Origin of the sequence: Nocardia sp. NPDC052316 (assembly GCF_044547795.1) — a bacterium.
GTDB lineage: Bacteria > Actinomycetota > Actinomycetes > Mycobacteriales > Mycobacteriaceae > Nocardia.
In genome coordinates this window covers 1364014-1419710 of sequence record NZ_JBIUBB010000001.1, presented here as the reverse complement: position 1 = coordinate 1419710, position 55697 = coordinate 1364014, and the positions used below count along the sequence as shown (strand labels likewise).

General features: G+C 68.0%; 57 protein-coding genes (1 of these 57 running past the window's edge). 27 read left to right on the top strand and 30 right to left on the bottom strand.

Annotated features, from left to right (window positions below; translation table 11 throughout):
• Positions 1 to 48: 48 nt before the first annotated feature.
• The 4 genes from ACIHA7_RS06585 to ACIHA7_RS06570 form a co-directional block, all read right to left on the bottom strand.
• The gene (locus tag ACIHA7_RS06585) at positions 49 to 402 is read right to left on the bottom strand and encodes a UBP-type zinc finger domain-containing protein (protein WP_397286195.1); all 354 of its coding nucleotides are present in this window, start codon (positions 400 to 402) and stop codon (positions 49 to 51) included.
• Positions 399 to 1907, bottom strand: a complete 1509-nt coding sequence (locus ACIHA7_RS06580; RefSeq protein ID WP_397286193.1) for an ATP-binding protein — start codon at positions 1905 to 1907, stop codon at positions 399 to 401. The genes ACIHA7_RS06585 and ACIHA7_RS06580 overlap by 4 nt, the downstream gene beginning before the upstream one ends.
• Positions 1908 to 1997: 90 nt before the next feature.
• Positions 1998 to 3665 (bottom strand): FAD-dependent oxidoreductase, encoded by a 1668-nt coding sequence (locus ACIHA7_RS06575; protein WP_397286191.1) that lies wholly within the window; start codon positions 3663 to 3665, stop codon positions 1998 to 2000.
• A gap of 73 nt (positions 3666 to 3738) precedes the next feature.
• Entirely contained in the window at positions 3739 to 3903 is a 165-nt protein-coding gene (locus ACIHA7_RS06570) for a hypothetical protein (protein WP_397286189.1), read from the bottom strand.
• Positions 3904 to 4108: 205 nt separating this feature from the next.
• Between ACIHA7_RS06570 and ACIHA7_RS06565 the strand changes: the two genes are divergently transcribed.
• Both ACIHA7_RS06565 and ACIHA7_RS06560 read left to right on the top strand, forming a co-directional pair.
• On the top strand, positions 4109 to 4564 hold the full coding sequence (locus ACIHA7_RS06565) for an SRPBCC family protein (protein WP_397286187.1): 456 nt from the start codon (positions 4109 to 4111) through the stop codon (positions 4562 to 4564).
• A 51-nt stretch (positions 4565 to 4615) separates the two neighbouring features.
• Positions 4616 to 5332: an SIMPL domain-containing protein gene (locus ACIHA7_RS06560; RefSeq protein ID WP_397286185.1), complete on the top strand. Its 717-nt coding sequence runs from the start codon at positions 4616 to 4618 to the stop codon at positions 5330 to 5332.
• A gap of 24 nt (positions 5333 to 5356) precedes the next feature.
• Here the strand turns inward: ACIHA7_RS06560 and ACIHA7_RS06555 are convergent, their stop codons facing one another.
• Entirely contained in the window at positions 5357 to 6394 is a 1038-nt protein-coding gene (locus tag ACIHA7_RS06555; RefSeq protein ID WP_397286183.1) for a beta-ketoacyl-ACP synthase III, read from the bottom strand.
• A 262-nt stretch (positions 6395 to 6656) separates the two neighbouring features.
• On the opposite strand from ACIHA7_RS06555, the gene ACIHA7_RS06550 reads away from it, so the two are divergent.
• From ACIHA7_RS06550 to ACIHA7_RS06525, 6 genes are all read left to right on the top strand, one after another.
• The gene (locus tag ACIHA7_RS06550) at positions 6657 to 6929 is read left to right on the top strand and encodes a GlsB/YeaQ/YmgE family stress response membrane protein (RefSeq protein WP_397286557.1); all 273 of its coding nucleotides are present in this window, start codon (positions 6657 to 6659) and stop codon (positions 6927 to 6929) included.
• 103 nt (positions 6930 to 7032) lie between these two features.
• Positions 7033 to 7764 (top strand): phosphatidylserine decarboxylase, encoded by a 732-nt coding sequence (locus ACIHA7_RS06545; RefSeq protein ID WP_397286181.1) that lies wholly within the window; start codon positions 7033 to 7035, stop codon positions 7762 to 7764.
• Complete coding sequence (locus ACIHA7_RS06540; RefSeq protein WP_397286555.1) at positions 7764 to 8666, top strand: CDP-alcohol phosphatidyltransferase family protein; 903 nt, start codon at positions 7764 to 7766, stop codon at positions 8664 to 8666. The genes ACIHA7_RS06545 and ACIHA7_RS06540 overlap by 1 nt, the downstream gene beginning before the upstream one ends.
• A 55-nt stretch (positions 8667 to 8721) precedes the next feature.
• Positions 8722 to 9798, top strand: coding sequence for an RNA polymerase sigma-70 factor (locus ACIHA7_RS06535; RefSeq protein ID WP_397286179.1), 1077 nt, complete (start codon positions 8722 to 8724; stop codon positions 9796 to 9798).
• A 98-nt stretch (positions 9799 to 9896) separates the two neighbouring features.
• Complete coding sequence (locus ACIHA7_RS06530) at positions 9897 to 10985, top strand: NAD(P)/FAD-dependent oxidoreductase (RefSeq protein WP_397286177.1); 1089 nt, start codon at positions 9897 to 9899, stop codon at positions 10983 to 10985.
• Positions 10986 to 11088: 103 nt separating this feature from the next.
• A complete protein-coding gene (locus ACIHA7_RS06525; RefSeq protein WP_397286175.1) occupies positions 11089 to 11817 on the top strand; it encodes a Clp protease N-terminal domain-containing protein in 729 nt (242 codons plus the stop codon).
• Between the two features lie 204 nt (positions 11818 to 12021).
• Here ACIHA7_RS06525 and ACIHA7_RS06520 read toward each other — a convergent pair whose 3' ends face one another.
• Both ACIHA7_RS06520 and ACIHA7_RS06515 read right to left on the bottom strand, forming a co-directional pair.
• Positions 12022 to 12696: a suppressor of fused domain protein gene (locus ACIHA7_RS06520; protein ID WP_397286173.1), complete on the bottom strand. Its 675-nt coding sequence runs from the start codon at positions 12694 to 12696 to the stop codon at positions 12022 to 12024.
• A 46-nt stretch (positions 12697 to 12742) separates the two neighbouring features.
• The gene (locus tag ACIHA7_RS06515) at positions 12743 to 14812 is read right to left on the bottom strand and encodes an NAD(+) synthase (protein WP_397286171.1); all 2070 of its coding nucleotides are present in this window, start codon (positions 14810 to 14812) and stop codon (positions 12743 to 12745) included.
• Between the two features lie 87 nt (positions 14813 to 14899).
• Here ACIHA7_RS06515 and ACIHA7_RS06510 point away from each other — a divergent pair, with 87 nt between their 5' ends.
• On the top strand, positions 14900 to 15193 hold the full coding sequence (locus ACIHA7_RS06510) for a hypothetical protein (protein ID WP_107659693.1): 294 nt from the start codon (positions 14900 to 14902) through the stop codon (positions 15191 to 15193).
• Positions 15194 to 15442: 249 nt separating this feature from the next.
• The gene (groL, locus tag ACIHA7_RS06505; RefSeq protein ID WP_397286169.1) at positions 15443 to 17068 is read left to right on the top strand and encodes a chaperonin GroEL; all 1626 of its coding nucleotides are present in this window, start codon (positions 15443 to 15445) and stop codon (positions 17066 to 17068) included.
• Between the two features lie 138 nt (positions 17069 to 17206).
• On the opposite strand, the gene ACIHA7_RS06500 is transcribed toward groL, so the two are convergent.
• Complete coding sequence (locus ACIHA7_RS06500; protein ID WP_397286167.1) at positions 17207 to 18217, bottom strand: SMP-30/gluconolactonase/LRE family protein; 1011 nt, start codon at positions 18215 to 18217, stop codon at positions 17207 to 17209.
• A gap of 123 nt (positions 18218 to 18340) precedes the next feature.
• Between ACIHA7_RS06500 and ACIHA7_RS06495 the strand changes: the two genes are divergently transcribed.
• Positions 18341 to 18805 (top strand): MarR family winged helix-turn-helix transcriptional regulator, encoded by a 465-nt coding sequence (locus tag ACIHA7_RS06495; protein WP_397286165.1) that lies wholly within the window; start codon positions 18341 to 18343, stop codon positions 18803 to 18805.
• A gap of 38 nt (positions 18806 to 18843) precedes the next feature.
• Here ACIHA7_RS06495 and ACIHA7_RS06490 read toward each other — a convergent pair whose 3' ends face one another.
• Positions 18844 to 19530 carry a ZIP family metal transporter gene (locus tag ACIHA7_RS06490; protein WP_397286163.1) on the bottom strand — a complete coding sequence of 229 codons (687 nt, stop codon included), beginning with the start codon at positions 19528 to 19530 and terminating at the stop codon, positions 18844 to 18846.
• A 466-nt stretch (positions 19531 to 19996) separates the two neighbouring features.
• On the opposite strand from ACIHA7_RS06490, the gene ACIHA7_RS06485 reads away from it, so the two are divergent.
• Both ACIHA7_RS06485 and ACIHA7_RS06480 read left to right on the top strand, forming a co-directional pair.
• Positions 19997 to 20629, top strand: a complete 633-nt coding sequence (locus tag ACIHA7_RS06485; RefSeq protein ID WP_228540259.1) for a TetR/AcrR family transcriptional regulator — start codon at positions 19997 to 19999, stop codon at positions 20627 to 20629.
• 50 nt (positions 20630 to 20679) lie between these two features.
• Entirely contained in the window at positions 20680 to 21540 is an 861-nt protein-coding gene (locus ACIHA7_RS06480) for an alpha/beta fold hydrolase (RefSeq protein WP_397286160.1), read from the top strand.
• Here the strand turns inward: ACIHA7_RS06480 and ACIHA7_RS06475 are convergent.
• The 3 genes from ACIHA7_RS06475 to ACIHA7_RS06465 form a co-directional block, all read right to left on the bottom strand.
• Positions 21537 to 22187 (bottom strand): TetR/AcrR family transcriptional regulator C-terminal domain-containing protein, encoded by a 651-nt coding sequence (locus ACIHA7_RS06475; protein WP_397286158.1) that lies wholly within the window; start codon positions 22185 to 22187, stop codon positions 21537 to 21539. The two genes, ACIHA7_RS06480 and ACIHA7_RS06475, sit on opposite strands and share 4 nt — an antisense overlap.
• Before the next feature lie 79 nt (positions 22188 to 22266).
• Positions 22267 to 24324: a prolyl oligopeptidase family protein gene (locus tag ACIHA7_RS06470; protein WP_397286156.1), complete on the bottom strand. Its 2058-nt coding sequence runs from the start codon at positions 24322 to 24324 to the stop codon at positions 22267 to 22269.
• A 41-nt stretch (positions 24325 to 24365) separates the two neighbouring features.
• Positions 24366 to 24911 carry a hypothetical protein gene (locus tag ACIHA7_RS06465; RefSeq protein WP_397286154.1) on the bottom strand — a complete coding sequence of 182 codons (546 nt, stop codon included), beginning with the start codon at positions 24909 to 24911 and terminating at the stop codon, positions 24366 to 24368.
• A 208-nt stretch (positions 24912 to 25119) separates the two neighbouring features.
• On the opposite strand from ACIHA7_RS06465, the gene ACIHA7_RS06460 reads away from it, so the two are divergent.
• Entirely contained in the window at positions 25120 to 26094 is a 975-nt protein-coding gene (locus ACIHA7_RS06460) for a dipeptidase (RefSeq protein WP_397286152.1), read from the top strand.
• Here ACIHA7_RS06460 and ACIHA7_RS06455 read toward each other — a convergent pair.
• The 3 genes from ACIHA7_RS06455 to ACIHA7_RS06445 form a co-directional block, all read right to left on the bottom strand.
• Positions 26091 to 26429, bottom strand: a complete 339-nt coding sequence (locus ACIHA7_RS06455) for an MmcQ/YjbR family DNA-binding protein (RefSeq protein ID WP_194832088.1) — start codon at positions 26427 to 26429, stop codon at positions 26091 to 26093. The genes ACIHA7_RS06460 and ACIHA7_RS06455 overlap by 4 nt on opposite strands.
• Positions 26430 to 26463: 34 nt before the next feature.
• Positions 26464 to 27510, bottom strand: coding sequence for an NADP-dependent oxidoreductase (locus ACIHA7_RS06450; RefSeq protein ID WP_397286149.1), 1047 nt, complete (start codon positions 27508 to 27510; stop codon positions 26464 to 26466).
• 127 nt (positions 27511 to 27637) lie between these two features.
• Positions 27638 to 28675, bottom strand: coding sequence for an AraC family transcriptional regulator ligand-binding domain-containing protein (locus ACIHA7_RS06445; protein ID WP_397286147.1), 1038 nt, complete (start codon positions 28673 to 28675; stop codon positions 27638 to 27640).
• Positions 28676 to 28819: 144 nt separating this feature from the next.
• Here ACIHA7_RS06445 and lpdA point away from each other — a divergent pair, with 144 nt between their 5' ends.
• Together lpdA and ACIHA7_RS06435 are read left to right on the top strand one after the other, a co-directional pair.
• Positions 28820 to 30223, top strand: a complete 1404-nt coding sequence (gene lpdA / locus ACIHA7_RS06440; protein WP_397286145.1) for a dihydrolipoyl dehydrogenase — start codon at positions 28820 to 28822, stop codon at positions 30221 to 30223.
• 119 nt (positions 30224 to 30342) lie between these two features.
• Positions 30343 to 31044: a polysaccharide deacetylase family protein gene (locus tag ACIHA7_RS06435; RefSeq protein ID WP_397286143.1), complete on the top strand. Its 702-nt coding sequence runs from the start codon at positions 30343 to 30345 to the stop codon at positions 31042 to 31044.
• Here the strand turns inward: ACIHA7_RS06435 and ACIHA7_RS06430 are convergent, their stop codons facing one another.
• On the bottom strand, positions 31045 to 31461 hold the full coding sequence (locus tag ACIHA7_RS06430) for a PPOX class F420-dependent oxidoreductase (protein WP_397286141.1): 417 nt from the start codon (positions 31459 to 31461) through the stop codon (positions 31045 to 31047).
• A gap of 53 nt (positions 31462 to 31514) precedes the next feature.
• The gene (locus ACIHA7_RS06425) at positions 31515 to 31913 is read right to left on the bottom strand and encodes a winged helix-turn-helix transcriptional regulator (protein ID WP_397286139.1); all 399 of its coding nucleotides are present in this window, start codon (positions 31911 to 31913) and stop codon (positions 31515 to 31517) included.
• A 99-nt stretch (positions 31914 to 32012) separates the two neighbouring features.
• Between ACIHA7_RS06425 and ACIHA7_RS06420 the strand changes: the two genes are divergently transcribed.
• Complete coding sequence (locus ACIHA7_RS06420; RefSeq protein ID WP_397286137.1) at positions 32013 to 32864, top strand: SDR family oxidoreductase; 852 nt, start codon at positions 32013 to 32015, stop codon at positions 32862 to 32864.
• Positions 32865 to 32939: 75 nt separating this feature from the next.
• Here ACIHA7_RS06420 and ACIHA7_RS06415 read toward each other — a convergent pair whose 3' ends face one another.
• Complete coding sequence (locus ACIHA7_RS06415; RefSeq protein ID WP_397286135.1) at positions 32940 to 33317, bottom strand: VOC family protein; 378 nt, start codon at positions 33315 to 33317, stop codon at positions 32940 to 32942.
• Between the two features lie 368 nt (positions 33318 to 33685).
• Here ACIHA7_RS06415 and ACIHA7_RS06410 point away from each other — a divergent pair, with 368 nt between their 5' ends.
• Entirely contained in the window at positions 33686 to 34408 is a 723-nt protein-coding gene (locus ACIHA7_RS06410) for a TetR/AcrR family transcriptional regulator (RefSeq protein WP_397286553.1), read from the top strand.
• A 9-nt stretch (positions 34409 to 34417) separates the two neighbouring features.
• Here ACIHA7_RS06410 and ACIHA7_RS06405 read toward each other — a convergent pair whose 3' ends face one another.
• On the bottom strand, positions 34418 to 34951 hold the full coding sequence (locus tag ACIHA7_RS06405; protein WP_397286551.1) for a carboxymuconolactone decarboxylase family protein: 534 nt from the start codon (positions 34949 to 34951) through the stop codon (positions 34418 to 34420).
• Between the two features lie 318 nt (positions 34952 to 35269).
• On the opposite strand from ACIHA7_RS06405, the gene ACIHA7_RS06400 reads away from it, so the two are divergent.
• A complete protein-coding gene (locus tag ACIHA7_RS06400) occupies positions 35270 to 36136 on the top strand; it encodes an NERD domain-containing protein (protein WP_397286133.1) in 867 nt (288 codons plus the stop codon).
• A 92-nt stretch (positions 36137 to 36228) separates the two neighbouring features.
• On the opposite strand, the gene ACIHA7_RS06395 is transcribed toward ACIHA7_RS06400, so the two are convergent.
• From ACIHA7_RS06395 to urtA, 6 genes are read right to left on the bottom strand one after another with little or no spacing between them, the layout of a single operon-like run.
• On the bottom strand, positions 36229 to 36924 hold the full coding sequence (locus ACIHA7_RS06395; protein ID WP_397286131.1) for a GntR family transcriptional regulator: 696 nt from the start codon (positions 36922 to 36924) through the stop codon (positions 36229 to 36231).
• A gap of 10 nt (positions 36925 to 36934) precedes the next feature.
• A complete protein-coding gene (gene urtE / locus ACIHA7_RS06390) occupies positions 36935 to 37627 on the bottom strand; it encodes an urea ABC transporter ATP-binding subunit UrtE (RefSeq protein ID WP_397286129.1) in 693 nt (230 codons plus the stop codon).
• Positions 37627 to 38448, bottom strand: coding sequence for an urea ABC transporter ATP-binding protein UrtD (urtD, locus tag ACIHA7_RS06385; protein WP_397286127.1), 822 nt, complete (start codon positions 38446 to 38448; stop codon positions 37627 to 37629). The genes urtE and urtD overlap by 1 nt, the downstream gene beginning before the upstream one ends.
• Positions 38445 to 39593, bottom strand: a complete 1149-nt coding sequence (urtC, locus tag ACIHA7_RS06380; RefSeq protein ID WP_397286125.1) for an urea ABC transporter permease subunit UrtC — start codon at positions 39591 to 39593, stop codon at positions 38445 to 38447. The genes urtD and urtC overlap by 4 nt, the downstream gene beginning before the upstream one ends.
• A complete protein-coding gene (gene urtB, locus ACIHA7_RS06375; RefSeq protein WP_397286123.1) occupies positions 39590 to 40474 on the bottom strand; it encodes an urea ABC transporter permease subunit UrtB in 885 nt (294 codons plus the stop codon). The genes urtC and urtB overlap by 4 nt, the downstream gene beginning before the upstream one ends.
• 30 nt (positions 40475 to 40504) lie before the next feature.
• Positions 40505 to 41743 (bottom strand): urea ABC transporter substrate-binding protein, encoded by a 1239-nt coding sequence (gene urtA, locus ACIHA7_RS06370; RefSeq protein WP_397286549.1) that lies wholly within the window; start codon positions 41741 to 41743, stop codon positions 40505 to 40507.
• Positions 41744 to 42112: 369 nt separating this feature from the next.
• Here urtA and ACIHA7_RS06365 point away from each other — a divergent pair, with 369 nt between their 5' ends.
• Positions 42113 to 43939: an acyl-CoA dehydrogenase gene (locus ACIHA7_RS06365; RefSeq protein WP_397286121.1), complete on the top strand. Its 1827-nt coding sequence runs from the start codon at positions 42113 to 42115 to the stop codon at positions 43937 to 43939.
• Between the two features lie 60 nt (positions 43940 to 43999).
• On the opposite strand, the gene ACIHA7_RS06360 is transcribed toward ACIHA7_RS06365, so the two are convergent.
• Entirely contained in the window at positions 44000 to 44833 is an 834-nt protein-coding gene (locus tag ACIHA7_RS06360) for a TetR/AcrR family transcriptional regulator (RefSeq protein WP_397286119.1), read from the bottom strand.
• Between the two features lie 75 nt (positions 44834 to 44908).
• Here ACIHA7_RS06360 and ACIHA7_RS06355 point away from each other — a divergent pair, with 75 nt between their 5' ends.
• A complete protein-coding gene (locus ACIHA7_RS06355) occupies positions 44909 to 46141 on the top strand; it encodes an MFS transporter (RefSeq protein ID WP_397286117.1) in 1233 nt (410 codons plus the stop codon).
• Between the two features lie 280 nt (positions 46142 to 46421).
• On the opposite strand, the gene ramB is transcribed toward ACIHA7_RS06355, so the two are convergent.
• Entirely contained in the window at positions 46422 to 47828 is a 1407-nt protein-coding gene (gene ramB, locus ACIHA7_RS06350) for an acetate metabolism transcriptional regulator RamB (RefSeq protein ID WP_135233721.1), read from the bottom strand.
• Positions 47829 to 47921: 93 nt separating this feature from the next.
• Between ramB and ACIHA7_RS06345 the strand changes: the two genes are divergently transcribed.
• From ACIHA7_RS06345 to ACIHA7_RS06320, 6 genes are all read left to right on the top strand, one after another.
• Positions 47922 to 49433 (top strand): ATP-dependent DNA ligase, encoded by a 1512-nt coding sequence (locus ACIHA7_RS06345; protein WP_397286114.1) that lies wholly within the window; start codon positions 47922 to 47924, stop codon positions 49431 to 49433.
• Between the two features lie 179 nt (positions 49434 to 49612).
• Positions 49613 to 50848, top strand: coding sequence for a lipase family protein (locus tag ACIHA7_RS06340; protein ID WP_397286112.1), 1236 nt, complete (start codon positions 49613 to 49615; stop codon positions 50846 to 50848).
• Positions 50849 to 50940: 92 nt separating this feature from the next.
• The gene (locus tag ACIHA7_RS06335) at positions 50941 to 52230 is read left to right on the top strand and encodes an anion permease (RefSeq protein ID WP_397286110.1); all 1290 of its coding nucleotides are present in this window, start codon (positions 50941 to 50943) and stop codon (positions 52228 to 52230) included.
• A 13-nt stretch (positions 52231 to 52243) separates the two neighbouring features.
• Entirely contained in the window at positions 52244 to 52528 is a 285-nt protein-coding gene (locus ACIHA7_RS06330; RefSeq protein WP_397286108.1) for a hypothetical protein, read from the top strand.
• A gap of 10 nt (positions 52529 to 52538) precedes the next feature.
• Positions 52539 to 52874, top strand: a complete 336-nt coding sequence (locus ACIHA7_RS06325) for a DUF3349 domain-containing protein (protein WP_397286106.1) — start codon at positions 52539 to 52541, stop codon at positions 52872 to 52874.
• A gap of 17 nt (positions 52875 to 52891) precedes the next feature.
• The gene (locus tag ACIHA7_RS06320; protein ID WP_397286104.1) at positions 52892 to 53203 is read left to right on the top strand and encodes a DUF3349 domain-containing protein; all 312 of its coding nucleotides are present in this window, start codon (positions 52892 to 52894) and stop codon (positions 53201 to 53203) included.
• Between the two features lie 16 nt (positions 53204 to 53219).
• Here the strand turns inward: ACIHA7_RS06320 and ACIHA7_RS06315 are convergent, their stop codons facing one another.
• The 3 genes in view from ACIHA7_RS06315 to ACIHA7_RS06305 are tightly spaced (at most 40 nt apart) and all read right to left on the bottom strand, a layout consistent with a single transcriptional unit that may run on beyond the window.
• Positions 53220 to 54047: a class II fructose-bisphosphate aldolase gene (locus ACIHA7_RS06315; protein ID WP_397286102.1), complete on the bottom strand. Its 828-nt coding sequence runs from the start codon at positions 54045 to 54047 to the stop codon at positions 53220 to 53222.
• Between the two features lie 40 nt (positions 54048 to 54087).
• Positions 54088 to 55041, bottom strand: a complete 954-nt coding sequence (locus ACIHA7_RS06310; RefSeq protein ID WP_397286100.1) for a hexose kinase — start codon at positions 55039 to 55041, stop codon at positions 54088 to 54090.
• A protein-coding gene (locus ACIHA7_RS06305) for an N-acetylglucosamine-6-phosphate deacetylase (RefSeq protein WP_397286098.1) crosses the window boundary here: on the bottom strand, positions 55038 to 55697 show its 3' portion. 504 nt of this gene lie beyond the right edge of the window; 660 of the gene's 1164 nt are visible here — the last part of the coding sequence; its start codon lies off the right edge, out of view; its stop codon occupies positions 55038 to 55040. Before ACIHA7_RS06305 ends, ACIHA7_RS06310 begins: the two co-directional genes overlap by 4 nt.

The window sequence follows — 55697 nt, the reverse complement described above, 5'->3', positions numbered from 1 at the left end:
TGCCGGAACGTCCGGCGCGTTCGGTGCAGCGTACCGGTTCGGCGCGGCTCAGTGGATGTGTGCTTGCCAGTCCGCCGGGACCCGCTCGCGCGGGCCGGGCACACCCTGGTCGGCGGGGTGGCTGTGCGGCGGGGTCAGTTCCGGCCCGTCGCCGTACATCTGCTCGGTCCGGAAGTTCCAGTACCAGTCCTCGCCCGGCTCGAAGCTCTGAATGAACGGGTGGCCGGTGTCTTTCGCGTGCTTGCTGGCGTGCTGGTCCGGCGAGGTGTCACAGCAGCCGACGTGCCCACACTGGGCGCAGCGGCGCAGATGCACCCACCAACCCTGCGACGCTTCGCATTCCACACAGCCGGTACCGGTGGGCGGCACCGCCGTATCGATGCCCTCGAACTCCTGCGTCATCGTTGACCTCCTACGGTGGATTCGGGTTCGACATTCTCCGCCGCCGGCTCGTCCGGCGTGCGGTGCAGCGGCAGCCAGACGGTGAATCGGGTGTTGCCCGGTTCGGAGTCGACCTGGATGTCGCCGTCGTGCTTGTTCACCACGATCCGGAACGAGATGTCCAGGCCGAGCCCGGTGCCCTCGCCCATCGGCTTGGTGGTGAAGAACGGCTCGAAGATCCGGCTGCGCACCTCCTCCGGAATCCCGGGGCCGGAGTCGCCGATTTCGATGACGGCACAGTCGTTTTCGTGCCTGGTGCGAATGGTGAGCGTGCCATGGCCGTGCATCGCGTACACCGCGTTGTCGATCAGGTTGGTCCACACCTGATTCAATTCCGCTGCGTAGCAGGGCACGTCGGGCAGCGCGCGGTCGTAATCCTTGACCACCTCGACCCCGTCGCCGATCTTGCGGCTGAGCATCACCAGGGTACTGTCGAGCAGGTCGTGGATGTCCACCACCTGGAACGGCGCCCGGTCCATCTGGGAGTACTGCTTGGCCGCGTTGACCAGCGACGAGATGCGCGTCGTCGAGTCGGCGATCTCGTTCATCAGCAGTTCGGTCTCGATGGTGTAGTTCAGCCAGCGGATCGCGCCCTGGAACACCTGCTCGGTGCAGCCTTCCAGAGTGGCCGACACCCGTTCGAGCCAGTCGACGTCGAAGCCGGCCTGCACGAAGTTCGGTGCCAGGTTCCAGCCGTCGACGATGCCGTGCTCGTCGAGCCACTCGCCGAGCACGTCCTCACGGTCGGCGGCCTCCATCGGCGTCAGCTCCGGCGCCTTGGCCACCTGGGCCGCCGCCTCCTCCTGCAGCCGCACCAGCGCGCCGAGCGAGGCGGTATCGAACTTGCCGTCGGCCATCATGGCCAGTTTGTGCCGCATGCCCGCGACCCGCTCGCGCAGACCGGAGGTCGCGCGCACCGCGGCGGCGGCGGGATTGTTCAGCTCGTGGGTCAGGCCCGCGGACAGCGAGCCGAGCGCGAGCAGCCGCTCCCGCTGGCCGATACGCGCGTTGGTGTTCCGGTTGCCGAAGAAGGCGCCCTCCAGCAGGTGCACCGCCATGGGGAACCACTCGTGCATCATGGCGGCGAAGACCGAGGCGTCGAGCACGAAGAACCGGGACGGGCGCGTCACCTTCATCGTGCCGTTGTAGGTCTGGTCGACCTTGTCGCCGATGTAGGCCATCCACGCGCCCGAGTAGGCGCCGCGGTGCTGGGTGCGGACCAGCTCGATCTCGGTGCCACCGGACAGCTTGGTCAGCACGATCTCGCCGTCCATCAGCACGTAGAAGCAGGTGGCGGGCTCGCCCTCGTGGAAAACAACGCCGGGCTCGATGGTTTCGACCCGACCGTCCCGGCACAGCCGGTCCAGCTGTTCGTCGGTCAGCTTCTCGAACAGGAACAGGGTGCGCAATTCCGCTGGGTCGCAGACCGATCGGCTGCTGCGGCCCGCTGTCTCACTCGAATTCACTTGCCAGCCTCCTGTGTCTGATCGGCGGCGCTCCCGGGCACTCCGTGGTTACGCGGGCAGCCGCCTCCGTGCCCATCGATCGCGCCGCGCTCACGCGAGATACCGGTGCACGAGCATGACGGCCATCGCACCCTCACCCACCGCCGACGCGACGCGCTTGGCCGAGTCGGCGTGCACGTCACCGGCGACGAAGACGCCGGGCACGTTCGTCTCCAGATGGTGTGGCGGGCGCGGCAATTCCCAGCCCGCCGGGCGCGCGCCGTCGACGAGCAGATCGGGGCCGGCCAGCACGTAGCCCGCCTCGTCGCGCTTGACCACGCCGTCGAGCCAGTCGGTTTGCGGTGCGGCGCCGATGAACAGGAACAGCCGCTCCGCGTCGGCCTTCTCCTCGACGCCGGTCACGTTGTCGCGCAACACGATCTGCTGCAGGTGGTCGTCGCCGTCGGCGGCGGTGACCTCGGTGTTGGTGTGCACCTGGATGTTCGGGATCTGGGCGATCTGCTGGACCAGGTAGTGCGACATCGAGTTGTCCAGCGAGTCGGACCGGACGATCAGGTGGACCGTCTTCGCGTTGCGCGACAGGAACACCGCCGCCTGACCCGCGGAGTTCGCGCCGCCGACGATGTAGACATCGCGGTCGGCGCACTCGGAGGCCTCGGTCATCGCGGAGCCGTAATACACACCGCGCCCGGTGAAGTCGTCCACGCCGCGGGCCGGGTGGCGGCGGTAGTCGACGCCGGTCGCGATGATCACCGTGTGCGCGCAGAGCCTGCCGCCGTCGGCGAAGCGCACCGTGCGCGCGGAACCGTTCACCTCGAGCCCGACCACCTCGCGGGTGGTGATCACCTCGGCGCCGAACTTCGCGGCCTGCCGCCGCGCCCGATCGGCCAGCTGCCCGCCGGACACACCGTCCGGAAAACCGAGGTAGTTCTCGATGCGCGAGCTCTGTCCGGCCTGCCCGCCGGTCGCGGTGCGTTCGACGAGCACCGTGCGCAGGCCCTCGGAGGCGCCGTACACCGCGGCACCGAGGCCGGCGGGCCCGCCGCCGACCACGATCAGGTCGTAGAAGTCGCCGGTCGCGTTGACGGTGAGCCCGACGTTCTCCGCGAGCAGGCTGTCCGAGGGCTGCACCAGCGCCTCGCCCGCCGCGGTAATCACCACCGGACAGCGCTCGGGATCGGCGCCCGCCGCCTCCAGCAGCCGCGCGCCCTCCGGCTCGTCGGCCAGGTACCAGCGGTAGGGCAGCTGATTGCGGGCCAAGAACTCGCGCACCTCCGAGGAGCGCGGCGACCAGCGGTTGCCGACCACCTTGGTCTCGGTGATCGGCCGGTGCTCGCTGCCGCGCCAGGCGTCGAGCAGGCCGTCCAGCACCGGGTACAGCTTCTCCTCCGGCGGGTCCCACGGCTTGAGCAGGTAGTGATCCAGGTCGATCACGTTGATCGCGTCGATCGCGGCGTTGGTGTCGGCGTAGGCGGTCAGCAGCACCCGGCGCGCGTAGGGATGCAGGTCCATCGCCTGCTCGAGGAATTCGATGCCGTCCATGCCCGGCATCCGGTAGTCGGCGATCAAGACGGCGACCGGCTGGCCGCGCAGTTTCATCTCGCGCAGCGCGTCCAGCGCCTGGGCGCCCGATTCCGCGCGCAGAATCCGGTAGTCGGCGCCGTAGCGGCGCCGCAGGTCGCGCACGACCGCTCGGGAAACCCCAGGATCGTCATCGACGCTCAAGATGGCCGGTTTCGTGGCAGCGGGTGAAGTCACCTAACGAGTATGAACCTCGGTACAAACCGTGTCGTCGGCGTTTCACTGCTGGCGGACAACCGACCGGTCCGCGTCACAATTTGTGGTGGCGAATCAGGTCGAGTTCGGTGGGGGTGAGCAGCCGCTCGAGGGTCTCGGCGGACGAGTCGCGGACCGGTGGGCCGCCGTCGGGCTCGATGGCGGGGAGCAGCGGAACATGGTTCGCATGCCGGCGATGTAAGAGGGAGCGCAGGTTCACGGCCGATCACCTCACGTTTGGCGGGAAAGCTGGAGGCAGTGTCTTTGCTTCTTCTATCCGGCATTGTGCGCTGGCCATTACCAAGATCAGCGGACAACATGCGGAATGTGACCCAACTGTCTTCCCGATTAAAATATGTATTACCCATCAAGCGCGCTCGGCCGGACTCCGTGTCGGCTCGTTCGCACGGATCCCGGAGGCAGCGTTGCCGAAGAACCTCGAAGTCGCCATCGATATCGCCGCACCGCCGGACCGGGTGTGGGCGGTGGTCTCGGATCTGAAGCGGATGCCGGAGTTCAGCCCGCAGTGTGTGCGGATGCTGCCGCTCGGTAAGCCCAAGGCGGGCACCTGGGTGCTCAACCTCAACACCGACGGCAAGAAATATTGGCCGACCACCGCGCGCATCCTGCGGTACGAGGCGAACCAGGCGTTCGCATTCAAGATCAACGAGAACCGCGCGATCTGGAGCTACACGCTCGAGCCCACCGAGTCGGGCACCCGGCTGATCGAGCGCCGCGACTTCCCCAACGGCACCACCTGGTTCTCCCGCAAGTCGATCAACGCCGCGCTCGGTGGCGAAGGGCCGTTCGAGGAACAGATGGTCCGCGGCATGCACGAGACGCTCGACAAGATCAAGAAGGCCGCCGAGGCAACCGGTTAGTCGGCGTGTTCGCGCTCGGCGCGGCGGGTTCGGTGCGTAAGTTGGGCGAGTATGCGACCAATGACGCGCTGGTCCGCGGCCGGTGCCGCGATGGCGGTCGGCACCATGCTGGTGACGGGGTGTGGCACCGACGATGCGGGCCCCGAACGGCACGTCACCGTCGTCGGTAGCGGCCAGGTGCGCGGTGCGCCGGACATCCTCAACGCCGACATCGGTGTCGAGGTGACCGCCGAGAACGTCTCGGCCGCCATCGCGCGCGCCAACGACAAGGCCAAGGCGATGACCGACGCCGTCGTCGGCGCGGGCGCCACCAGAGAAGACGTGCGCACCACCGACGTCTCGATTCAGCCCCAGTACTCGGGCGGACCGAACGGCGGCGACACCGTCATCGGCTACCGCGCCGCCAACTCGGTCCGCGTCGTGGTGCGAGATCTGACCAAGGCCTCCGGCGTGCTGGACAGCGCGATCAAGGCGGGCGGCAACGAAACCCGGCTGCGCTCGGTGTCTTTCGCCATCGACGACAACTCTCAGCTGCTCGCCGACGCGCGGGCCAGGGCGTTCGCCGACGCGAAGGCCCGCGCCGAGCAGTACGCGGTGCTGGCCGGCGTGCGGCTCACCGAGGTCGACACCATCACCGAGGCGAGCAGTCACGAGGACGACAGCGCGAACAAGATGTCGGCGCAAGACGCCGCACCGCAGTCGGTTCCGCTGGAGCCGGGTACCCAGACGGTGACCTTCACGGTGAAGGTCACCTGGGGGCTGCGTTGATTATCCGAACGTGCGGGGTTCTGATTACACCGTGATCGCGAACTTGGGCAGCGTCACTACCTGCGCGGCGTAGGAGAGTCCCGCGCCGAACGCGATGAGCAGCGCGGTATCGCCCGGCTTGGACTCGCCCTTGCGCAGCATCGCCTCCATGGCCAGCGGGATGGACGCGGCCGAGGTATTGCCGGTCTCCTCGATGTCGTTGGCCAGTGCGCAGTCTTCCGGCAGTTTCAGCACCCGCGCCATGATCTCGATGATCCGGCCGTTGGCCTGGTGCGGGATCATCGCGTTCAGGTCGTCGGTGGACAGCCCGGCCCGGTCGATGGCGTCGCGGCAGACCTTCTCCAGCGAGTGCGCGGCCCACCGGAATACCGCCGTGCCCTCCATCGCCAGGTAGGGCCGCACCGCGTCGGTGCCCTTCTCCTCGATCTCGCGGAAGAACTCGACCCAGTCCTTGTCCTGGCGGATCGCGTGGTGCTGGGTGCCGTCGGAGCCCCACACCGTCGGGCCGATGCCCGGCTCGGCGGACGGGCCGACGATCACCGCGCCCGCGCCGTCGGCGAACAGGAACGCGGTGGAGCGGTCCGTCGGGTTGATGGTGTCGGTCAGCTTCTCCACGCCGATCACCAGTACGTGGCCTGCCGTGCCGCCGCGGACCAGGTCCGAGGCGAGCGCGAGCGCGTGGCAGAAGCCGGCGCAGCCCGCGGAGACGTCGAAGGCGGCCGAGCCGTTCATGCCGAGTTCGGTCGCGATCCGTGGTGCGGCGGCCGGGGTGAGCAGCAGATGGGTCGAGGTCGCGACGATCACGCAGTCGACCTGATCGACCGCGATGCCGGACGACTCGAGTGCGCCCTTGGCCGCGGCGACGCTCATGCTCTGGACGGTTTCGGATTCTCCGGCGAAGCGCCGGGTCTTGATGCCGGACCTGGTCTGGATCCACTCGTCGCTCGAGTTGATCGGCCCCGCCACCTCGTCGTTGGTGACGACTCGGACCGGGCGGTATACGCCGAGCCCGAGGATCGCCGTGTGCTCTGCCCCGGTGGTCTGGGCGATTCGAGCAGCCATGTGCGTCTCCTATGTACCTGCGGCACCGCCGCCGGGTTGTCCCCGAAGCATCGAAAATGGATCCCTCATCAACCGCCACCTACGGAGCCGTAGACATGAGGCCCCCTCATATTAGCCGGAGATCCGGCGTTTCGCCGTGCGTATTCTCACAAACCCCGGGTATACCGCGATTAGCATGCTGATTGCTCCTGTCGGCATGCCCCAACTATGTGTGAACCGTTCCAGGTACGCATGGACGGTAGACGCGGATTGCGAGGACACCATGCTCGGTCTCGGGATTATCGGGTGGATCATCATCGGCGGTCTTGCCGGGTGGATTGCCAGCAAGATCATGAAGACCGATGCCCAGCAGGGCATTCTGTTGAACATTGTCGTAGGCATCGTCGGTGGCCTACTCGGTGGTTTCCTACTGAAGTTGTTCGGTGTCGACGTCGAAGGCGGTGGCCTCTGGTTCAGCTTCTTCACCTGCCTCGGTGGCGCGGTGATTCTGCTGTTCCTGGTCGGCCTGGTGATGGGACGTCGAGTCCGAAGCTGACGGCACCGGTGCCACAGGCTCCTTTCCCGTAAGGTGTGATCGCTTGCGCCGGTCCTATCGTGGAGGGCGTAATCCGACTGCATCTAGCACGAAAGAGGAGCCTGTGGCCCGCCGTCCCACGCCGCCCGGCACGCCTGAACGCACCGGAGTCGGCCACGTCGCCGATTTGGTTCGCCATGCGATCCCCCCGTTGCACCCCGCCGGGCTTCCGTTCGTTGCCGCACCTCTCGCGGTCGCTGTCCTCGGCGGCAAGCGAAAGTGGGTGCGCCGGACGGGCCTGTTCGCCGCGGCCGCGTGCGCAACCTTCTTCCGGCACCCGAACCGGGTGCCGCCGAACCGGCCCGGCGCCGTTGTCGCACCCGCCGACGGCGAGATCGCCCTCGTCGATACCGCCGCGCCCCCTGCGGAATTGGGCCTCGGCGACCAGCCCGTGCCCCGGGTGAGCATCTTCCTTTCCGTGCTGGACGTGCACGTGCAGCGCACGCCGGTGTCCGGCGTGGTGCGCACGGTGCTGCATCAGCCTGGTCAGTTCCGCTCGGCGGATCTGCCCGAGGCCAGCGCGGTGAACGAGCGCAACACCATGGTGCTCGACACCCCGTCCGGGCATCAGGTGGTCGTGGTGCAGATCGCCGGCCTGCTCGCCCGCCGCATCGTGTGTGACGCCCAGGTCGGCGACGTGCTGACCATCGGCGACACCTATGGGCTGATCCGCTTCGGCTCGCGGGTGGACACCTACTTCCCGGCGGGCACCCAGCTGCTGGTCGAGCCGGGGCAGCGCACCATCGGCGGCGAGACCGTCCTCGCGGTGCTCGGGTCGACGCCCGCCGCTTCATGATGGAGGCGGCTGCTCCGATTCAGCGACGGCGGCGCCGCCCCATCCGGCTGTTGCCGAGCGTGGTGACCATTCTGGCGCTGTGCTCCGGGTTGTCCGCGGTGAAGTTCGGGTTGGACAACCGGCTCGACATCGCGCTGGCGATGATCGGCGCGGCGGCCGTGCTGGACACCTTGGACGGTCGGCTGGCCCGCATGCTGGACGCGACCACCGCGATCGGCGCGGAGCTGGACTCGCTGTCCGACGCCATCTCCTTCGGTGTCGCCCCCGCGTTGGTGCTCTATGTGTCGCTGCTGCACAGCGAGACCGCGGGCTGGATCGTCGCTCTGCTGTTCGCGGTGAGCATGGTGCTGCGGCTGGCCCGGTTCAACACCCTGCTGGACGACGACACCCGACCGGAGTGGTCGCGCGAGTACTTCGTCGGCGTGCCCGCCCCCGCGGGCGCGCTCATCGCCATGGTGCCGATCGCGCTGTTCGAGGTGTTCGGTGACGGCTGGTGGGTCGGCTTCTACGCGGTCTCGGCCTGGACCGTCGGCGCCGCGGCCCTGTGCGTCAGCACGATTCCGACGCTGGCCATGAAGTCGGTGTCGGTCGCGCCGCAGGCGGCCGCCGGGCTGCTGGTGCTCGTCGCGCTGGCGGCGGCGCTGCTGGTCACCTACCCGATCGTGCTGCTGCTGATCCTGGTCGCGCTGTACCTGTGCCACATTCCGTTCGCCTGGCACTCGCAGCGCTGGGTCGCCGCCCGCCCGGAGACCTGGACGCACAAGCCCGCCGAGCGGCGCGCGCAACGCCGGGCCCAGCGGCGGCCGGTGATCCGCCGCCCGGCGATCCGCGGCTCCAGTGCTCGGCTGCGGTTACGCAGGCCGGGTGGCAAGCAGCGCGAAGGCAACGACCTGCCCCGCTGAGCCTGCTGGGTTTTCTTAAGGTCTTGGAAAGCCCGCCCAGGAATGCTCTTGCAGTATGGGCACGCTGGCGATAGGTGGCTTCGGTTTCAGTGGCTGGGGTGTCGGTGGCTTCGGCGTCGCCAGATTCGGTCTGAAGCGCCTGCTCGGCATCGCGGATTCGGCCGTGGCCGAACACATGCGGCTGTCCACGCGGGCGAGCGGTACGGTCATACCCGGCGGGCGGGCGCGAAAGAGGGTAGCGATGGAGCCGGACGGCTTGGGCGTGTTCATGACGCATCGTCCTCGGCTGTTCGCACTCGCCTACCGGATGCTCGGGTCCGCCGGTGAAGCCGAAGACGCCGTGCAGGAGACCTATCTGCGCTGGGACGCCGCCGACCGCAGCCGAATCCGTTCCGCCGAGGCCTGGCTGACCACCGTGCTGGTGAATCAGTGCCGAGCCTGGCTGATTTCGGCGCGGGCCCGCCGGGAGACCTATGTCGGGCCGTGGCTGCCCGAGCCGGTGGCCACCGAGCGCGGCGAGCTCGGTCCGCTGGAGACCGTCGAGGAGCGCGAGCTGGTTTCCTTCGCGCTGCTCACCGCGCTGGAGCGATTGACCCCGGTCGAGCGGGCGGTGTTCGTGCTGCGCGAGGCGTTCGGCTACGCGCATCGCGAGATCGCCGACATGCTCACCATCACCGAGGGCAACTCGCAGCAGATCTATCGGCGGGCCGGGCTGCGGGTGCGCGCGGGCCGGGCCCGCTTCGATGTGCCGTCCGAGTACGCGGGCGAGCTGATCAAGCGGTTCCTGAAGGCGGCGCGCAACGGCGACATCGAGTCGCTGGAGCAGCTGCTCACCGCCGATGTGGTCTCGATCGCGGACGGCGGCGATCAGATCAACGCGGCCCGCAGGCCGATCGTCGGTGCGAACAAGGTGGCGCGGTACCTGGTCGGGCTGTTGCGGTGGGAGGTGCCCGGCATGGAGCTGCTCGTCGAGGAGGTCAACGGCGCGCCCGCGGCGGTGGCCAGGGTGAACGGCGCGCCGTTGCTGGTCGTCGGGATCGAGCTGGTGGACGGCGCGGTGGCCACGCTGCGGCTGGTCGTCAATCCCGAGAAGCTGGCCTATTTCGCCAGATCCACGGGTGCCACGCGGTAATTCGCCGACAGCGTGACGTGCTTCACGTCCGAAAGCTGTCAGTAATGGTGGGGCTGTCCGATCTGAAGGGTGTCGGCCGAACGAAAAGGAGCCACCTCATGACCGGACAGCATCGGATCGTCGTCCTCGGCGCCGGGTACGCGGGACTGGCGGCAGCGGGTCGCCTCGCGAGCAAGGCGCGTGGGGCGCGGATCACCGTCGTGGACACGCGCACCGAATTCGTCGAGCGGGTACGGCTGCACCAGCGGGCCGCCGGGCAACGGATTTCGACCTGGGATCTACGGGAACTGTTGGGCGGCAAGAAGGTCCACTTCGTGCGTGCTCGTGCGACGGAGATCGACACCACGGGCAAGCGGGTATTGCTGGACACCGCAACGGTTCTCGACTACGACACCCTCGTCTACGCGCTCGGCAGTACCGCGGACCTGGCCAGCGTTCCCGGGCTGGCGGAGCATGCCTACTCGGTGTCGACACCGGAGGACGCGAACCGTTTCGCGGCGCCCTCCGGCACTGTTCTTGTCGTCGGCGCCGGTGCCACCGGTATCGAACTGGCTGCGGAACTCGCTGAGTCGCAGAATGATTCGCGGGTGTGCCTGCTCAGCCCGGAGGAGCCGGGTGCGTGGTTGTCACAGCGGGCACGCAAGCATATTCGCCGCGTGCTCGAGCGGCTCGGCGTCGAGATCCGCTCCGACGCCAAGGTGATCGAGGTGACCGCGGCCGGGGTGCGGCTGGCCGACGGCACACTGATCGAGGCCGCCGCGACCGTGTGGACCGCGGGCTTCGCCGTGCCGGATCTGGCGCGGCGATCCGGCCTTTCGGTCGACGGGAAGGGCCGGGTCCTGGTGGACGCCGCGCTGCGGTCGATCTCGCACCCCGACGTCTACGCGGCGGGTGACAGTGCCGTGATCGCCGGCCCCGGCGGGCGCGACCTGCGGATGGCTTGTGCGACCGCGCTGCCGACGGGTAAGTACGCGGCCGATGCGATCGTTGCCCGTCTTCGCGGCGCGGAACCGGGGAAGTTGCGGTTCCGGTACGTCGTCCAGTGCCTGAGCCTCGGTCGTCGCGACGGCCTGATTCAGGTATTGCACGCGGACGACTCGCCTGCCCGGACCGTGCTGACCGGGCGGCCGGCGGCTTGGGTAAAAGAGCAGGTAGTGCGCGGTGCGGGATGGGCGGCCCGCCCCTGAATCGCGCACGGCTGCGGCGGCTTCGGCACTGGCGTCCGATAGCGGATCACGTTTCGTCAACTTTGGGTTGACGGTAGCGAATCGTCAACCTATCGTTGACGGCATGACATCGCCATACCGCCTCGACGACCTGATCGACGGCATCAAGAAGGCCCGCCCCGACAACGTCCTCGACCAACTGTCCGACGCCGTGGTCACCGGCAATCACCTCGGCGAACTGGCCGATCATCTGATCGGCCACTTCGTCGACCAGGCCCGCCGCGCCGGCGCCTCATGGACCGACATCGGCGCCAGCATGGGCGTCACCAAGCAGGCCGCACAGAAGCGTTTCGTGCCGAAGGGGCCCGGTGGTCTCGACCAAGACGCCCTGATGGATCCCAGCGCGGGCTTCGCCAGATTTACCGAGCGGGCCCGCGCGGTCATCATCGGCGCGCAGGAAGCCGCACGCACCGCGGGTAACGCGGAGATCGGTACCGCGCACCTGGTGCTCGGTCTGCTGTCCCAACCCGAAGGCATCGGCGCGAAAGAGATTCTCGCCAGCGGTATTTCGATGGAGGCCGTGGGCGAGGCGGTGACCGCCGCGCTGCCCCCCGGTACGGGCGACGTGCCGCCGCTCATCCCCTTCGACGCGGAGGCCAAGAAGGCGCTCGAGCTGACCTTCCGTGAGGCACTTCGTTTGGGACACAACTACGTCGGCACCGAACACATCCTGCTCGCACTGCTCGAACAGGAGAACGGTACGGGCCTGCTCACCGGCCTCGGCATGGACAAGACGAAGACCGAAGCCCACATCGTCGAACTCCTCGCCCCGTTCATGCCCAAAAAGCAATGAGGCGACGGTGGGCGTCGACCGGGGCCGGTCTCGACCGGCTGACGTCCATCCGGCTACGAATCCGTCGCGCGCGCTACGGATTCCGTGCGGTCCTGGCCGCGCAGGCACGAGCTGCCCGCGCGCGGCGAACATCGTCCGGCCGACGGCGCCCGCCGGACGAACAGTGCCCGCGCGGCCTGATGCGCGCCGCCTGAGACCGCAGAGCTACGCCCGCCCGCGCAGGCCGCCGCCCCAACGTGGCCATTGCGCTTGGGGTTTCGGCTCGGCAACCAACGGCTCGCGTTCGATATCGGTGACGTACAGCGGAAGGTGCGGTGCCAGCTCCGCTAGTAGTGCCAACGTCTTACCGCCCTGCGCGGCCCGGTACTCGGGCATCGTCAGCCCGACCAATTGCAGGAAGCGCATACTGCCGTGCGGGGTTTCGATGGTCCCGAGCTCCGGGTCGACGGTGAAGGCGACGGCGCGGATGCCGGAGTTCGGTTGGTCGGCGGCGATCGGGCCGTTCGCCTTGATGGTGTGCCCTGGCTCGAACCACTTGCCGGACTGGAAGACATAGCGGGCGAGATTCTGCAGGAAGTTCGCGGGCCACACCGGCGGCTCGGTGTCGGTGGGCTTGCGCACCAACCGGAAGGTGAACTCGAATCCCCAGCCGGACTCCTCGGGGTTGTCCCACTCCTTCTCGTACAGCTCGGTCATGCCGTAACTGATGTAGTGCCAGTGCGGTACCGGTTCGGTGCGTGAGTACGCGCTGATCCCGTCGAGCGGGTCGGGACCGCCGAGCGACCAGCGGTGATCGGTGGCCCAATGGAAAGGTTCGATATCGCCGTACAACGGCCGCAGCGCGCCGTCGATGGCATTCCAGCCGGGTGCTTCACTCACCCCGCCACCATAAGGGGAACCGCCGCTGCCCTTGGCGGGCAGCCGATCAGGCGTCGGGAACGTTGCGATCGAGTTCGTCCAGCCAGGCCGCGGCCGACGCGTCGCTCGGCGCCCGCCAGTCACCGCGCGGTGACAACGAGCCACCGGAGCCGACCTTCGGCGCGTTGGGCAGCGTCGAGCGTTTGAACTGGCTGGTCTGCACGAACCGGCGCAGGAACTCCGCGAGCCACCGCTTGATCGTGGCGAGGTCGTAGGCGTTGCGCTGGTCGGCGGGGATCAGATCGGGCCAGCGGCCGCGGTTCGGGTCCGACCACGCGTGCCTGGCCAAATAGGCGATGCGGCTTGGGCGGTAGCCGAAGCGGAGCAGGTAGTAGAGGTGGAAATCCTGGAGTTCGTAGGGGCCGACGGTGGCTTCGGAGCTTTGGCTCGGCGCTGCGCCGCTACCCGAAGCGGCGTTGTCGGGCACCAACTCCGGCGAGATCTCGGTCTGCAGGATCGAGGTGAGTACCTCGCCCGCCGCGGGCCCGAACTGCCCGGTCTCGACCGACCAGGCGATCAGGTACTTGATCAGTGTCTTGGGGACCGAGGCGTTGACGCTGTAATGCGCCATGTGGTCGCCGACGCCGAAAGTGCACCAGCCAAGGGCGAGTTCGCTCAGATCGCCGGTGCCGACGACCAGCGCGTTGTGCTGGTTGGCCAGCCGGAACAGGTGCGAGGTGCGCTCGCCCGCCTGCACGTTCTCGTAGGTGATGTCGTACTGCGGCACGCCGTCGGCGGCCGGGTGGCCGAGGTCGCGCAGCATCTGCGTCGCCGACGGACGGATATCGATCTCCCGCGCGGTCACGCCGAGCGCGTCCATCAGCCGATGCGCGTCGGTGCGGGTCCGGGTGCTGGTCGCGAAGCCGGGCATGGTGTACGCCAAGACATTTGCCCGGGGCAGTCCGAGCCGGTCCATCGTCTCGGCCGCGACGATCAACGCCTGGGTGGAGTCGAGCCCGCCGGACACTCCGATGACCACCCGCTCCATCCCGGTGGCGCGCAGCCGGGTGCTCAACCCCGCCACCTGGATGTGCTGCACCTCCGCGCAGCGATCGTTGCGCACCGCGGGATCGGCCGGAACGTAAGGGAAGCGCTCGATCTCGCGTCGCAGCTCGACCACGCCCGCGGGAATCGGCAGGGCCACCTCGACGCGCCGCAGCCGAGCCAGCCGTTCCCGGTGGTCGTGCACATTGTCGGCAAAGCTGGTGGTGCGCAGCCGATCCGCGGCAAGGCGGCGCAGATCCAGGTCGGCGGTGACCAATTGAGGATGATCGGCGAACCGGACACCCTCGGCGAGCAGATCACCGTTCTCGCACACCAGCGCCTGCCCGTCCCAGGCCAGATCGGTCGTCGATTCCCCGTGTCCCGCCGCCGAATACAGGTACGCGGCCAGGTAGCGCGCCGAATGCGAGGTGCACAGCGCCCTTCGGTAGTCGGCCTTGCCGATGACGATATTGCTCGCCGACAGGTTGACCAGCACCGTCGCCCCGGCCAGCGCGGCATAACCGCTGGGCGGCAACGGAACCCAGCCGTCCTCGCAGATCTCCAGATGGAACACGAACCCGTCGAGGTTGTTCGCCACGAACAGCAGGTCGGCGCCGAACGGCACCCGCTGCCCGGCGATCGTGACGTGCGTCTCCAGGTTCTCCCTGGCCGCCGCGAACTGTCGCTTCTCGTAGAACTCCCGATAGTTGGGCAGGTAACTCTTCGGCACCGCGCCGAGCACCGTGCCGCGGCACACCGCGACGGCGCAGTTGAACAGCCGCCCCTGGGCCCGCACCGGCGCACCGACCACCAGCACCGTGTCGATGTCGGCGCTCTCGGCGACCACCCGGGCCAGCGCCGCCTGGACGGCGTCGTCCAGCGCGTCCTGGTGGAACAGATCGTCGGCCGTGTAGCAGGACAGGCCGAGCTCGGGGAAGACGGTCAGCACCACCCCGTCGGCCGCCGCCTCGCGGGCCAGCGCCAGCGTCTGCTCGACGAGGTAGGCGGGGTCGGCGACCCGCACCCGTGGCACGGCGACCGCCACCCGGGCGAAATCGTGCCGATAGAGCGATTCGAAGGGCAGTTCACGCACTGCCGTCCCCCTTCGCCGAGGCTGCCGGAAATGATCATGATTCCCCTCCGGAACCTACCCGCCATAGTGGCCCGCTAAGCTATAGCAATGGCGGATGAAACGGATTCCGACCTAATCGCGGGGGAACGACGCGCCGATCTGCTGCGTGCGCTTTCTTATGTGTCCACAGAGTCACAACCGGACGGCAGCTATGTCGTCAACGGAGATCTTCCCCCCGAGGTGGCGCCCCCATTTATTCGGGCGATCATGCGGGTCGAAGCGGAGTTGTTGCTGCACGATGCCGAGCTCGTCACCGTGGAGGGCGGCGAGCCGAGGTCTCCGGAAGAGCGCAGGACCGACGCGTTCGTGGCCCTGGTGTTGCGGGTCGACGACCGGGCCTAGGCCGCCGCGTCGCGCGTTGCGCGCCGAGCCGGGCCGGAGCACCCCGGACCTTGCACTCGGCACCGCCGAGTGCTAGAAATGGCGTTGGCACTCTAAAGCTGTGAGTGCCAGGTCGGGACGGTGAGACCGGGTTCCATCGACACCCTCGGTCGTCCGTCGCGGGCACCGCACCTGGCCAGCGTAGTAGGGCGACCCAACCTGCGGTCGTTCCTGTGTGTCAGCCATATACATGTGGAGGATCTCAACGCAATGGCCAAGACAATTGCGTACGACGAAGAGGCCCGGCGCGGCCTCGAGCGGGGTCTGAACGCCCTCGCCGACGCGGTCAAGGTGACGCTGGGGCCGAAGGGTCGCAACGTTGTCCTGGAGAAGAAGTGGGGCGCCCCCACGATCACCAACGATGGTGTTTCCATCGCCAAGGAGATCGAGCTGGAGGACCCGTACGAGAAGATCGGCGCCGAGCTGGTCAAGGAAGTCGCCAAGAAGACCGACGACGTCGCAGGCGACGGCACCACCACCGCCACCGTGCTCGCCCAGGCGCTCGTGCGTGAGGGTCTGCGCAATGTCGCGGCCGGCGCGAACCCGCTCGGTCTGAAGCGCGGCATCGAGAAGGCCGTCGAGGCCGTCACGGCTCGCCTGCTGGAGTCCGCCAAGGAGATCGACACCAAGGAGCAGATCGCTGCTACCGCGGGCATCTCGGCGGGCGACTCGTCCATCGGTGAGCTGATCGCCGAGGCCATGGACAAGGTCGGCAAGGAAGGTGTCATCACTGTCGAGGAGAGCAACACCTTCGGGCTCCAGCTGGAGCTCACCGAGGGTATGCGCTTCGACAAGGGCTACATCTCGGGCTACTTCGTCACCGACCCGGAGCGTCAGGAAGCGGTCCTCGAGGATCCGTACATCCTGCTGGTCGGCTCGAAGATCTCGACCGTCAAGGACCTGCTGCCGCTGCTGGAGAAGGTCATCCAGGCCGGCAAGCCGCTGCTGATCATCGCCGAGGACGTCGAGGGCGAAGCCCTGTCGACCCTGGTGGTCAACAAGATCCGTGGCACCTTCAAGTCCGTCGCCGTCAAGGCCCCGGGCTTCGGTGACCGCCGCAAGGCGCAGCTCGCCGACATCGCCATCCTCACCGGTGGCGAGGTCATCAGCGAAGAGGTCGGCCTCTCCCTGGAGACCGCCGGCATCGAGCTGCTCGGCCAGGCACGCAAGGTCGTCATCACCAAGGACGAGACCACCATCGTCGAGGGCGCGGGCGACGCGGAGGCCATCAAGGGCCGCGTGCAGCAGATCCGTGCCGAGATCGAGAACTCGGACTCGGACTACGACCGGGAGAAGCTGCAGGAGCGTCTGGCCAAGCTGGCCGGCGGTGTTGCGGTCATCAAGGCCGGTGCCGCGACCGAGGTCGAGCTCAAGGAGCGCAAGCACCGCATCGAAGATGCCGTGCGCAACGCCAAGGCCGCCGTCGAAGAGGGCATCGTCGCCGGTGGCGGCGTGGCGCTGCTGCAGTCCGCGCCTGCCCTGGACGACCTGAAGCTCAGCGGTGACGAGGCGACCGGCGCGAACATCGTGCGCGTCGCCCTGTCGGCTCCGCTGAAGCAGATCGCCTTCAACGCAGGCCTCGAGCCGGGCGTTGTCGCCGAGAAGGTCTCCAACCTGGAGGCGGGCCACGGCCTCAACGCCGACTCCGGCGTGTACGAGGACCTGCTCGCCGCCGGTGTCGCCGACCCGGTGAAGGTCACCCGCTCCGCGCTGCAGAACGCGGCGTCCATCGCGGCTCTGTTCCTCACCACCGAGGCCGTCGTCGCCGACAAGCCGGAGAAGGCCGCCGCTCCCGCCGGTGACCCGACCGGTGGCATGGGCGGCATGGACTTCTGAGTCCAGCCACTCGGCAACACCTTTAGAAACCGGAAGCCGGTCCACCCTCGGGTGGACCGGCTTCCGGCGTCTGCGGAGTCCCTTCCGCTTGCTTCGGAGACGACTGTACAGGCTAGGCTAACCTATCTTTGTTGCGGGTCAGACCCCGTCGACGGCGAGCACGGCGAACGGCTGCGGGGTGCCGGGCCCCATCGGGCCGCCCTTGTCGAATTGCGAAGCGACGACCAGGAGTTCGTTGCCGGTGCGGACCAGGGTGGTGGGGATGCTCAGGGCGGCGTCGGTGATGCGCCGGTCCAGGGTCGCGGTCGCGCCGTCGTCGGTCACGGTCCAGCGGGCGATGGCATTGTCGGTGTTCTGCACGACCCACAGGGTGTTGTCATGCAATTCGAGTCCGTCGCCGTGGATCAGGGTGCCACCGTGCAGCGCGACCTTGCGGATCGGGTCCGCCGAGTCCGGCGCGAGGGCGATGCGGAACAGCTCACCCGTGACCATGTCGACGACCAGCAAGTAGCGGCCACCGGCGTCGACCACGATGCCGTTCAGGCTGAAGCCGTCGGGTGCGCGCGGCGCGAGGACCGGGCTCAGATCGAATTGTGTTGTCATGTCGGCCCGTCCGCCGTGTGCGGCGGTCCGGGCGACCTCGTCTGCGGTGATGCGGTAGACGACGCCGCGCACCGAGTCGGTCAGGTAAGCGGTGCCGTCGGGGGTGATGGCGAGGTCGTTGACGAAGCGCGCCGCCGGACCCGGCGCGTCGAAGCGGGCGATCAGGGCGCGGGACGCGGTGTCGTACACGGCGACTCCGGCGGTCGAGTCGGTGACCCACAGCCGTCCCGCCTGGTCGACCTTCAGGCCATTGGCGGTCTTGCGGCCGTCGGCGCCTTCGGGCAGGAAGATCTCGGCCTGCTTGCTTCCGGGCGCGGCCCGGTAGACGGCCCCGGTGCTGTACGAGCCGACGTAGGTGTCGCCGGTGCGCGGATCGGCGGCGATGCCCTCGGGGTAGGCACGGTCGCTCGGTAGCGCGTAGGCCGCGGTGATCCGCGCGGGCGGCGCGGCGGGCTGCTCGGGGTTTTCGCTGGTACCGCAGGCCGCGGCGGTGCAGGACGCCGCGATGGCGATGGTTGCCATGCGGCGGCGCGTTGCGTGGGACATGGTTGCCCTCTCATCAAATCTACTACTCAGATGTGCTCACATCTAAGAATGAACACGAAGATAGATTAGAGCTCTAATCATCGTCAAGATACTTATGCGGAGACGGGCAGATACCATGCGGTCATGACGTCCCTGCCCTCCGCCGAGCGCCTCGGCTCCTACGTCAAGCGCGCCGAGCAGGCGCTGCAAACGGCGAAGCATGCCGCGCTGAAGCCCGCGGGCGTCACCGTCGCGCAGTACGCCGCACTGCTGTTCCTCGATGAGAACCCCGGCATCTCGGCCGCCGCGCTGGCCCGGCTGTGCGGCGTGACCCCGCCGACGATGAACACGGTGCTGACCAACCTGCAGGACCGCGGGCTCATCGAGCGCACCCCGCACGCCTGGCACAAGAACATCCTGGAAACCCGCCTCACCGCAGCGGGCGCCGCCGTCATGCGGGATGCCGACGCCAGGGCGGTCCGGGTGGAGCGGGCGGTGGCGGCCGGGTTCACCGACGCCGAACGCGCGACGCTGCAGGACTTATTGACCCGGTGCGCAGATCTTTTCGACTCCGTCCGCCCGGAAACTTCGGCCATCGGCGAGAAGTAGGCGGGGGTTCGGCGTCGTATGCGACCGGATCAGCTGCGTCAGCCCAGCAGGAACGCTACGAGAAACCCTGCGGCGGTGGCCATTCCGACCCACCAGCCACCTTCGCGATAGGCCTCGGGCATCAGCGAATCCGCGAGTACCGCGAGGGTCGCACCGCCCGCGAACGCTTGCACGGTACTGATACTTGTCTGGGAAAGGTTGTCCGACAACGCATTACCCAACACGGTAACCACCACGAGCGCCGAACCCGTTGCCGCCCAGAGCCATAGCGGGCCGAGGTGCTGGACGCCGTGCTTGTCGCGCATCAGGGCGGCCCCGCTGATCGCCTCCGGCACATTGCCCACCGCGACGGCGACCAGCAGCGCCAGCCCACCGCCACCGGCGAGGGTGACGCCGAGTGCGGTGTTCTCCGGAATGCCGTCCAGTACCGTGCCGAGCAGTAGCGCCCACCCAATAGCCTTGGCGCCCAACTTGTTTTCGATCAGATGGTTGGCCACCACGTACACCCCTGCTCCGCCGAACAGCGCCACGGCCGCGATCAGCGCACCCGCCTGGTGGAAGGCGGGCTCGAAGAGCTCGTTGGATACCGCGGCGATCATGGTGCCCGCACCGAACGCCATCAACGACGCGAGCAAGGGCTTCGGCAAGGTCCACCGCAGACCGATCGCGGCGCCGATCACCAGGGGCACGGCGGTGCCGAGCCCGTACAGCAACGCAGTCAGCATGCGATTCACCCTAATGCGGCACCGTTGCCGGGGGCCGAGGCGACGGGGGCGGTGCGTCCACCTCGAACTATTCGGCGCGCTATTCGCCGAGTACCGGAACTTCGCGAAGTAGCCTGGCGGACAGGACGAATCAGGCATAACCAGCGGACCAGTTCGGAAAAAGAATAATTCTACGAATTCCCGTCAAAATCGTCCGCTGCCCGCTCGACGCCGCAGTATCGACTGGGTCGGCAAACATTCAGTGACAAGAACGTTGCCCGCGCGATTTACCGTTCCGGCCGACCTTACCCGCCTTAAAGCGTGGCTGCGAAGCGGGATTCCGTACTGCTCGCAAGGGGTTCGATGAGTGCGCGCCGAGTCGGTAACCACCCTGCCAACTTTCGGCAAACGCCTGGTCAGTTGCGGGTTGATACCAAGGGCCCGATCCATGTCGAGTGCTTCTTGGCCTTCTGTATTGTCTGGCCCAATGTCACAGGATGCGAATACGGGTCGAATGTATGCCGGGCAACCCGTCGAGGACCGGCAACGTCAGCGGCGTGCGCGTTTTCTGGAATCGGGCCTGACGGTCTTCGCGCGCGACGGTTACGCCAATAGTTCGGTCGGCGCCATCTGTAAGGACGCCGGACTCTCCTCGCGACAGTTCTACGAGGAGTTCACCGGGCGCGAGTCGCTACTACTCGAGCTCTACGAGCAGATCGATCGCGAGTCGCGCGACGCGGTCGCCAAGTCATTGGAGAGCAAGGCCGACGCGAGTGCGCTCGAGATCATCGACGCGTCCGTCCGGGCGTACGTCGAGTCCATCGGGTCGGACCCGCGCAAGGCGCGCGTCGCACTGGTCGAGGTGGTCGGTGCCGGCCCGAAGGTGGAGAAGTTCCGGCTCGAACTGCGCCGGGTGTGGGGTTCGCTGCTGGCGGGTGCCGCGGAGGACGCGGCCATGCACGGCGAGATCCCGACCGGCGACTACGAGATGCGGGTACTCGCCATCATCGGCGCGGTCAATTACGTGGTGGATTCGTGGAGCGGCGCGGACCCGCGCCCGCCGCTCGACGACGTGATCCGGGTGTTGAGCAGGGTGATCATGGGGGCGGTCGGCGCCTGAGCGCCGAGCAGCCGAGGCGCGGCGGCAACGGGGCCGGTAGCGTGCGCGGGATGGAGACGGTTCCGATCCAAATGCCGGACGGCAGTACGGTTCCGGTGCGGCTGATCCCGGCCGCCGGCGCGCATCGACATCCGGTCACCCCGGATGCGCCGCGCCCGGTGCTGGTGATCGTGCCCGGGCTCGGCGTGCCCGGCGGGTACTACGAGCCGTTCGCCGCGAAACTGGCGGCGCGCGGCTTCGACATGGCGATCGGCGAGCTGCGCGGCAACGGCGACAGCACGCCGAAGCCGAGCGCCGCCAGCACGTATGGCTACCACGAGCTGGTGTCGGTCGACTTCCCGGCGATCTTCCAGGTGGTGCGCGACCGGTTCCCGGCCAGCACGCCGTATCTGCTCGGGCACAGCATGGGCGGGCAGTTCGCCGTCATGTACGCCGCGCGGATCCGCGGCAGGCTCGGCGGGCTGATCCTGGTCGCCTCCGGAACGCCGTATTACCGTGGCTACCCGGGACTTTCGAGTCCCGGCATCCTGGTCGGCACGGCGGCCGCCTCGCTCACCGCCAACCTGGCCGGCTTCTGGCCGGGGGACCGGATCCCCGCGGGCGGCTTCGGCCGCCAGTCCAAGGTGCTGATCGCGGACTGGGCGCGGCTGGCCCGCACCGGCCGGTTCCAGCCGGTCGGCGCGGACATCGACTACGAGGAGCGGATCTCCCGGCTGAAGCTGCCGGTGCTGTCCATCACCGTCACCGGCGACGACCTCACCCCGCCGGGCTCGGCCGAACACCTGCTGGCCAAGCTGCCCAAGGCGGAGGTGACCACCTGGCATCAGCCGGAGTCGTTGGGGCACAACGGCTGGATCCGCGAGAACGTCACGACCATCGATCAGATCGAGAAGTGGCTGCGCGATCGTTAGCCGGGCCTGCGGCCGACCTCGCGGTGGCGGCCGAACCCGTCGAGCATGGCGTCCAGGCCGACGTCGAAGTGGTCGGCCGCGGGCTCCGGTTGCTCCTCGGTGCGTGCGGCGACCGTGGCGATGGTGTGGCTGAGGATGTGGCCGATCGTGTATTCGCGCAGGCAGCGGGTCAGCTGGCGCGCGATGGACGCCGAAAAGCCCGCGCCCTGTAGGTGTTCCACCATCCAGCTGCCGGTCTCGATGGCCAGGTCGCTGCGCACCGGACGCGTCGCGAAGACCGGCACCGCGTTCGGATGCCTGCGCAGCGTGGACCGCAGCCGGTGCGCGTAGGCGCGCATCAGATCGCGCCACGGCTCCTGCCACGGCAGGGACTCCATGTCGAGCTCGGCGAACATGGTGTCGGCGATGGCGTCGAACAGCTCCTGCTGATCGGTGAAGTGCCGGTAGGCGGCCATCGGGTCGGCGCCGAGCGCGGTGCCGAGTTTGCGCATCGAGAATCCGTCGACACCGGTGCGGTCGATGAGGTGCAGTGCGACCGCGGCGATATGGTCGCGGTTCAACGTGGTGCGCGTCGTGGGTGCCGGGCTTGTGCGCCGGGTGCGCGCGCGCCGCGCGCGCGGCACCTCGACGGCGTTGTCGGAATCCACGAACAGCTCTCCTCTCGAACCCGGGTCTACGACGTAGACATCAGCCCCCACCGTAGGCCCGGGTCCCGGGAATCGACCGTTATCCGCGCCGCTCGATGAGCATCTGCGTGAAGAACTCGTAGATCAGACCCGCTTGGAACGCCGACTGTTTGTTGTCCGCCGCGCCGCCGTGCCCGCCCTCGATGTTCTCGTGGTACCAGAACTCGTGGCCCTGCTCCTCGAGCAGCGCGGCCATCTTGCGGGCATGCCCAGGATGCACGCGGTCGTCCCTGGTGGACGTGGTGAGCAGGATCGGCGGGTAGGCCACATCGGCCCGCGCGTTCTGATACGGCGAGTACTTGCTGATGTACTCCCACTCCTCCGGCTTGTCCGGGTCACCGTACTCGGCGATCCAGGAGGCACCCGCCAGCAGCAGGTGATAGCGCTTCATGTCCAGCAGCGGCACCTGGCAGACGATGGCGCCGAACAGCTCCGGGTACCGGGTCAGCATCACCCCCATCAGCAGGCCGCCATTGCTGCCGCCCACCGCGCCGAGCTGCTCTGCGGTCGTGATGCCGCGGGCGACAAGGTCTTTCGCGATCGCGGAGAAGTCCTCGTACACCTTGTGCCGGTTGGCCTTCTGCACCGAGGTGTGCCACTGCGGCCCGTACTCGCCGCCGCCGCGGATATTGGTCATCACCCAGGTGCCGCCGCGCTCGAGCCAGCCCATCCCGGACGCGCCGCTGTAGGCGGGCGTGCGGGAGACCTCGAAACCGCCGTACCCGGACATCACCGTCGGGCCGGGGGTTCCCCTGCGGTCGCGATGGCGAATGACGAAGTACGGCACCTGCGTTCCGTCGTCGGAGGTCGCGAAGAACTGCTCGGTCTCGATGCCGTCGGCGTCGAAGAAGCCGGGCTCCTGCTTGAGCTGCTCGGTGGCGCCGCCCACCGAGCTGGTCAGCAACGTGGCGGGGGTCGTGAACCCACTTGTGGTGAGCATGAATTCGTCGCCGCCCTCGAGCGGGTCCAGGTTCAGCACGCTGGTGGTGGCCATCGGCGGGGTGTCGGCCAGCGACTCCTTGCGCCAGCCGTCCGTACCCGGCGTCAGCACGTAGAGCTTGGTCTGCACGTCCTCGAGGGTGATGAGCAGCAGATGGTTCTCGGTCCAGCCGTAGCCGTGCAGCGAGGTGTGCGGGTCCGGGGTGAAGATCACCTCGAATTCCCGCCCACCGGCGAGGAACTTCTCGAAGTTCATCGCCAGCAGCGCGCCCGCGGGGTAGGCCGTGCCGTCCACCTCCCACGGCGACTTCAGCCGGACCAGCAGCCAATCCTTGTACCAGGACTCGCTCGCATCGGAGGGAATATCCAGATGCCGTAGCGTGCCGTCGTTTTCCAGCAGGTAGACCTCTTCGTTGAAGAAGTCGGTGGCACGGCCGATGAAATGGCGCTCGTAGCCGGGGGTTCGGTCGTAGCCCGCCGAGACCGCGACATCACCGGGCTCGCCCTCGAAGACGGTCACCGCGTCGGCCAGGTCGGTGCCGCGCTGCCAGCGCTTGGCGATGCGCGGGTAGCCGGACTCGGTCAGCGAGCCGGGACCGAAATCCGTGCCGACGTACACCGAATCGATGTCGATCCAGCGCATCTCGGACTTCGCCTCGGGCAGAAAGAACCCGCCGTCGGCCGGATCGATGAAGGTGCGGGTGGTCATGTCGAACTCGCGCACCACCTTCGCGTCCGCGCCGCCGCGCGACAGGCTGATCAGGGTCCGCGACTGCTCGGGGCGCAGCACGGCGGCCCCGCCCCACACCCAGTTCTCGTCCTCGGCGGCGGCCAGCGCGTCCAGGTCGATCAGCACGTCCCAGTCGGGCGATTCCTTGGCGTACTCGGCGAACGTGGTGCGCCGCCACAGCCCGCGCGGATGCTCGGCGTCGCGCCAGAAGTTGTAGAGCCAGCTGCCGCGCCGGCCCGGGTACGCGATCTTGGTGTCGGTGTCGAGCATGTCCAGAATGCGATGTTCGAGCTCGCTGAACCGGTCCGAGGAGGCGAATCGCTCCACGACCACACTGTTGTGTGCGCGCGCCCAGTCGAGGGCCCGCTCATCGGTCACTTCTTCGAGCCAGAGGTAGGGGTCCGTCACATTCTGCTCAACACCACTCATCCCCACATTGTTGCCGAGCGAGGCCGACCAGGACGCCGGGGTTACCAGAAGTGCGCTACATCCACCACGACGCGTGATCCGCTACCCGGTCCGTCGAGGGTGAACACCCGCATCGGCAGCCGTGCGCGGACACCCAGACCGATCGTGGTCTGCCCCTCGAACGAGCCGGCCCAGGCCACCTGACGGAAGGTCTGGTACCCCGCCACATTCACCAGCTCGCTGCGGTTCTGCGGCTGATAGGTGGGTTGGCCCGCCTCGTTGTACGCGGGCGCGCGGACGACCACATTCAGGAACGCCCCGCCACGCAGCGGTACGGGAGTGCCCGACCCGTCCATCGTCACCTGGTCGACGTAGCCGACGTGATAGCCGGGCGCCGAACCGGCGAGGTCGATGACGAGCCGATCGAAGCATTCGTGCCGACCGGACCGAACGCCGTTGACCGGGCCGGTCGACATCGGAGGGCTCGCCTTGTCGAGCGAACCCCACACCAATCCGCAGTAGGAGGGAGTTGCCGCGGCCGTCCCTGGAATGAGCCAGAGGCCGACGAGAGTCGCGACGGAGGTGAACAACAGAAATATGCGACGCATGCCGCACCGCCTTCAGGCAGTAAGAACGAGAGTTATTCCGTGAATCGGTCGAATCGGGCACGGCGTTACCGGTGAACGCGCTCGAAAAGGATTCGTGACCTTGGTATATCGGTCCGAGACGGGTTCGACACCGCACGCGCCTGACGATGGTCCCGGCGCCGGCTCAGTAGGATTGCGAGTTCGAGGCTGATCCGACCGGGAGGTTTCTTTGCCGCCGTTTCTCTGGGAGCAGCACTGCTGTTTACCACTGGTGCCTTCGGCGCGGATCGCGGACCTTGCGCGCTATCCGCTCGGGTCGTATCTGTCGGTGAATGTCGGGTATTCGCCGCATACGACGGAGGATTCGCTGAAGCTGGTCCGGCAATACCGTTCGGACGCGCTCGCCGACGGACGATTCCGGTTGGTGCACAGCCACTCCGACATCGGCGATCCGGAAACAATCGCCCTCGCCTTCGATCTGGAGGACTCCGGACCGCTCGGCGGCGATCTGGACAATGTGGCGCTGTTCCATGAGTTCGGCGTCCGCTCGATGCTGCCGACCTACAACAGCGCCAATGCGGCGGGGTGCGGCTGCCTCGACACCGAGGACACCGGGCTCACCGCCTACGGCCGTGACCTCGTGCGCACGCTCAACGAGGTCGGCATGTTCGTCGACGGCTCGCACTGTTCGGTGCGCACCGGACTGGACCTGGCTACCCACACCCAGATGCCGATGATCTACAGCCACTCCAATTTCGCCGCGCTGTGGGCGCACCCGCGCAACATCACCGACGACCAGGCGAAGGCCTGTGCCGCCACCGGTGGCGTGATCGGCATCAACGGTGTGGGTATCTTCTTGGGCCGCAACGGCGTTGGCGACGGTGCCGCCCGAGTCGAGGCGATGGCCGATCACGTCGAGTACGGCGTGCGGCTGGTCGGCATCGAGCACATCGGGATCGGTTCGGACTATTCGTTCGACGCCGACGACTTCAACGGCATGCTCGCCGATCATCCGGAGCTGTATCCGGAGGCATACACCAAATGGGGTCCCCTGCAATGGGTTCCGCCGGAGGAGTTGCTCGGCACCGAGCGGGTGCCCGGCTTGGACGAGGTGCTGGCGCGGCGGGGCTTCAGCGCCGACGATCGGGCGGCGGTGTTCGGCGGCAACTTCTCCCGGGTTGCCGCACAGGTGTGGCGCGACTAGCCGAGGTGTTCGGCCGCCACCCGCTTGGGCACGCACATCCGCCAGGCCTCGACGACGAGCTCGGTCAGCTCCGCCTCGTCGATGGCGGCCAGCCGCACCCGAACCCAGTTGTACCGCTCGTCCGACGGGCGCGGCATCATGAACTTGTCCGGCTCGGCGGCGACCAGTGCCGCCCGTTCGGCCTTGGGAAAGGCGAAGCCCATGCGGGTTTCGTCGGCGGACAGCGCGAGGTAGACGATCCGGCCGATCCGATACTTGACCCGGTCGCGGACCAGTGCCTCGGTTGTTCGCGGCAGGCTCATCGCTATCCGCCGCACGTCGTCAGCTGTCACCATCGGTGCATTATCGCGACGGGGTGCGACAAATTGCTCACCCCAGACGGACCAGCATCTTGCCCGTGTTGGCGCCGGAGAGCACGCCGAGGAACGCGGCGGGGGCCTGTTCGATGCCTTCGTAGATCGTCTCCGTGGTGCGGATCGTCCCGTCGGCCAGCCAGGCGGCTGCCTTGCCGATATACTCGCCGAAGATCGGGAAGTAGCTGTTCACCAGCATGCCGCGCAGCGAAACCTCCCGCGTCGCAGCCTTGTACAGGTCGGGCCCTGGCTCGGCGGTGTCGCCGTTGTAGCCACTGATCGCGCCGACGAGAGCGATCCGCCCCTTCGGCCGCATGGCCTCGACGGCGACCCGCAGATGTTCGCCGCCGACACTGTCGAGGTAGACGTCGATGCCCTCCGGCGCGGCCGTGGCGAGCTGACCGGCCAGATCGCCTGCCCGGTAGTCGATCGCGGCGTCGAAGCCGAATTCGTCAAGCAGCAGCCTGGCCTTGGCGGGACCACCTGCGGACCCGATCACCCTGGCTGCCCCGAGCGCCTTGGCGACTTGCCCGGCCACACTGCCCACCGCACCCGCGGCGGCCGAAATGAACACGGTGTCACCGGGTTTCACCGGTGCCACATCGGTCAGTGCGGCGTACGCGGTGAGGCCGGTGGTGCCCAGCGCGCCGAGGTAGTGGTGCGCCGCCGCGAGCGAGATGTCGATCGGGGTCACCGCAGCCGCGTCGAGCACCGCGTACTCCCGCCAACCCGCGAAGTGCGACACGGTGCTGCCCACCGCAACGCCCGCCGCCGTCGACGCGATCACCTCGCCGACCGCCGAACCCTCCAGCGCCGCACCCAATTCGAACGGTGCGATGTAAGACGGCCGATCGTCCATCCGTCCCCGCATGTAGGGATCGACCGACATCCAGGTGTTGCGCACCAGAACTTGCCCGTCGGTCAGCGCCTCGATCGGCCGCCGCACCAAGGCGAAATCCCGTGCGGTCGGCGCACCGACCGGACGTGCCGCCAACTGGATCTCCCGCGAGAACTGCGGCAGTACACCGTCGGTGACCGGTCCCTGCGTGGTCTGAGTCTTCATCTCGCTACCTCTGTTTCGCTGTTCCCCGAACCGTTCGATCCGGTACCGAGAACGCTATGAGCCCGAGCCCCGCACCCCCAGGTCCGGAAACGCCACGCGCCGGTCCAAACGCGACACGTCTGGCAGGTCAGTTGGCCCGGAGGTGGGTCGGGGAGGTTCCGGTCCAGCGGTGCACGGCTTTGCGGAGGGCGCGGTCGTCGGTGAAGCCGAGGCGGTCGGCGATGGCGGAGGTGGTCAGATCTCCCTCGGCGAGCAGGGTTTTCGCCTGTTCGTAGCGGACCTGGTCGTACTCGGCGCGCCAGGTGGTGCCGTGCTCGGCGAGCTGCCGCTGCAGGGTGCGTGGGCTGACCGCCAGTCGGCGGGCGACGGTGGCCAGCGACGCGTCACCGGCGGCGAGGGCGGCGTCCAGTGCGACTCGGAACGCCTCCAGTGGGCCGGGGATCACGCGGGCGGTGGACAGGACCAGGTCGGCGTGGCTGCGCAGCAGGTCCGCGAGCATCGGGTCGGCGCGGGGCAGCGTGGCGGTGGCGTCCGCGGCGGTGAAGCTGATGGTGTCGGACGGGGCGTCGAACTCGATGCGGTGGGTGCCGAACGCTTCCAGCAGTGCATCGTGGTTGCGCGGTGCGGCGCGGCTGAAGGCGACGCGGGCCGGGACGACCCGCCGTCCGGTGGCTTCGCGGGCGCGCCGCAGGTAGTAGGCGAGCACGTACTCGTTGATGACGGCGGCCACCGCCGGATCGCCCGCGGTGGTGCGGAACCCGACGGTGAGATCGCCGTCGTGCGCGAGGTCGAAACCCTCGGCCGCCGCGGTGACCAACCGGTGGTACGGCTGCGCGGCCCGCAGCGCGTCCGCCAGCGTCGGCCCGTTCGTGACGAGGTAGTCCCAGGTGGTCAAGGTCCCGAGCGGCGCGGCGGCGACCACGGCGAGCCCGGCACCCGGCTCCGGCCCGAGCTGGGCGAGCAGCTCCCACAGCCGCACCAGCGAGCTCAGCGGAATGCGATTGAGCTCCCCGGCGAGCACCGCGTCATCGATGCCGTGGATCGCCGCGAGCCGGTCCGCACCGACGCCGGCCCGTCGGGCGGTATCCCGGACGAGCCGGATCAGGTGCGTCGAGGCGGTGCCGTCGACAGGCGCCGCGACACGCCTCGAGCCACTCGCCACCACGGCCATACAGTAGCGAGCCGAAATGTCCGGTTCTCTACCCGATCGCCCGCGCGAACACCGAACTTTCGCCCAGGTGTGGCCCACGGCGCATTGTTGTGGGGGACCGGTGGGCCAACTCCTGGCGACAGAGTTAGGCTCGGTGTCGTGACTTCCCATTACGACGTTGTCGTTCTCGGTGCCGGTCCTGGCGGTTACGTCGCCGCCATCCGTGCGGCACAGTTAGGCCTCCGTACCGCGATCGTCGAGCAAAAGTACTGGGGCGGTGTGTGCCTGAACGTCGGCTGCATCCCTTCCAAGGCGTTGCTGCGTAACGCAGAGCTGGCGCATATCTTCACCAAGGAAGCCAGGACCTTCGGGATCTCGGGCGAGGTGAACTTCGACTTCGGTGTGGCGTTCGACCGCAGCCGCAAGGTGGCCGACGGCCGGGTCAAGGGCGTCCACTTCCTGATGAAGAAGAACAAGATCGACGAGTTCGACGGCAAGGGCACCTTCACCGACGCGAACACGCTCTCGGTCGAGCTGTCCAAGGGCGGCACCGAGACCGTCACCTTCGACAACGCGATCATCGCGACCGGCACCGTCACCAAGCTGCTGCCCGGCACGCAGCTCAGCGACAATGTGGTCACCTACGAGGAGCAGATCCTCACCCGCGACCTGCCCGGCTCGATCCTCATCGTCGGCGCGGGCGCGATCGGCATGGAGTTCGGCTACGTCCTGAAGAACTACGGCGTCGACGTGCGCATCGTCGAGTTCCTGGATCGCGCGCTGCCGAACGAGGACGCCGACGTCTCCAAGGAGATCACCAAGCAGTACAAGAAGCTCGGCATCACCATCAGCACGGGTGCCGCCGTGCAGTCGATCGACGACGACGGCTCGAAGGTCACCGTCGCGATCAAGGACAACAAGTCCGGCAACGTGGAGACGGTCACCGTCGACAAGGTGCTGCAGGCCGTCGGCTTCGCGCCCCGCGTCGAGGGCTACGGTCTGGAGGCGGCGGGCGTGCAGCTCACCGACCGCGGCGCCATCGCGATCGACGACTACATGCGCACCAACGTGTCGCACATCTACGCCATCGGTGACGTGACCGCGAAGCTGCAACTCGCGCACGTCGCGGAGGCGCAGGGTGTGGTCGCCGCCGAGACCATCGCGGGCGCGGACACCGTCACCCTCGGCGACTACCGGATGATGCCGCGCGCCACCTTCTGCCAGCCGCAGGTCGCCAGCTTCGGTCTGACCGAGCAGCAGGCCCGCGACGAGGGCTACGACGTGAAGGTCGCGACCTTCCCGTTCACCGCGAACGGCAAGGCGCACGGCCTCGGCGACCCGACCGGTTTCGTCAAGCTGGTCGCCGACAGCAAGTACGGCGAGTTGCTCGGCGGCCACCTCATCGGCCCGGACGTCTCGGAGCTGCTGCCCGAGCTCACCCTGGCGCAGAAGTGGGACCTCACCATCAACGAGCTCACCCGCAACGTGCACACCCACCCGACGCTCAGCGAGGCGCTGCAGGAAGCCTTCCACGGCCTCGCCGGCCACATGATCAACTTCTGATCGACCGCTGATCGCCGACGGTGGCGTCCGGACCTGAAAGGTCTGGGCGCCACCGTTTTTCGTACCGCGGGGCCTGCTCTCGGTTCGCCGACATCAGGCCGATCTGCTAGACAGCAGTGATGCGGAAGTGGCTTATCGGTGCTGCATTGGTGCTCGTCGTCGTGCTGGCGACGGCGGTCGGCGGCTATTACCTGATGAACTCGCGGACCTACCAGTTAGCCGGGCGGCTGGTGGATCGGGTCGGCACCACCGAGAAGGTGGTCGCGTTGACGCTGGACGACGGCCCGACCGATAAGGCGCCCGAGGTGTTGAAAACGCTGGCGGACAACCAGGTTACGGCCACGTTCTATCTGAACGGACGTGATCTGGCCGCCCATCCGGCGCACGGCAGAGCGATCGCCGAGGCCGGCCACGAGATCGGCAACCACACCTACAACCATCGCCGGATGGTCTTGGTCTCCGCCGATGCCGTCCGCGACGAGGTCGAACGCACGGACGCCGAGATCGCGAAAACCGGTTACCGGGGCCCCATTACGTTCCGCCCGCCCAATGGCAAGAAACTGTGGGCGCTGCCGAAATACCTGTCCGACCACGACCGCACCACGGTGACCTGGGACGTCGAGCCCGACTCCGGTGGGAAGCCGAGCGCCGACAAACTCGTCGCCGACACCGTGGCGCAGGTGCGCCCCGGCTCGATCATTCTGCTGCACGTCATGCACGAGTACGCGGCGCCCGCGCTGGCCGCCATTCCGCGCATCGTCACCGAACTCCGTGCTGCGGGCTACACCTTCGTCACCGTCTCGGACCTGCTGAAACGCTGATCAGAGCATGCCGTAGGCGTGCGTCGGGGTGAGGATGGCCAAGGCGCGACGGTCGGCGACCATGGCTCGGCGGTAGTCGTCCCAGTCGGGGTGTTCACCGTTCGCGGCGCGATAGTAGTCGACGAGCGCCTCCACGGTGGCGTCGTGCGGATCTTCGGCGACCGGCGTGACCGACGCGATGGCCTCGATCACGGCGTAGGCGTAGAAGTCCTCGCGGCTGACGTGAATCGCGGCCCATGGTTCGCGAACCAGGTTGTGGTACTTCGCCCGGTCGGCGGTGATGGAGATGCGAATGAGGCCGTCGCCGCCGATCACGTGCAGCACATTGGATTGCTGCGGGCGGCCGTTGCGCCGGATCGTGGTGAGCACCGACCTGGGGTGCTTGCGGGCGAAGTCGACTGCTTGGGCGAGTTCCATGGTGCTATTCAACCGTGTGTGATCCAGGTCTCTTCCCGGTGCGCGTAACCGGGTCAGTCCCGGTGATAGGTCTCCTGGGCGGCACGGACCTGCGGCATGCTCTGCTCCACCAACTGGATCAGCGAGTGGAGCTGCTCGGCGACCTGCCGACCGAGCTCGGTCAGCGTGTATTCGACGCGCGGCGGAATGGTTTCGTGCACCGCACGGTGCACCATGCCGTCGCGTTCCAGCGCCTGCAGGGTCTGCGAGAGCATCCGCTCGCTGACGCCGTCGACGCGCCTGCGCAGTGCGCTGAATCGGTACGAGCCGTCGCGCAGCGCGACCAGGGCGAGGATGCCCCAACGGCTGGTCACATTCTGCAACACCGGCCGCGACGTGCAATCTTTCGCGAAAACGTCGGCTTCCAGCGTCGGATCGTCCAGATCTGGCGACGATGTGCGCTGCGTACTCATGCCTCCGATAGTACCCATCTCGACCAAAGTGGTGTATGAATGCATAGTACTTACTAATAGTTAGTGCTTGTCGAACCGTACATACTCTTGGAGGTAGTCATGACCGTTGCCGTCACCGGTGCCAGTGGACAGCTGGGCCGTCTCGCCGTACAGGCTTTGCTGCGCGAGGGCGCCACCTCGGTGGTCGCGATCGCGCGTGATCCGAAGAAGGTCGCCGACCTCGCCGAACTGGGCGCCGAGGTCCGCCAGGCGAGCTACGACGACGCCGAATCGCTGGATCGGGCGCTCGCCGGGGTCGATCGCGTGCTGCTGGTCTCCGGTAATGAATTCGGCGCCCGAGTGGCACAGCACACCAACGTCATTCGCGCCGCCGAGCGCGCGGGCGTGCAGTTGCTCGCCTACACCAGCATTCCGCGCGCGACGGAGAACCCGCTGATCCTCGCGCAGGAGCACATCGGCACCGAGGCGGTGCTCGCGGAAGCGACTGTCCCGCATGTGATTCTGCGCAACGGCTGGTACTGGGAGAACTACCTCGGCGGGCTCGCGCACGCGGTCGAGTCCGGCGTGCTGCACGGCGCGGCGGGGGACGGCCGGGTGGCCGGCGCGGCGCGCGCCGACTACGCGGCGGTGGCCGCGAAGGTGCTCACCACCGACGGGCACGCCGACCAGGTCTACGAGCTCGGCGGCGACGAGCATCTCACGTATGCCGAGCTGGCCCAGGTGATTTCGGCGGCGGCCGGTAAGCCGGTGCGCTACGAGAACCTGGCCGAGGCGGACTACGCCGCCGTGCTCGAGCAGGCGGGACTGCCCGCTGCCTACGCGAAGACCCTCGCCGATGCGGACGCGGGCATCGCGACCGGCATCCTCGATGTGCACAGCGGTGATCTGCAGAAGCTGCTGGGCCGGGCGTCCACGCCTGCGGTCGAGGTGTTCCGGGCCGCGCTCGGATGACCGTGCTGGACGGACACTTTCGGCGAAAGTGTCCGTCCAGGCCGGGTTCCAAAGGTGGAACCCACTGCTACGCGCTCACACCCACTGCACGAGCTGCACGATGATCCCGTTCGGATCCCTCATCTGGAAGTAGCGCTCGTTCCACTCCTCGGTCTCGATCGGCGTGACGATCGGCACGCCCTCGCCCTGTAGCCGGGCGTATTCGGCGTCGATGTCGTCCACTACGAACACGACAAGGAGTCCCTCGCCCGCGCTGCCCGCCGCACTCTTCGGCTTGAAGCTCGCCAGCCCGGTGCGCAGGAAGATCACGTTCAGCCCCGCGTCGGGCCGGTCCAGCGAAACGAAGCCGTCGGCCGACATCTTCTCGGTGAAGCCGAGGTGGTCGATCAGGAACTTCGCCGAGGCCTGCGGATCGGGAACGTTGAGCGAGATGGCGGAAGCGGTGATATTCATGAGCCCTCCTCGGCGTCGATTAACTCTATACTTAGTACGCTGTACTTTGTATAAGAATTCCCGGGCGGCCGCACTGTGACCTGCGTCACGCCGATACGATCGAACCGATCACGCGAGGAGGCAGGGTGGACGACGGCTCGACACAGCGACCCGACGCACCGGGCACTGCGCGCCCGAGCGAAGGTTCGGTGCAGCGGGGGGCCGAGAGGGCGACGCAGCACACCGCCGAGAGTTCTGCAGAGCGCACCGGCGAGAGTTCTACAGAAACCGGTGAGAGCGCGGCAAAGCGCACCGGCGAGAAGTCCGCCGAGCCGACACCGCGTCGCGGCAAACAGGACCGAAGCAGCGCGGGCGATCCCGTCCGCACGCTGGAGTTGTTGTGGCGGGTCGCGGGCAGCCAGACGCCGACACGCGGCCCGAAACAGCGCAGCAGCGTGGACGCCGTGGTCGCCGCCGCGATCGAGATCGCCGACACCGCGGGCATCGACGCGCTCACCATGCGCGCCGTCGCCACCGAACTGGGCCTGACCCCCATGGCCACCTACACCTACGTGCCGGGCAAGGCCGAGCTGATCGACCTGATGGTGGACAAGGTCTACGCCGAGATGGAGCGTAAGGACCTGTCGGACCTGCCGTGGCGCGATCGGGTCACCGCCATCGCGGTGGCCAACCGCGCCATGCTGGCCCGCCACCCCTGGGTCGCCTACCTGCCGACCACCCGCCCGCCGCTCGGGCCGGGCATGGCCGCCAAATACGACCACGAACTGCGCGCGTTCGAGGGCCTCGGCCTCGACGACGTCACCATGGACGCGTCACTCACCTACGTCCTCGGTTTCGTCACCTCGGTGGCCCGCATCGCGATCGACGCCGCCCGCGCCGCGGCGGACAGCGCGATGTCGGATCCGCAGTGGTGGGAGCGCGTCGCGCCGCTGCTGGCGCAGGTTTTCGACCCGCGGCAATACCCGGTCGGCGCCCGCGTCGGCGCGACCGCCGGGATGGCTTACGACGCCGCCTACAGCGCCGATCATGCCTTCGAGTTCGGCCTCGCCCGGGTCCTCGACGGTCTGGCCGCGCTCATCGAAAAGCGGTGAGCGCGTGCGCTATACCCCGTCGCGCTGGATGCGCAGGGCGGTGATGGTGGCGGCCAGTCCCTCGTACTGGTTGACCAGCAGCACGATCTCGATGAGGCTGCGCTCGTCGTAATGCTCGGCCAGCGCTGCCCAGTGCGCGTCGTCCAGGTCCCTGGTCCGCACCAGCTGGTCGACGGCGGCGAGCAGGGCACGGTGTTTGTCCGTCCAGCCCGGCGCGTCCGGTCCGGTGCGCAGGCGGTCGAGGATCTCCGCCGTCACCCCGGCGCGTTTGCCGAGCCGGATGTGGTGGTCCATCTCGTATTCGCACGCACGCAGGTGCGCGACGCGCAGAATGACCAGCTCCGACTCGTGCCGGGGCAGCCTGCCGCCCGGCATGAGTTTGCCGGAGTAGTGCAGCCAGCCGCGAAACAGCCCCTTGGTGCGGCCGAGCGTGCTGAACAGGTGAGCGTCGTCGGTGCCCGCGGCCTTGGAAAGTACCTGCCAGACAACCCAGTTGATCGGACCCAGCTCCCGCAGGCGTCCAGGGGAAATGCGTGGTCGCAGCGCTGAAACCATGCTCGGTCGGCTCCTCCGGGTACGAGGGGTGAGCGGCCGGGCGGCGCCGGGCCGAGCCGTCAGCCTACCGGCGAGTACGCCCCGGATCGATGGCCATCGGCGACCGGCGAGTGCCACGCAGGTCAGGCAGCTGCCGAATTGCCCGCGCAGCCTGGGGATTACCCCGTTACGATCGATTTCGTGCGGATACGGGTACCTCGATGGGGCGCACAGAGCTCGCCATGCTCCAGACCGCGGCCCGGCAGCGCAGCTATGTGGCGCTGATCCAGCACGGCCTGATGATGCGGAGAGGCGGACAAGCTCGACATGCTGGTGAGGGTCAGGCCCGGGGCGCAGCTGTCCGGGGCCGAACAAGAATTCGTCGAATGTCTGCGCTCCTACCCCTCGGCCGCCCTCGCCATGATCGACCTGCGGGTCGGCGACCGGCGGATCGACGCGGTGGTCTGGACGCCGCGCGGGTTGACGGTGCTGGAGGTCAAGGGCTTTCGTCGCAGGCAGAGCGGCATTCTCAGCATCGCCGCCGAGGGCCCGTGGAAGATCAGTGACGCCGATGCGGACCTCGACGAGCCGGCCGGGCGCCCCTCCGATCGACTGGAACACGGGATTCACACGGTGAAGACCACGCTCGAGCGGGCGCTGCTCGACCCGGGACATGTCTGCGGTGCCGTCGTTCTCGTGCCGTTTCGCGGCGCGGTGGTGCGTCCGTCGCGCACCAATCTGCGCCCCGGACTCGATGTCGTCGTCGGCAATGTCGCCGATGCCACCGAGTTGCGCATCTATCTCGAAGGGTTCTCGGCCGGGGCGCGGAAGTGGACGGCCGACCGCGTGCTCCGCGACTGCACCGCACTCGGCCTCGCCGAGCTCGCGCCGTCTCGTGCGGACCTGATCGCCGCCGGTTTCGAAGAGGTGCCGCAGGAGACTCCGAGTGTCATACCGCGCCCACCCAAACCACGGGTCGAGCCGACGCCGGGGGTTGCCACGAAACGGCATTCGTACGCCGGGTGGGCGGTTGTCGCGCTGGCGGTCGTCGGGATGCTCGCGGTGATCGGCGTGGTCGCGACCTCGTTGGCGCGCGATTCTTCCCATCCGACACCCGAGGAGACCAGCACGACGACCCCGGCGCCGACAACGACCCAGCCGACTACGTGCTGGCCGTTCCAGCCGGACTGCTGAGCGGCGCGGTCACCCGCCCGCGTCGCCGCGACCGCCTGCTCGGAGCACCCGAACACGTCCGAGAGCTGTTGCCCGCCCGCAACGCGTTTGTGTCAATCTCTCACGGCCTGAGCCAATTTGGTGAGTTCCAGGGCCCGCTGAGCGCGGGCTAGCACCTGCGCGCGGGAACTATCGATATGCGCGGTGAGGGCCGACATGGCGGCCTGCACGTCGCCGGACAACAACTGCTCGGCGATCGCGATGTGTTCGGCGGTCATGGTGGCGATCCGATCGGCCGTCGGCGCATCCAAGGTGCGCACCGGGCGCACCCTGCGGTGCACGACCGTAAGCGCTTCTGCCAGCGCGGAATTGCCCGCCGCCGCCAGCAGGCCGGTGTGGAACTGCTCGTCGGCGACCAGCGCGTGGCCCGGCTCCGGCGGGTTGTCGAGCAGTGCCCGCCAGCTGTCGAGCTCGGCTCGGATCAGGTCGAGATCGTGGGCGGCGGTAGGAGAGTCGACCCGCACCCGCTGCATCCCCGCGGCCTCCAGCACGATACGCAACTCGTACAGCTGATCGAGCTCGTCGAGCCGAGGCCGGTACGGAAACAGCCCGGCGGAGCGCCGCTCAACCAGCCCGTCGGCCTGCAACCGGGCAAGGGCCTCGCGCACCGGTGTGCGCGATACCTGGTAGAGCTGGGCAAGTCGCTTCTCGCTGAGCCGCTCGGTCGCCGCGATCACTCCGGCGGTCAGATCCCGGCGCAGCGAGTGATACACCCGCTCGCGCAACGGGACCCGTCCCTCGCCCGGCATGGCGGTCGGCTCAGATCGCCATCGCCGAGCGGACCGCGGTCTCCGCGCCCGCGCCGCCCGCTCCCGTTGCGGTGACCCGACCCGCGGCCAGGATGTAATAACGCTGCGCCGCTTGCAGTGCGAAGCCGATGTGCTGCTCCACCAGCAGCACGCTCAACCCACCGCGGCGGGTCAGATCGATGATGGTGCGCTCGATTTCGGCCACCACCGACGGTTGGATGCCCTCGGTGGGTTCGTCGAGGATGAGCAGGCGCGGCTCGGTGATCAGCGCGCGGGCGATCGCCAACTGCTGACGCTGCCCGCCGGAGAGCAGACCGGCCTTGCGGCTCAACAGTTCCCGCAGCGCGGGAAACAGGTCGAGCGATTCGTCGATCAACGCCTTGCCGCGTTTGCGGCCGTCGGCGACCACCTGCAGATTCTCCGCCGTGGTCAACTGCGGAAAACTCTGCTGCCCCTGCGGCACATACGCGACCCCGCGCCGCACCCGCCGCGACGGCGACAGCTTGGTGATCGGCTCGCCGTCGAGCCTGATCTGCCCCGACGCGGCGCCGATCAGCCCGACTGCGGTACGCAACAGCGTGGTCTTACCCGCGCCGTTGTGCCCCATGATGGCCACCACGCTGTCGTCCGGAACGGTGACCGAGACGCCGTGGATCACCTCGGTCCGGCCGTAACCGGCATGGATATCGATGAGCTCGAGCATCAGACGGACTCCTTCACCGTGGCAGGGTCGGCCAGCGCGGTACCGATCGCGGCGGCCGTGCCGAGGTAGACCTGCTGCACCCGCGGATCCGCCTGCACCTGTTCGACGGTGCCCTCGCTGAGCACCTTGCCGCCGGCCAGCACGGTCACCGAGCTGGCGAAGGCGCGCATGAAGTCCATGTCGTGCTCGACCACGACGACGATGCGGGCACCGCCGATGCGGCGCAACAGATCCCCGGTCTCCTCGCGTTCCTCGGCGCTCATGCCCGCGACCGGCTCGTCGAGCAGCAGCACCGACGCGTTCTGCACCAGCAGCATGCCGATCTCCAGCCACTGCTTCTGGCCGTGGGCGAGCACGCCCGCGGGCTTGTCGCGCAGGTCGCCGAGGCCGGTGAGCTCCAGCGCCTCCTCGATGCCGGGCAGCACCGACTTGCGGCGGCGCAGCATGGTGAGCGCCGAACGCCCTGCACCCGCAGCGATGTCGAGATTCTGCAGCACGCTGAGCTGTTCGAATACGCTCGCCGTCTGGAAGGTGCGGCCGATGCCGAGCCTGGCGATCTGGTGCACCTTCTTGCCGAGCAGTTCGACGCCGGTCTTCTGTACCGATCCGGTCGCCGGGACCAGGCCGGTGATCGCGTTGATGAGCGTGGTCTTGCCCGCGCCGTTGGGGCCGATCAGAAAGCGCAGATCACCTTGCAGCACAGTGAGATCGACGTCGGACACCGCCTTGAACCCGTCGAAGCTCACCGACAGGCCACGGATTTCCAGGTACTCGCTCGACATGCCCGCATTGCCACCGGGTTTCGGGGTGAGTGTGGTCATCGGGATTCCACCTTTTCCGGCTCGATCTCGGACTGCGGTGCAACGACCGCCGGTGTGGCCAACGTCGGCCCGGCTCGGCGAAACCTGCTGTCCAGTGCGCCCTTCAGCATCGGCCAGACGCCGGCCAGCCCGGCCGGGATGAAGCCGATCACCACGATGAACAGCACGCCTTGCAGATACGTCCACCCGGACGGGAACTCCTCGGAGAGCGCGGTCTGCGCCCAGGCCACGCCGATCGCGCCGAGCACCGGGCCGAGCAGGGTGGTCCGGCCGCCGATCGCGACGCCGATGAGGAACGCGATCGAGGGCACCACGCCGATATCGGCGGGCGAGATGATGCCGACGATCGGGGTGAACAGCGCACCCGCGATGCCGGCGAAGAAGGCGGCCACCACGTACGCGACGATCTTGACGTTGGCCGGGTCGTATCCGAGGAAACGCACCCGCTCCTCCTGATCACGCACCGCGACCAGCAATTCGCCGTACCGACTTCGCATCAGCTGGCGCGCCAGGGCGACCACCACGAGCAGCGTGCCCGCCGCGATGAAGAACAGCATCTTCCGGTTCACCGGATCGGACAGCTTGAACCCGAAGAAGGCCCGGAAGTCCGACAGCCCGGTGAAGCCGCCGATGGCCTGCTGCCCGGTGAGCAGGATCGCCAGCGCCGCCGCCAGCGCCTGACTGAGGATGGCGAAGTAGGCGCCCTTGACCCGCCGCTTGAACACGCCGTACCCGAGCACCGCGGCGACCAGCGCCGGCAGCACGAGAATGCCGAGCAGTGCCACCGGCGCGGACGCGAAAGGCTGCCAGAACGACGGCAATTCGCGAATACCGGAGATCTCCATGAACTCCGGCACCTCGTTGCCGAGCCGCGCCGCATCGGCCATCTGCAGATGCATCGCCATGATGTAGGCGCCGATACCGAAGAACACGCCCTGGCCGAGCGTCAGCATTCCCCCACGGCCCCAAGCCAATCCGATACCGACCGCCACAATCGCGAAACAGAGGAACTTGGCGAGCAGGTTCAGCCGGAAGTCGCTGAGCACCGCGGGCGCCACCGCGAACAACAGAACGGCGGCCAGGCCGAAGCCGCCGAGCGCGGTCAAGGTCGAGTGCGCGCGCCACCGTGCTACCAGCGTGGTCATGCCAAACTCCTTGTCCGGACGGTGAACAGGCCCTGCGGACGCACCTGCAGGACGATGACGATGACGACGAACACGATGACCTTCGCGATCGACGCGGTGGTCGAGTATTCGATGTAGGAGTTCAGCAGGCCGAGCGCGAAGGCGGCGATCACCGTGCCCTTGATCTGGCCGAGCCCGCCGATCACGACCACCAGGAACGCGTCGATCAAATAGCTCTGTCCGATGGTCGGACTGGTCGAACCGATGAGGGTGAGCGCGACGCCGGCGACTCCGGCCAGGCCGGACCCGATGAAGAAGGTGCTGATATCGGTGAAACGGCTTGACACTCCGCTGGTTTCGGCCAGACTCCGGTTCTGCACGACGGCTCGGATGCGGCGCCCCATCGGCGTCGTCTTCAGCACGGTGGCCAGCGTGATCACCGCGGCCACGGCGAGCACGAGAATGAAGATGCGGCTCTTCGGCACCACCGCGCCCAGAATGGTGACACCGCCGCTGAGCCATTCCGGCGCGATGACATTCTTGGCAGGCGCGCCGAAAAGATCACGGGCCAGCTGTTGCAGCACCAACCCGACACCGAAGGTGACCAGCAGGGTATCCAGCGGCCGGTCGTACATCCAGCGGATCAGGCCCATCTCCAGCGCCGCGCCCAGCAGCCCGCCGACCAGGAAGCCGACGAGCAGCGACACCACCAGTGAGACGCCGGCCGACGAAATGACCTTCTGCACAACATAAGTCGTGTAGCACCCGGCCATGATGAATTCGCCGTGCGCCATATTGATCACGCCCATCTGACCGAAGGTCAGCGAGAGGCCGAGCGCGGCGAGCAACAGAATTGATCCCAGACTCAGCCCCGTGAAGAGCTGGCCGATCACCACGTCCACAGGGACTCCTCGAATATCGGGCCGGGCGAATTACTTGAGGCCCTTGGCCCATTCGTAGGACTTCAAATACGGGTCGGGCGTGATCGCTTTACCCGAGTCCCACACCGTGTAGATGAGCCCGTCCGGCCGGATCTCGCCGATGCGGGCGGTCTTGGTGATGTGATGGTTCGAGCCGTCGAGGGTGACCAGGCCCTCGGGCGCCTCGAAGCTGACGCCGTCGGCCGCGGCCTGAACGTCGGCCACCTGGAACGACTTCGCCTTCTCCACGGTGTTCTTCCACAGGAACACCGAGGCGTACGCGGCCTCCATCGGGTCCGAGGTCGGCTTGTCCGCGCCGAACGCGGCCTTGTAGTCCGCGACGAACTTCTTGTTCGCCGGGGTGTCGACGGTCTGGTAGTAATTCCACGCGGTCAGCTGGCCCGCGATGTTCTGCGCGCCGATGCCCGCGACCTCTTCCTCGGCGATGGACACCGAAACCACCGGCATCTCAGCGGCTTTCAGGCCGGCGTTGGTGTATTCGCGGAAGAACGCCACATTCGAGTCGCCGTTCAGCGTGTTGAACACCGCGCCCGCCTTGGCATTACGCACCTTGTTCACGATGGTGGAGAAGTCGGTCGAGCCGAGCGGGGTGTAGTCCTCCCCCTTGATCTCGATGCCGTTGGCCTTCGCGTACGCCTTGATCTCGCGGTTGGCGGTCTGCGGGAAGACATAGTCGGAGCCGACCAGGTAAAGGGAGGTAATGCCATGCTGCTTCAGGTAATCCAGCGCGGGGACGATCTGCTGATTGGTGGTCGCACCGGTGTAGAAGATGTTCTTGCTGTCTTCCAGGCCCTCGTACTGCACCGGGTAATAGAGCAGCGAGTTCAGGCTCTCGAACTTCGGCTTCATCGCCTTGCGGCTCGACGAGGTCCAGCCGCCGAACACCGCCGCCACACAGTCGGCGCTGATGAGTTTCTCCGCCTTCTCGGCGAAGGTCTTCGGGTCCGACGCGCCGTCCTCGAGTACCAGCTCGATCTTCTTACCGAGCACCCCGCCCGCGGCGTTGATCTGGTCGACCGCGAGTTTGGTGGAGTTGGCGACGGTGACCTCGGAGATCGCCATGGTGCCCGACAGCGAGTGCAGCGAACCGATCTTGATCGAATCCTTCGACGTGTCGACGCAGGAGGCGGCGTTCGAGCCGGTGGTGCCTGCGTCGTCTTTGGCGCCACAGGCGGTCAGCAACAGTCCGGCTAGCGCTACCGCGGCGGGAAGGGCCACCGTTTCGACCATGCGCCGGGAGCGGGATCGAGGGATGGCACGGGTATCTGACATGGGGCGGACCCTTCTCGCTTCATCAGGTAATTCGGCGGCACGGCGTGCACCGCGGCGAATACCTCCGCCTTCGCCCCGGTCAGGACGGTCGCCGGGGGTGTATACAGCGGGTGTATTCGTGCAGCGAACGTTAGACAGAAGTTGTTGCGCCGGAATATCTCTCGGTGACGAGTCCGTTTCGTCTGTTTCGTCCGTGTGAACGTTTACGGTTACCGGCTGGTGAACCTCGGTGAGGGGAGCGCCGAGCTTACGGTTGCGTAGCGTCGCCGCGGTACGGCAGGCTGCGTTTGTACATCGTCAGAACGGCCGAAACCTGGGAGGACCGTCGTGGGTCACTACAAGGCGAACGTGCGAGACATCGAGTTCAATCTGTTCGAGGTATTCGGTCTGGACAAACTGCTCGACACCGGCGCCTACGGCGATCTCGACTCCGACACCGTGCGCGAGATCCTGGCCGAGGTGAAGCGGCTGGCCGAGGGCCCGATCGCGGAGTCCTTCGCGGCCGCCGACCGCGATCCGATCACCTTCGACCCGGCCACCAACTCGATCTCGGTGCCGGACGCGCTGCGCAAGTCCATCACGGCCGCGCACGACGCCGACTGGAGCAGGCTCGGCCTGCCCGAGGGTATGGGCGGCACGCCCGCGCCCGCCGCGGTGGTCTGGGCCGTTCAAGAGATGATCGTCTGCGCCAACCCGGCGGCGTGCTTCTTCAACATGGGCCCGGTGATGGGCTCGGTGCTCTACAACGTCGGCACCGAGCAGCAGCAGCGCTGGGCCACCGAGGGTTACGAACGCGGCTGGCAGGGCACCATGGTGCTGACCGAGCCGGACGCGGGCTCCGATGTCGGCGCGGGCCGCACCAGGGCGATCGAGCAGCCCGACGGCACCTGGCACATCGAGGGCATCAAGCGGTTCATCTCCGGCGGCGATGTCGGCGACACCGCGGAAAACATGTTCCACCTGGTCCTTGCCCGCCCGGAAGGCGCGGGACCCGGCACCAAGGGCCTGTCGCTGTTCTACGTGCCGAAGTTCCTGTTCGATCCCGAGACGCTCGAGCTCGGCGCCCGCAACGGCGTGTACGCGACCAATGTCGAGCACAAGATGGGCCTGAAGTCCTCGCCCACCTGTGAGCTCACCTTCGGCGGCGAGGTGCCCGCGGTCGGCTGGCTGGTCGGTGACGTGCACAACGGCATCGCGCAGATGTTCCAGGTGATCGAGAACGCGCGCATGGTGGTCGGCATCAAGTCCACCGGCACGCTGTCCACCGGGTACCTGAACGCGCTGGACTACGCCAAGCAGCGCATCCAGGGTGCGGACCTGACCCAGATGAGTGACAAGGCCGCGCCCCGCGTGCCGATCACCCGGCATCCGGATGTACGGCGCTCGCTGGCTCTGCAGAAGGCGTACGCCGAAGGCCTGCGCGCGGTGTACCTGTACACGGCGGCGCATCAGAATCCCGATGTGGCGGAGCTGGTTTCGGGCGCGGACGCCGAATTGGCGCATCGGGTCGACGATTTGCTGCTGCCGATCGTCAAGGGTGTCGGCTCGGAGCGGGCCTACCAGTACCTGACCGAATCCCTGCAGACCCTCGGCGGCTCGGGGTACCTGCAGGACTACCCGATCGAGCAGTACATCCGGGACGCGAAGATCGACTCGCTGTACGAGGGCACCACCGCGATCCAGGCGCAGGACTTCTTCTTCCGCAAGATCATTCGGGACAAGGGCGTGGCGATCGGGCACGTCACCGGGCAGATCGCCGCGTTCCTCGACACCAAGAGCGGTCGGTTCGAGACCGAACGCGAGCTGCTGCGTACGGCATTGGCCGACGTGCAGGCGATGGCGGCCACGCTGACCGGCTTCCTGATGGCCGGTCAGCAGGACCCGGCCGAGCTGTACAAGGTCGGTCTCGGCTCGGTGCGGTTCCTGCTCTCGGTCGGTGACCTGCTCATCGGCTGGCGGTTGCTGGTGCAGGCCGAGATCGCGGCCGCCGCACTGGCTTCCGAGGCGGCGGAGAAGGATCGGGCGTTCTATGCCGGAAAGGTCGCTGCGGCAAGCTTCTTCGCGAAGAACGTGCTGCCGGAGCTGACCGCGAACAAGGCGATCATCGCCGCGATCGACAACGACATCATGCAGTTGGCCGAAGCGGCTTTCTGACCGCAGCCGACCGAAGGCGTCCGGTACTCGGCTCAGCCGGGTAAGGGCGCCTTCTGGCGTTCAGTCCGCGAGCAGTTTCAGCACGACCGGACGGGACAGGGTGCCCGAGACCTGGCGGGCCAGCTGGTTGGCGCTGGTGCCTTCGGCGTGCGCGGCGCGCAGGGCCGCGGCGAGTTCGTCGCGGGCCGCGTCGGCCGCTGCCTGGGCGTCGCGGAGTCGTTGCGCTGCGCGATCGACGCTCGTCGGGTGGTCGGCCGGGGTGGCCAATTCATTGACCGCAGTGGCCTCCGTGGCTGCGGCGGGCGCCGGGGCGGGCGGGAAGTTGCGCATCGCCGCCCTGGCGAACTCCTGCATGAACTCGCGGGTCGCGTCCTTGTCCTCGGCGTTGTCGCCGAGCAGCAAGCGGGTGGTCTGCGGCACGGCCAGGCTCCAGTTGGACATGCCGCAGAGGGCGAGCAGCAGCCGGCCCGCGTATCGGGCGTCGACGCCGAATTGTTCGCTGGCCCTGTCGAATTTCTGCTCGTAGTGCTGGGCGCGCCAGCCGTCGATGTCGTGCGCGTCGACGCCGCGGTGCAGGCCCTCCCACAGCAGCAGGCGCAGCAGTTGCGGGTTGTTGTTGTGGTAGTCGAACAGCTTGCCGACGTAGCGGCCGGGGTCGGTCTCGGCCAACGGCTGGACCACGTCCATGAACTCGCGCATGGTGTCGATCAGGATCACGTCGAAGAGCTTGTCCTTGCTGCCGAACAGGCCGTAGATGCGTTCCTTGTTCACCCCCGCCGCCTCGGCGATGCGATCGACGCGCGCGCCCGCGAGGCCGTATTCGGCGAATTCGTCGCGCGCGGCACGCAGCAGCGCCTGTTTGGTCGCGTCACTGCGCTTGATGGTGGCCGTCATGGTCTCGACTTTACCATTCCATTAAACCAACTATTTGGTTGACAATGCGGCTCGGCCGGTCCTACTGTCATCGGCATGGCTACGCCGACTCTTCCGCTGACGACCGGTACTCCGGCCACCGCGCCCACTGTGAGCGCTTCCCCGCGCGCGCACACCGCGCGCACCCTGCCCGTCTTCGTACTCGCCGCACTGCTCGCCACCGGGCAGATGTACGTGCCGATTCCCCTGTTCACGGCCATGAAAGCCGACTGGAGCGTCGGCTCCGGCGTGATGACCTGGATCATCAGTGCGTTCGCCTTCGGCTACGCGGGCGGCTTCGTGCTGTTCGGGCCGCTGTCGGATCGCTACGGACATCGCCGGGTGCTGATGACCGGCATGCTGATCGCCGCAGTGGTCACCCTATTGACCGGTTTGGCTTTCAGTGCACCGGTCGCCCTGGTGTTGCGCGTCGTGCAGGGTCTCGTGGTCGGGTCCATTCCGCCCGCGATCATGGCCTACGTCGCCACCCGTATCGCGCCCGCGCACCGCGCGGTGGTGACCATGTCCATCGCCACCTCGTTCCTCGCCGCGACCGTCGTCGCGCAGATCGTCTCGCAGGCCGTGGTCGCCTCGTTCCCGTGGCGCACCGTATTCCTCGGCTCCGCAGTCGTTTTCGCGGCGCTCGCGTTCGCGCTGCGCGCTGTGATGCTCGACGACGCCCCGACCGGCCGGGATCTGCCGTTGCGGCACAGCTACGCCGCGATCCCCGCCGTGCTGCGCATCCTGCCGCTACTGCCGATGCTGGTGGCCGGTGCGATGAGCATGGCGGTGATGGTCGGCATCTACACCGGGCTCGAACTGACCGGCGTAATCACCGACTCCGGCGAGCTGCTCACGCTGCGCGCGGGTGCGCTGCCGGTGATGGTGGCGCTGCCGCTGCTGGCCGTGCCGCTGGCGCGGCTGTCCAAGCACAGCCAGATCGTGCTCGGCGTGCTGGTCGCCGCCGCCGCGATGGTGGCCGCCACCTTCGAGGGCACGCACCTCGCGGCGCTGACGATTCTGCTGGCCGTGCTCGTCGGCGGGTTGGGCATCATCGCTCCGGCAGTGCTGCAGAGCGCGGGCGAGCTGGGCGGTGAATCCCGTGCTGCGGCAATGTCGGTCGCGATGTTCAGCTTCTACGTGGGTGCCACCGCGGGCCCACTGGTCGCGGCCGCCGCTGCGCCGCACGGCTTTTCCGCCCTGGCCTGGACGCTGGCCGCCTTGCTCGTCGCCGCATTGGCGATGACCTTGGTGGGCCTGCGCGTCCAGCGAAAGGCCTTGGCTGCCTGAGTATCCAGCGGTCGGCCGACCACTGTGCGCCGATCCGAGCCTTCGGCAGTCGGCGGTGCTGCCGATCTGATCGGTCCGTCGCGGCGCTGCTGTCAGGCGGTGTTGTAGGCGCCGCTTGACAAGGCGGGCATCGTCAGGTGGTTACCGGCTACCTCACTGGGCGGGCATCGTCGGCGGGCACCCCACTGGGCCGCCACCGTCGGCGGACACCTGATAAGGCCGGCATCGAGAAACGGTGCCGGCCTTCGTTGTTGTCCAGGGGGACTCGCTCGGTCCGCGCCTACTTCAGCACGTACGGCGACACCGAGCTGCGATGCTCGCTGATATCGAGGACCTTGCCGAGCGGCGGGAACGCCCGCTGCGGGCAGTTGAGCCGTTCGCAGACCCGGCAGCCCGCGCCGATCGGGGTGGCCTGGACCTCGTCGAGATCGATGCCGTCGGCGTAGATCACCCGGCCCGCGTGGCGCAGCTCGCAGCCCAGACCGATGGCGAAGGTCTTGCTCGGCTGGCCGTAGCGGGTCGCCCGGCGCTCCACCGTGCGCGCGACCCACAGGTACTTGCGGCCGTCGGGCATCTGCGCGATCTGCGTCATGATCTTGCCCGGGTAGGCGAAGGTCTCGTAGACGTTCCACAGCGGGCAGGTGCCGCCACTGGCGGAGAAGTGGAACCCGGTGGCGGACTGCCGTTTCGACATATTGCCCGCCCTGTCCACCCGCACGAACGAGAACGGGACGCCGCGCAGTTTCGGCCGCTGCAGGGTCGAGAGCCGGTGGCAGATGGTCTCGTAGCTCTGCGTGAAGAACGCGGAGAGCCGCTCGATGTCGTAGCGGAAGTCCTCGGCGACCTCGTGAAAGTGCGTGTAGGGCAGCACGGTTGCCGCCGCGAAGTAGTTGGCCAGCCCGAGCATCGCCAGCTTGCGGGTGTCCTCGGAGGCGAAATTGCCCTCCTCGACCAGCTTTTCGAGCAAGCCGCCGCATTCGAAGTACGCGAGCTCGGCGGCGAGCTTGAACGTACGCTGACCACCGGACAGGTGCGGCGCGATCTCCAGCCGCTGCGTCTGCTCGTCGTACCGATGCAGCACGCCCTCGCCGAGGTCGATCCGCTCCACGATCCGCACATCGTGCGAACGCAGGATCCGCGCGACCTCGCTGTTCACGTCACCGCCGTGGAACCGGATGCGTGCGGTGAGTTCCTCTGCGGCGGTGTCCAATTCGTGGATGTAGTTCTGCCGCTGATAGAAGAAATCGCGCACCTCCTCGTGCGGCTTGCTGATCGCCGCGCTGCCGGAACCGTCGGAGAACCGATCCTCGGTGGCGGCGGCCAGCTGGGCGGAGGTGTTGCGGTAGCGGTTGTGCATGTTGACCAGCGCGCGGGCCATGCTCGGATGCGCGGACACCATGTCCGCGATCTCCTGGGTATCGGCCTCGATGCCGAGCTCCTGATCCATCACGACCTCTTGCAGCTCGGCGATGAGCCTGGTGTCGTCCTGGGAGGAGAAGAAGGTGGCGTCGACCCCGAACACCTCGCTGATCCGCAGCAGCACCGGGACGGTGAGCGGGCGCACGTCGTGTTCGATCTGGTTGAGGTAGCTCGCCGAGATCTCCAGCTTCTGGGCGAGTGAGACCTGGCTCAGCCCCCGTTCGGTCCGCAGCTGACGAAGCCGCGCCCCGACGTAAGTCTTGGCCATGCGTCCAGTTTATGGGCGTTTTCGCAAGCCTGCCAATGGGGAATTAGCAGCAGTGTTGAGCGATATGTCACAGGGAGGCGTTACCGTCGACTCGTGTTGTTCTCGCATGTCGTCCAGGCTTCGGAGACGGTCCGCGCGACCAGGTCACGCAAGACGAAGATCGCAACCTTCGCCGAGTTGTTGACCGCCGCCGCGCCGGACGAACTCGCGCCGGTGGTCGCGTGGGCATCCGGCGAGCTACGACAGGGCCGGATCGGCACCGGCTGGCGCACCCTCACCGCGGTGGACACTACTCCGGCACTCGTTGCGACGCTGACGGTTTCGGCGGTCGATGCCGCGCTGTCCGATCTGGCCGAGACCGCAGGTGCCGGATCGGCGGCCAAACGCAAGGCTCTGCTCGCCGCACTGTGGACCGCCGCGACCGCCGACGAGCAGGCGTTCCTGCTGCGCCTGCTCACCGGCGAGCTGCGCCAAGGGGCGCTCACCGCCATCGTCAGTGAGGCCGTCGCCGTGGCCGCGGGAGTGCCGGTCGAGCTGGTGCGCCGCGCCTACATGCTGTCCGGGCGGCTGCCGGTGACCGCGATCGCGGCGCTGACCGGCGGCGTCGAGGCGCTCAACGAATTCCGGCTGGAGGTGGGCCGCCCGATCCAGCCGATGCTCGCCTCGCCAGGTGCTTCGCTGGACGAGGCGCTGACCGAGTTCGACGGGGACGTGAGCGTCGAGATCAAGATGGACGGCGCACGGATCCAGGTGCATCGTGACGGTGCGCGGGTGTGGGTGTTCACCAGGACGCTGCGCGACATCACCGCGGGCGTGCCGGAGCTGGTGGAGCTGGTCGCCGGGCTCGACTGCACCAGCGTCGTGCTGGACGGTGAAACCCTGGCGCTCACCGATGCCGGACGGCCGCGGCCCTTCCAGGAAACGATGAGCCGGTTCGCCGAGGTGAGTTCCACCAGGGAACTGCTGCTGCACCCGTACTTCTTCGACTGCCTGCACCTGGACGGTACCGACCTGCTCGACGCCCCGCTGTCCGAGCGCCGCGCCGCGCTCACCGAAGTGGCCGCCGCGCACAGCATTCCCGCGCTGATCCGCCCCGCCGAAGAGGCGGCCGCCGAGTACTTCGACGGTGCGCTCGCCGCAGGCCACGAGGGCGTGATGATCAAGTCGCTGTCCGCGCCCTACGCGGCGGGCAGGCGCGGCCGGGCCTGGCAGAAGATCAAGCCGACGCACACCCTCGACCTGCTGGTCCTAGGGGCGGAGTGGGGCTACGGCCGCCGCACCGGCTACCTGTCGAACCTGCATCTCGGAGCTCGCGACCCGGAGACCGGCGAGCCCGTCATGGTGGGTAAGACCTTCAAGGGTCTGACCGATGCGCTGCTGCAGTGGCAGACGGCCGAGTTCCCCCGGCACGAACGCGCCCGCGACGAGCAGACCGTGTACCTGTGGCCCCAACTCGTCGTCGAGATCGCCCTCGACGGCGTCCAGGTCAGCCCGCGCTACCCCGGCGGCGTTGCCCTGCGCTTCGCCCGCGTGGTCCGTTACCGCCCCGACAAGGACCCCGTCGAAGCCGACACCATCGACACGGTGCGCGCCCTACTCCCGTAGCCCGACCGAGCCCGTTCGCCGCCGACTCGCGGGAGTCCGCCCGATGTCGGGCGGTTCACGACGGCCGGTGCGAAGATTGCTCTGCCACTGCAAGTGTGGGCTCCTCAGGGGTGTAGGTCCACGTCAGACTGCAGTGGTTCGGCGGGTTGCTGCTTCGGGAGCGGGGTCAAGTGGGTTCGATGACGGGGCGGCTCTGTGCCGTTGCCCTTGCGGTACTGGTGGCGTTCGGCGCGGTGCTCGGGGTCAACTCGCACGCCAGTCCGCTCGACGAATTGCTGTTCCCGTCCCGCGAAGTCGCCGGGATCATGCCGACGCCGCTGGGCGATCCGTTCTATGGGCCGCCGGTCGGCTTCGAAAGCCGCGATCCCGGAACGGTACTCGCGTCGCGTCCGGGCGGCACCGGGGTGACGATGGTCCCGCTCACCTCGACGGAGCTGCTGATCCGCTCCACCGACGCCAAGGGCAATCCGGTCCCGGTGGTGGCCACCCTGCTGATGCCGACGGCCCCGTGGACCGGCCCAGGCCCACGCCCGCTGGTGAGTTTGAACCCGGCGATCGACTCACTCGGGCACCGGTGCGCGCCGTCCTACGAGCTGCGGATGGTGTCGAGCAAGCTGTGGCAGGCGCAGATCCCGCTGTCGAAGGGTTACGCGGTACTGGTGCCCGATCATCAGGGTCCGCGGCAGGCGTACGCGGCGGGCCTGATGGCCGGGCACGCGGTGCTCGATGCGATCCGGGCCGCGGTGCAGACGCCGGAACTCGGCCTGGCGCCGGACGCGCCGACCGTGGTCACCGGCTACTCCGGCGGCGCCATCGCGTCGGGGTGGGCGGCGCAGTTGGCGCCTGGGTACGCTCCGGAGATCAATCTCGTCGGCGCCGCGTTCGGTGGTGTGCCCGCCGATTTCACCCTGCTGCTGCACACCATGAACGGCCGCGACGCCGCGTCCGGGGTGTTTCTGGCCGCGACCCTGGGGTTGGCGCGGGAGTACCCGGAGATGCTCGACCTGATGAACGACAACGGGTGGCGCATGGCGCGCATCGGCAAGGATTTCTGCATGGCGGCCGAGGAGTTCGTCGGCATCGTGGCGCCGATTCCGGTGCAGGCGCTCACCGATGTGGCGGCGCCGACCGAGCTGCCCTTCATTCGGGAGATCCTGGCGCAGAATCGGCTCGGTGCCGTGCCGCCGACCGTCCCGGTGTTCCTGTATCACGGTCTGAACGAGTTCTGGGTGCCGTTGGCCGGAGCCGAGAACCTCTACGCCGACTGGTGCCGCGGCGGTACCCAGGTGGATTTCCAGATATATCCCGGTGAACACTTCATCGTCAGTACCAGCGGAATCCCCGGCACTCATGCCTGGATAGACGACCGCTTCGCCGGTAAGCCGGTGACCCCCGGCTGCACCCGATTCGGCTGATAGGGGACAGGATCCAACTTTATCGCACCGGCGACGCGCGGTTAACCGCAACCACCTGGCAATCATATTGACCCGTGCCGCACACTGGACACGTGACCGTCGAATTACTGGTTCTCCTGATCGTCATCGTCACGGCACTCGCATTCGATTTCACCAACGGCTTCCATGACACCGCCAACGCCATGGCGACCTCGATCGCCACCGGCGCGCTCCGGCCGCGCGTCGCGGTCGCGTTGTCCGCGGTGCTCAATCTGATCGGCGCCTTTCTCTCGGTCGCGGTCGCCGCCACCGTGGCCAAGGGCATCGTCCGCCTCGACGCGGTGCAGGGTCATGATCTGCTGATCATCGTGTTCGCCGGACTGGTCGGCGGCATTCTCTGGAACTTGCTCACCTGGCTGTTCGGCCTGCCGTCCAGTTCCTCGCACGCACTGTTCGGCGGCTTAATCGGCGCCACCCTCGCCGCGCTCGGCTTCAGCGGCGTGATCTGGGCGGCCGGCTCGGACGGCGTGCTCACCAAGATCATTCTGCCCGCTGTGCTCGCGCCGATCATCGCGGCGATGGTGTCGGCCATCGGCACCTGGCTGGTCTACCGGATCACCCAGAAGTCCGAGCCGGCGAAGGTGGAGGCGGGTTTCCGCTGGGGCCAGATCGGTTCGGCCTCGCTGGTCTCGCTGGCGCACGGCACCAATGACGCGCAGAAGACGATGGGCGTCATCTTCCTCGCGCTGGTCGCGCACGGGTCGCTCACCAAGAACGACGAGATGCCGCTGTGGGTGATGGCCGCCTGCGCCGTCGCCATCGCGGCCGGTACCTACCTCGGCGGCTGGCGGATCATCCGGACCCTCGGCAAGGGGCTCGTCGAGATCGAATCGCCGCAGGGTCTGGCCGCCGAATCCGCGTCGGCGGCGATCATTCTCACCTCCGCGCACTTCGGCCTGCCGCTGTCGACCACGCAGACCGCGACCGGCTCGATCCTGGGCACCGGGCTCGGCAAGGGCGCCGAGGTGCGCTGGGGCGTGATGGGGCGGATGGTGGTCGCCTGGCTGTGCACGCTGCCGCTCGCCGGGCTGGCCGGTGCGGCGTGCTGGGCCATCGCGCACTTCATCGGCGGGTTGGCCGGCGTGCTGGTGGTATTCGCGATCCTGCTGACGCTGTCGGGTCTGATCTATCTGCGCTCCCGGCGGGACCCGGTGGACACCACCAACGTCAACGAATGGCCGGGTGACACGCCGGGCGCGCCGACCAGTGTTGCGAAGGCCGAAGCGGCACGCGACGAACAAGCCGCCGAGCCGGACACCTCGACCGACCCGAAGGACTCGGCGCCGAGCGGCGGGGACGCACCCGCCGAGCCCGGTCAGTCGCCGCGGTCGGCGCAGGTTTAGAGAGGAGCAGGACGTGCATACGCTCATCACCAATCTGAACTCCCTGTGGAAGGTCGCGCTGGCCGGGTTGATACTCGGGGCCGGATTGCCGATGGTGTTCGCGATCGGCGTCCGGTTCTGGTCGATGGCGGAGACGGTGACCCCGGACGGCCGGGTGACGCAACGCAACTACCCCGCGCTCACGGTCGCGCTACTCTGCTTCGGACTGATCATCGCGGCGATCATCACCGGGATCCTCTATACGGCAAAGGCTTTCATCGCCGCGAGGTTCGGCATTCACCTGTTCGGACAGTCCTGAAGGGCGCAATGTGACCGATCAAGCGAAATCCGCAGAGCTCAGGCCGAAGGTACTCGGCCGGATCATCGGCTGGCTGCGGGCCGGCTACCCACAGGGCATCCCGCACTCCGACTATGTCGCCTTGTTCGCGGTGCTGCACCGGCACATCACCGATTTCGAGGTGGTGGCGATCGCCGAGGAGCTGGCCGCGGAGAACCCGAACAGCGAGATCACCCGCGCCGAGATCGAGGACGCCATCGCGCGGGTCGCGAAGGAACAGCCGGACGAGGTCGATGTCGCCAGGGTGGCCTCACACCTCGCGGCGGGCGGCTGGCCGCTCGCCGACCCACCCGCCGACCTCGACTGAGCAAGCAGCGTTCACCGATGCCACCCTTCCTGAACGCCATCATCGACTGGCTGCGGGCCGGCTATCCGGACGGTGTCCCGGAAGCCGACTACATCCCCCTGCTCGCCCTGCTCCGGCGCCGCCTCTCCGACGACGAGGTCCGCCAAATCGCCGCCGAACTAGCGGGTTCCGGCGATTTCCCGGCCGACAAAACCGACATCCAGGTGATGATCACCAAGGTCACCAACGAAATGCCCTCGGAGGCAGACGTTTCACGCGTGCAGACGCGCCTGGAAGCACACGCCTGGCCGCAGCACGGCGCCCCCGAGGACCCCGGCCCGGCGTCCTAGCCCACGCACGGGCCGGTCAGCCGGCGAGCAGGTGGAGGAAGTGGGTTACCTCGGACCGGATGGCGGTGCGGGCGGGGGTGAGGTATTTGCGCGGGTCGGAGAGGGTGGGGCTGCCGGTGAGGGTGGTGCGGATGGCTTCGGTCATGAGCACGTTCAGGCGGGTGGCGATGTTGACCTTGGTGATGCCGTGCTGGACGGCGGCGCGCAGGCCGTCGTCGGGGACGCCGGAGGAGCCGTGCAGGACCAGGGGGACGGGAACCTTGGCGGCCAGGTGGGCGATGAGGTCGTTGTCGAGGGTGGCGGTGCGGGTGTGCATCGCATGGGAGGAGCCGACGGCTACGGCCAGGGCGTCCACACCGGTGGCGGCGACGAAATCGACGGCTTCGTCGGGGTCGGTGCGGACGCCGGGGGCGTGTGCGCCGTCCTTGCCGCCGACCTCGCCGAGTTCGGCCTCGACGTGCACGTCGCGGTCGTGGCACCAGCGGGTGATGTCGGCGGTGGCGGCGAGGTTGGCGGCGTAGTCGAGGGTGGAGCCGTCGTACATGACCGAGCGGATGCCGAGATCTACTGCGGTACGGATCAATTCGGGGGAGGTGGCGTGGTCGAGGTGCACGGCGATGTCGGCGGTGCTGTCCGCGGCGATGCGCAGGCAGGCGAGGGCCAGCGGGGCCAGGCTGCCGTGATAGTTCGCGGTGTTCTCCGAAAGTTGCAGCAGGACAGGTCGTTTCGCCGCCTCGGCGGCGGCTGCGATGGCTTCGGCGTGCTCGAGGGTGATCACGTTGAACGCACCGAGCCCGCCGGGTCTGGCGGCGGCGATCAACGCGGAAACGGGTGTCAGCGGCATAGCGAAATCTCCTGAAAGCTCACCACACCCGGCATCGGGCTCAGGGGGTGGTTTCTTGGCGGGTGGGTAGGTCCAGCTGGGTGACCCGGACGGTGGGTGCGATCCGGGTGCGCAGGCAACGGTCGATCTCCCCGGCGACGGGAATGACGACCGCCGCGGCGGAGGTGGCCACGGCGTCGGTGAGGATGGCGGGCCAGGCGGGGACGGAGTCGGCGGTGAGGGCGGCGATCACCGCGGCGGTCGCGGAATCGCCCGCACCCGTGGGGTTTCCGGCCAGTGGCTCGGGCAGGGTGGCGACCCAGGCGCCGTCGGCGGTGACGGCGACCATGCCGTCGGCGCCCCTGGTGGCGATGACGGCGCGGACACCGGCCTCGATCAGCGGGAACGCCGCGGTGACGACTTCGTCGGCGCTGGCGGGCTTGATACCGGTGAGCCGGTGCAGCTCGTCACCGTTGGGCATCAGGATGATGCCGGGAATCTGGGCGGCCAGGCGCAGCGCCTCGCCGTCGACGTCACAGATGGTCGGCACGTCGGCCGCGATGGCGGTGCGGGCGATCTCGGCGGGCAGGGTGTCGGCGATGCCGCCGGGCAGCGACCCGGAGATGACGAGGCCATCGATGTCGGGCAGCATGCCCGCGACGCGGACCGCGAGCTGCTCGGCGGCGTGTGGATTGGACACCCGGGCGCCGGGCTCCCACAGTGCGGTCGCGGTGCCGTCCTCGGACTCGCTGATCACCACCGTGCGCCGCACCCAGGGCAGTGCGTGCACGAAGTCGACCGGCATCTCCAGCTCGGCGGCGGCCGCGAACGCGTGGTCGGCGAAACCCGTTGCCCTGGCGTATTTTCCGAGCTGATTCAACACGCGGGTGACGTTGATGCCCTTGCCGCCGATGCGTTGCTCGACCGAGCGCACCCGATGCGCCTGCCCGCGCTCGAAGTGCTCGACGCGGTAGGTCATGTCGTAGGCCGGGTTCATGGTCACGGTGAGGATCACGACAACCACTCTCCTCGCCTGAGCACCCGGCGCAACCGGAGCGTCTCGTCGACTATCAACAAATCGGCGAAATAGCCCGTACGGAGGTCGCCGACGTCGGGTAGCCGCAGGGCGGCCGCCGGGGTCGAGGTGGCCGCGCACACCGCGTCGGCCAACGGCACGCCGGAGTCGCGCACCGCGCGCGCCACGCAGTCGAGCAGCGTGCTGACGCCGCCCGCGATCGAACCGTTCGCGATCCGGGCGACCCCTTGACGCACCGTCACCGACTGCGGACCGAGTTGATACTCGCCGTCCGACAACCCGGCCGCCTGCATGGCATCGGTGATCAGCGCGACCCGCCCCGGCGCGGTAGCGAAGACAAGCGCGGCGAAGCCCGGATCGACATGCACACCGTCACCGATCAGCTCGACCGTCGCGTGCCCGGCCGCGGCGGCGACCAGAGCCGCGCCGACCGGACCGGGTTCCCGGTGGTGCAGCGGCGGCATGCCATTGGCCAGATGGGTAGCCACGGTGCCGAACCCGGTGGACCGCAACGCTTTCAGGAACGAGGTGTAGTCGGCATTGCTGTGCCCCAGCGCGACAACTACCTCGTGGTCGGTAAGCCGTTGCGCGACAGCGTCGTAGCCGGGACGCTCCGGCGCCAGCGTCATCATCCG

Excerpts from the sequence above, each read along its gene's own strand:
- ACIHA7_RS06360 (WP_397286119.1), bottom strand. The coding sequence starts at position 44,833 with ATGACGGCCACCATCAAGCGCAGTGACGCGACCAAACAGGCGCTGCTG.
- ACIHA7_RS06495 (WP_397286165.1), top strand. The coding sequence starts at position 18,341 with ATGACGTCCCTGCCCTCCGCCGAGCGCCTCGGCTCCTACGTCAAGCGC.
- ACIHA7_RS06420 (WP_397286137.1), top strand. The coding sequence starts at position 32,013 with ATGACCGTTGCCGTCACCGGTGCCAGTGGACAGCTGGGCCGTCTCGCC.
- groL (WP_397286169.1), top strand. The coding sequence starts at position 15,443 with ATGGCCAAGACAATTGCGTACGACGAAGAGGCCCGGCGCGGCCTCGAG.
- ACIHA7_RS06400 (WP_397286133.1), top strand. The coding sequence starts at position 35,270 with ATGCTGGTGAGGGTCAGGCCCGGGGCGCAGCTGTCCGGGGCCGAACAA.
- ACIHA7_RS06535 (WP_397286179.1), top strand. The coding sequence starts at position 8,722 with ATGGGCACGCTGGCGATAGGTGGCTTCGGTTTCAGTGGCTGGGGTGTC.
- urtC (WP_397286125.1), bottom strand. The coding sequence starts at position 39,593 with ATGACCACGCTGGTAGCACGGTGGCGCGCGCACTCGACCTTGACCGCG.
- urtA (WP_397286549.1), bottom strand. The coding sequence starts at position 41,743 with ATGGTCGAAACGGTGGCCCTTCCCGCCGCGGTAGCGCTAGCCGGACTG.
- ACIHA7_RS06585 (WP_397286195.1), bottom strand. The coding sequence starts at position 402 with ATGACGCAGGAGTTCGAGGGCATCGATACGGCGGTGCCGCCCACCGGT.
- ramB (WP_135233721.1), bottom strand. The coding sequence starts at position 47,828 with ATGGCCAAGACTTACGTCGGGGCGCGGCTTCGTCAGCTGCGGACCGAA.
- ACIHA7_RS06465 (WP_397286154.1), bottom strand. The coding sequence starts at position 24,911 with ATGCGTCGCATATTTCTGTTGTTCACCTCCGTCGCGACTCTCGTCGGC.
- urtD (WP_397286127.1), bottom strand. The coding sequence starts at position 38,448 with ATGACCACACTCACCCCGAAACCCGGTGGCAATGCGGGCATGTCGAGC.
- ACIHA7_RS06530 (WP_397286177.1), top strand. The coding sequence starts at position 9,897 with ATGACCGGACAGCATCGGATCGTCGTCCTCGGCGCCGGGTACGCGGGA.
- urtE (WP_397286129.1), bottom strand. The coding sequence starts at position 37,627 with ATGCTCGAGCTCATCGATATCCATGCCGGTTACGGCCGGACCGAGGTG.
- ACIHA7_RS06540 (WP_397286555.1), top strand. The coding sequence starts at position 7,764 with ATGGAGGCGGCTGCTCCGATTCAGCGACGGCGGCGCCGCCCCATCCGG.
- ACIHA7_RS06490 (WP_397286163.1), bottom strand. The coding sequence starts at position 19,530 with ATGCTGACTGCGTTGCTGTACGGGCTCGGCACCGCCGTGCCCCTGGTG.
- ACIHA7_RS06395 (WP_397286131.1), bottom strand. The coding sequence starts at position 36,924 with ATGCCGGGCGAGGGACGGGTCCCGTTGCGCGAGCGGGTGTATCACTCG.
- ACIHA7_RS06435 (WP_397286143.1), top strand. The coding sequence starts at position 30,343 with ATGCGGAAGTGGCTTATCGGTGCTGCATTGGTGCTCGTCGTCGTGCTG.
- ACIHA7_RS06555 (WP_397286183.1), bottom strand. The coding sequence starts at position 6,394 with ATGGCTGCTCGAATCGCCCAGACCACCGGGGCAGAGCACACGGCGATC.
- ACIHA7_RS06510 (WP_107659693.1), top strand. The coding sequence starts at position 14,900 with ATGGCGGATGAAACGGATTCCGACCTAATCGCGGGGGAACGACGCGCC.
- ACIHA7_RS06415 (WP_397286135.1), bottom strand. The coding sequence starts at position 33,317 with ATGAATATCACCGCTTCCGCCATCTCGCTCAACGTTCCCGATCCGCAG.
- ACIHA7_RS06470 (WP_397286156.1), bottom strand. The coding sequence starts at position 24,324 with ATGAGTGGTGTTGAGCAGAATGTGACGGACCCCTACCTCTGGCTCGAA.
- ACIHA7_RS06355 (WP_397286117.1), top strand. The coding sequence starts at position 44,909 with ATGGCTACGCCGACTCTTCCGCTGACGACCGGTACTCCGGCCACCGCG.
- ACIHA7_RS06455 (WP_194832088.1), bottom strand. The coding sequence starts at position 26,429 with ATGGTGACAGCTGACGACGTGCGGCGGATAGCGATGAGCCTGCCGCGA.
- ACIHA7_RS06430 (WP_397286141.1), bottom strand. The coding sequence starts at position 31,461 with ATGGAACTCGCCCAAGCAGTCGACTTCGCCCGCAAGCACCCCAGGTCG.
- ACIHA7_RS06480 (WP_397286160.1), top strand. The coding sequence starts at position 20,680 with ATGGAGACGGTTCCGATCCAAATGCCGGACGGCAGTACGGTTCCGGTG.
- ACIHA7_RS06340 (WP_397286112.1), top strand. The coding sequence starts at position 49,613 with ATGACGGGGCGGCTCTGTGCCGTTGCCCTTGCGGTACTGGTGGCGTTC.
- ACIHA7_RS06500 (WP_397286167.1), bottom strand. The coding sequence starts at position 18,217 with ATGTCCCACGCAACGCGCCGCCGCATGGCAACCATCGCCATCGCGGCG.
- ACIHA7_RS06560 (WP_397286185.1), top strand. The coding sequence starts at position 4,616 with ATGCGACCAATGACGCGCTGGTCCGCGGCCGGTGCCGCGATGGCGGTC.
- ACIHA7_RS06485 (WP_228540259.1), top strand. The coding sequence starts at position 19,997 with ATGTCACAGGATGCGAATACGGGTCGAATGTATGCCGGGCAACCCGTC.
- ACIHA7_RS06550 (WP_397286557.1), top strand. The coding sequence starts at position 6,657 with ATGCTCGGTCTCGGGATTATCGGGTGGATCATCATCGGCGGTCTTGCC.
- ACIHA7_RS06425 (WP_397286139.1), bottom strand. The coding sequence starts at position 31,913 with ATGAGTACGCAGCGCACATCGTCGCCAGATCTGGACGATCCGACGCTG.
- ACIHA7_RS06315 (WP_397286102.1), bottom strand. The coding sequence starts at position 54,047 with ATGCCGCTGACACCCGTTTCCGCGTTGATCGCCGCCGCCAGACCCGGC.
- ACIHA7_RS06525 (WP_397286175.1), top strand. The coding sequence starts at position 11,089 with ATGACATCGCCATACCGCCTCGACGACCTGATCGACGGCATCAAGAAG.
- ACIHA7_RS06320 (WP_397286104.1), top strand. The coding sequence starts at position 52,892 with ATGCCACCCTTCCTGAACGCCATCATCGACTGGCTGCGGGCCGGCTAT.
- ACIHA7_RS06450 (WP_397286149.1), bottom strand. The coding sequence starts at position 27,510 with ATGAAGACTCAGACCACGCAGGGACCGGTCACCGACGGTGTACTGCCG.